This is a genomic window from Polaromonas sp. CT11-55 (assembly GCF_047303325.1).
Classification (GTDB): domain Bacteria; phylum Pseudomonadota; class Gammaproteobacteria; order Burkholderiales; family Burkholderiaceae_C; genus Polaromonas.
In genome coordinates this window covers 168,766-223,725 of the sequence record NZ_JBKBEX010000004.1, presented here as the reverse complement: position 1 = coordinate 223,725, position 54,960 = coordinate 168,766, and the positions used below count along the sequence as shown (strand labels likewise).

Here is a 54,960-nt window from a genome sequence, read left to right as displayed (position 1 = left end):
CATGGAACCCGCATCAGGCGGCGTCACCAACGCAGTGCCGACGGCTGCGGCCACCCAGAAGTAGCCGCGGTATTCGCGCAGCTGGGCGACGCTGAGCACGCCCATGCGCACCAGCAGGATCACCGCGATCGGCACCTCAAAGGCCAGCCCGAAGGCCAGGAACATGCCAAGCACGAAACTCAGGTATTCCTCGATATCCGGCGTGGCGATGATGGACTTGGGCGCAAAGCTCTGGATGAAGTGAAAGACCTGGCCGAACACCACGAAATAACAGAAGGCCACGCCGACAAAAAACAGCACGGTGCTGGAAACCACCAACGGCATGACGAGTTTTTTCTCGTGCGAATACAGGCCCGGCGCGACAAAAGCCCAGACCTGGTAAAGCACCACCGGCAACGCGACCATGAAGGCCGCCATGAACAGGATCTTGATCGGCACCACAAAGGGGGTGATCACGCTGATGGCGATCAGTTTGGAGCCCTCGGGCAGGGTTGCCACCAGCGGCGCGGCCATCAGGTCATACAGGGCGCTGGCGCCCGGATAAAAAGCCAGCACGGCTGCCGCGATGCCAATGGCGATCACCGCCTTGATCATCCGGTCGCGCAGCTCCATGAGGTGCTGCACAAAAGGCTGCTCAGTGCCCGCGAGTTCGTCGGGCTTGTCGGTGTTGGGATCGCTCATGAAAGGAGTTTGCGCTGGATGGGTGGCGCCGGGAGGTGCGCAAAGAACAGGAAATCGGCAGCAAGGCTCAAGACAGGCGGCCCGGCTGCGGACGGAAACGTGCCACACGGGCAGCCCCCGACTGCGCTCGGGTGCGCACGCCGGTACGGGCCTTGTACCACTGGGGCGTCGCGCCCTGCTTGAGGCGCCACTTCTTTTTCGGGTGCTTGTATTCGGGGAAGATTTCCATGCCGGGCAAGGCGCCAGAGGACGACTCGCCGGTGGCCTCGGCCCAGGACTTCTCGAAGTCGCTGGCGTTGGTCTGGATGGAGTTCTCGACGTCGCGGGCCGCGCCCTCGACGGTTTCCTTCATCTTCTTGAGCTCGTCCAGCTCCATGGAGCGGTTGACCTCATTTTTGACATCGGCCACATAGCGCTGCGCCTTGCCCAGCAGCGTGCCCACGGTGCGCGCCACGCGCGGCAGCTTTTCCGGGCCGATCACGATCAGCGCCACGGCGCCTATCAGCGCCATTTTGGAAATGCCGAGGTCAATCACTGAGTCAGGCCTGAATTACGACTTCTGGCGGGCTTCGACGTCGATCGTCGTTTTGTCCGAGGCCTGCGCATTCGTGACACTGGCTGGCGGCACGGGAGTGTCAGCGGGAGGCTGTCCGCCGTCCTTCATGCCGTCCTTGAAGCCTTTGACCGCGCTGCCGAGGTCGCTGCCCATGTTTTTGAGCTTTTTGGTGCCGAACACCATGACCACAATCAACAGCACGATCAACCAGTGCCAAATGGAAAGTCCACCCATGATTTACTCCTAGTCTGGAATTGAGATGTGTAAGTGCAGGTAAATGCGGAATTGCCGGTTTGCACGGAACTGGCTTGATTCTAAAGGCCTGGCCTGCCGGGATACCAATTACACACATTGGCCTACCGGGTTAGTGTGCCAGCCCGGCCCGGGGTTCCCGGCGCCTTCCTAGCCTTTCAACCAGGGCCGCGGCCCGCCGATCACGTGAAAGTGCAGGTGATGCACCTCCTGCCCGCCTTCCGCGCCGGTGTTGGTCACGATGCGGTAGCCGCCCGCCGGGTAGGGGTTGCAGCCCTGCTCCATCGCCAGCTTGGGCGCCAGCACCATCATGCGGCCCATCAGCGCGGCGTGCTCGGGGCCCACCTGCGCCATCGACGGGATATGCGCCTTGGGGATGATCAAAAAATGCACCGGCGCCCAGGGATTGATGTCGTGGAAAGCGAACAATTCGTCGTCCTCGTACACCTTGCGGCTCGGAATGGCGCCCGCGGCGATCTTGCAGAAAATGCAGTTGTCGGAATGGCTCATGGCTTGGTCGGTTTTAGGGCTTAAGTCGGGCGGTGGCTGTTAAAACGCATCCAGCCCCGCACGCAGCGGTACAGGTACCAGAGCCACACGAGACCGTAGGCGACGAAGCCCGGGAGCACAAACAGCAGCCACAGCGGCGACAGCAGTACCAGCCAGCCCAGCGTCCACCAGAAGGTGCGAATCATGTAGTTGTGGTGGTCGATGTAAAGCGCGTCGGATTCGTCGGCGCGGCGTATGTAGTTGACGATCACGGCAATCACCGCGAACACGCCGCCGCTGAACCAGGCCAGCGTGTGCAAGCCGTACAGCACGTGCATCACAAGACGGTCGTTGGGGTTTTTACCCTCGAATTCGGCCAGATCGGTTTCCATGGGGAGTCAGCTTCCTGTCACAGTCAAGTCAAAATGAAATCGATGGCCGGCGCGCTCACGGTTTTTCGGCCGCGTCGCGGTGCTGGGCCTTGCGCAGCGCTTTTTCCTCGATGCCGCTGGTGCCTTCGCGACGCTCCAGTTCGGCAATCACGTCGGCCGGGCTCAGGCCGTAATGCGCCAGCGCGATCAGGCTGTGGAACCACAGGTCGGCGACCTCCCCGACCAGCTTGCCTTTGAGCTCGGCTGTCGCGCCGCCCTGGGCCAGCGCGCAATCAATGTCCTTGGCGGCCATCACGGTTTCGGTGGCTTCCTCGCCGATTTTTTTCAGGAAGGCGTCCGGGCCCTTGTGCAGCAGGCGCGCCACATAACTTTTGTCCGGGTCGCCGCCGTTGGCCGCCTTGCGGCTTTCGATAATTTGCGCCAGGCGCTGGAGGGAATCATTCGTGGTCATGTTTGCCGGGCGTCTGTTTGTACATGCTTGTCGGGTCTTTCAGGACCGGCTCGGTCACCACCCACCGGCCGTCTTTATACACACTGAAAAAGCAGCTGTGGCGACCCGTGTGGCAGGCGATGCCCGGCGTGTGGCCCAACTGCGTCACCTTGAGCAGGATCACGTCGTTGTCGCAGTCCAGGCGAATTTCATGCACTGTTTGCTGGTTTCCGGATTCCTCGCCCTTGTGCCAGAGGCGGCCGCGCGAGCGGCTGTAGTAAACCGCCTGGCCCAGCTCTGCGGTTTTTTGCAACGCCTCGCGGTTCATCCAGGCAAACATGAGCACATCGCCGCTGGAGGCTTCCTGCGCGATGACGGGGATCAGGCCCTTGTCGTCCCAGCTGATCTCGTCTAACCAGTTCATGGTGTGTATTGTCCGGGATTTGGGTTCGGTTACAGAAGCTCTTAAAACCAAGGGTATCGCGGAACCGGCTTTGCCGGGCCGCAGATGCCGCCCCAGCAGGGGGGAAGGCGTAGCGCAGCGAAGCCGAAGGGGGTTACGTCATTCGAACGGGGATGCCCCGTTCGGCCATATGCTGCTTGGCCTGCTGCACCGTGTATTCGCCGTAATGGAAGATGCTGGCGGCCAGCACCGCGTCGGCGCCGCCGGTCTGGATGCCGTCTGCCAGGTGCTCAAGATTGCCGACGCCGCCCGAAGCGATCACCGGCACGCTGACGGCATCGCTCACCGCGCGGGTCAGGGCCAGGTCGAAACCCGACTTGGTGCCGTCGCGGTCCATGCTGGTCAGCAAAATCTCCCCGGCGCCGCGCCGCGCCATCTCGGCGGCCCAGGCCACGGCGTCCATGCCGGTGTTTTTGCGCCCGCCATGGCTATAGACGTCCCAGCCCGGACCGCGGGTTTTGGCATCCTCCTCGCTGCGGCGCTTGGCGTCTATCGCCACCACGATGCACTGCGAGCCGTATTTGGCCGAGGCGTCTTCAATCACCTGCGGGTTGGCAATGGCGGCCGAGTTGAAGCTGGTCTTGTCGGCTCCCGAATTGAGCAATCTGCGCACGTCTTCGACAGTGCGCACGCCACCACCCACCGTCAGCGGAATAAAGACCTGCGAGGCTACAGCTTCGATGATGGGCAGGATCAGGTCGCGACCGTCGCTGGTGGCGGTAATGTCGAGGAAGGTGAGTTCGTCGGCGCCCTGCTCGTTGTAGCGCGCCGCGATTTCCACGGGGTCGCCCGCGTCACGCAGCTGGGTGAAGTTGACGCCTTTGACGACACGTCCGCCGGTGACATCAAGGCAAGGGATGATTCTTTTAGCGAGCATTGGGGCTTCAGTGGACCTGGCGATGGTTGGAAATGCCTCCGGGCATTCCTAGCCGTTGAGTTCGTCGGCTCTGGCTTGGGCTTTCTCGAAATCCAGATCGCCGCTGTAAATCGAGCGGCCGCAGATCACGCCTTCCACGCCCTCTTCCTCGACTTCGCAGAGCTTTTCGATGTCGGCCATATTCGAGAGGCCGCCGGAGGCGATCACGGGAATGGTCAGCGCCTGGGCCAGCTTGACGGTGGCGTCAATGTTGATGCCGGTCAGCATGCCGTCGCGGCCTATGTCGGTGTAGATGATGGATTCGACGCCGTAGTCCTGGAATTTCTTGCCCAGGTCTATGACCTCGTGCCCCGTCATCTTGCTCCAGCCGTCGGTGGCGACCTTGCCGTCCTTGGCGTCCAGGCCGACGATGATGTGGCCGCCGAAGGCCGTGCAGGCATCCTGCAGGAAGCCGGGGTTCTTCACCGCGGCCGTGCCGATGATGACGTAGCGCAGGCCGGCGTCCAGGTAGCGCTCAATCGTGTCCAGGTCGCGGATGCCGCCGCCCAGCTGCACGTCGATTTCACTGCCGACCTCGGCCAGGATCTGCTTGATGGCCTGCTCGTTACGGGGCTTGCCCGCGAAAGCGCCGTTCAGGTCCACCAGGTGCAGGCGGCGCGCGCCCTTGTCGACCCAGTTGCGCGCCATGGCGGCCGGGTCTTCGCTGAAGATGGTGGATTGATCCATGTCGCCCTGTTTGAGGCGAACGCAGTGACCGTCTTTCAGGTCAATCGCGGGGATAAGTAGCATGTGGCGGTAAAAAGACGGTAAAAAAAGAAGACGGGTGCTCAGGGTAACAAAAAGTCCGGCGTCCCGGTACCGGGTCTGACCCAAGGCGCTGCCGGGGGCTAGGGATTCCAGTGCAGGAAGTTGCGGTACAGGGCCAGTCCGTGGTCGGCGCTTTTCTCGGGATGGAACTGGGTGGCAAAAATATTATCGCGTGCAATCGCCGCCGCAAAGCGCGCGCCGTAATCGGCTTCGCCGGCGATGTGGCGCGCGTCCGACGGGTGGGCATAAAAGCTGTGCACAAAATAAAAGTACGCGCCGTCAGGCACGCCGGCCCAGACCGGGTGGGCTTTCTCCGTGCCCGCACCATTTTGGTAAACCTGGTTCCAGCCCATCTGCGGCACCTTGTAGCGGCTGCCGTCGGGCTGCGTCCTGCCCGCCAGTTCGAACCGGACGACCTCGCCGGGAATCAGCCCCAGGCCGTCGGTGCCGGCGCCGCCGTCGCCGGGCTGGCCTTCGTCGCTGTGGCTCAGCAGCATCTGCATCCCCACGCAAACGCCGAACAGCGGCTTGTGGGCCGCCGCGTGCAGCACCGACTCCAGCATGCCGGAATCGGCCAGCTCGCGCATGCAGTCCGCAATCGCGCCCTGACCGGGCAACACGATGCGTTCGGCCTGCATGACGTCTTCGGCCTTCGAGGTCACGAGGACTTCAAAGCCGCTGCCTGCCGCCACATGGCGCACGGCCTGCGACACGGAATGCAGGTTGCCCATGCCGTAGTCGACCACGGCCACTGTTTTGGGTTTTGCCATCAGGGGTTCAAGAAGGGTTGGCTTTGAATTTAGGGGTTGCCGCCGCCCATTTGTAGGGGGCCAGGCCAAAAACAAGGATGGAATTGGGCGCGGCAGCTTTGGGATGTGGCTTAGAGCGAGCCCTTGGTCGAAGGGATCACGCCGGCCGCGCGCGGGTCTATTTCCAGCGCCATGCGCAGCGCGCGGGCAAAGGCCTTGAACACGGTCTCGGCCTGGTGGTGGGCGTTTTCACCCTTGAGGTTGTCGATGTGCAAAGTCACGAAAGCGTGATTTACAAAGCCCTGAAAGAATTCATAGGCCAGCTGGCTGTCGAAAGTGCCAATCATGCCGCTCTTGAAGGGCACATGCATTTCCAGCCCCGGGCGGCCCGAAAAATCGACCACTACGCGCGACAGCGCCTCGTCCAGCGGCACATAGGCATGGCCGTAGCGGCGCAGGCCTTTTTTGTCGCCCACGGCCTTGGCTACGGCCTGGCCCAGCGTGATGCCCACGTCTTCCACCGTGTGGTGGCCGTCGATGTGCAGGTCGCCCTTGGCCTGGATGTCCAGGTCTATCAGCCCGTGGCGGGCAATCTGGTCCAGCATATGGTCGAAAAAACCTATGCCCGTCGACAGGCTGGCCTTGCCGGTGCCGTCGAGGTTGAGTTTGACGGTGATCTGGGTTTCGGCGGTATTGCGCGAAACCTCGGCAATGCGGGGAGCGAGGGTTGGGGTGGTCATAGGGATTTTTCAAGCGCCGTCAGCATTTGCGCGTTCTCGTCCGCGGTGCCGACCGTCAGGCGCAAACAATTGGCCAGCAATGGATGCATTTTAGAAACGTTTTTGACCAGCACCTTGTGGGATTTCATGCCCTCAAAGGTTTTGGCCGCATCGGGCACGCGCACCAGGATCATGTTGGCATCGCTTTTCCAGGCTTTGACGCCCTTGGCCGCCATGCCGGCCAGCGCATCCATCAGCACGGCGCGCTGGGCCACCAGTTCGCTGGCCTGGGCGGCGAATTCGGCCTGGTGCTCCAGGGCGAACAGCGCGCACTCGTAATTGAGCACGCTGATGTTGTAGGGAGGGCGCACCTTGTCGACCTCGGCGATCAAGGCCTTGGGGCCCATCATGTAGCCGATCCGCACGCCGGCCAGGCCGAACTTGCTCATGGTGCGCATCAGCAGCACATGGCCGTGCCTGGCGATGCGGTCTATATAGCTTTTGCTTGAAAACGGCTGGTAGGCCTCGTCCATCACGACCAGCCCGGGTGCCGCCTCGATGATTTTTTCAATCACCACGTCGTCCCACAGGTTGGCCGTGGGGTTGTTGGGGTAGGCGAGGTAGATGATGGAGGGCTGGTGTTCCTTGATCGCGGCCAGCATGGCGGCTTCGTCGAGTTCAAAGTCGGCCGTCAACGGCACGCCGATGAATTTCAGGCCCTGCAGCTGCGCGCTCGTGGCGTACATCACAAAACCCGGCAGCGGCGCCAGGATGGAGCCGCCCTCCACGTCGCAGGCCATGGCCAGCAGCGAAATCAGCTCGTCCGAACCATTGCCCAGCATGATGTCGAAGCCTTCGGGCATACGCGCGTAGTCGGCCAGCGCGCGGCGCAGCTCATTGACCCGGCCGTCGGGATAGCGGTTCAGCGCCAGCGCGCCCAGGCGCTGGCCCAGCTTGGCCTGCAGCGCCGCGGGCAGACGGTGCGGGTTCTCCATGGCGTCGAGCTTGATCATGCCGGCCGAGTCCTGGATGGCATAGGCGTGCATGGACTGCACATCCTGGCGTATCAGTTTTTTGAATTTGGGGTCCAGAGAGGGAGCAGGCAGGGTCATGGAAGGTTCTCCAGCAGTTCGATGCCGGTTTTAAAAGGGTTGATCACCTGGACACCGCCGTAGTGCTGCTCATGCGCCAGGCTTTCGCTGAGCAGGTAACGACAGCCCAGGTGCTGGGCCGCCGCAACAACCAGGCTGTCGCGGTAGTGCAGGTCGTAGCGGCTTTCCACCGCCCAGGCGGATTCGACGGTCGCGTGGTCGGTTTGCCAGGGCTGCCAGAGTTCATAGCGGCGCACTTCGGCGCGCGCATCGCCGGCCGGCATGGGCGGCTGGATCTTGCGTGTGGCCAGCAGGTAAAACTCATTGAGCACCTGGGTGCTGGTGCGGCCCAGCCCGCGCCGCCATAGCACGGTCAGCCAGGCCAGGGCGGCTTGCTGTTTGGCCCGGTCGGCACCGTCTTCACTGTGGAGCAGGATGCTGGCGTCCACAAAAACGCCGCTAGATGCCTCGCTCATGCGCCGCGCTCTTCCAGCTCAAGGCGCGTGGGATAAGGCTGCCCATTGGACACCCAGAGCCTGTCCTTGTTTTGCCAGTCATGCAGAGCGCGCTGGTAGGCGTCTGTGCGCTGCATCTTCTCGGCCAGCATCTCGCCCACCAGGCGCGAGACGCTGGTATTGCGCCGTGCGGCCTCAATGCGCACCCATTCCAGGGCGGCATCGTCCACGGTGATGGTCACGTTCTTCATGGACCGAAGTTTACACGAAATTCGTGTGGCACGAAATTCGTGTAGCTCGAGACCTTATTTCAACCGCATCTCAGCCGCCCGCGCATGCGCCTGCAGTCCTTCGCCATAAGCCAGTTCGGCGGCAATCTTGCCCAGCACCTGGGCGCCGGCTTCGCTGACCTCGATCAGGCTGGAACGTTTCTGGAAGTCGTAGACGCCCAGCGGGCTCGAAAAGCGTGCCGTGCCACTGGTGGGCAGCACGTGATTCGGGCCGGCGCAGTAGTCGCCCAGTGATTCGCTGGTGTAGGCGCCCAGGAAGATGGCGCCGGCGTGCTTGAGCAGCGGCTCCCACTTGTGCGGCTCGCGGCTGGAGACCTCCAGGTGTTCGGGCGCGATACGGTTGCTGATCTCGCAGGCTTCTTCCATGCTGCGCGTGTGGATCAACGCGCCGCGGCCGGTCAGGGACTTGGCGATGATCTCGGCGCGCGGCATCTCGGGCAGCAGGCGGTCTATGGCGGCCTGCACCTGGTCCAGATACGCGGCGTCGGGGCACAGCAGGATGCTTTGGGCGAGCTCGTCGTGCTCGGCCTGGCTGAACAAGTCCATGGCGACCCAGTCGGCCGGCGTGCTGCCGTCGGCCAGCACCAGGATTTCCGAAGGGCCGGCGATCATGTCTATGCCCACCGTGCCGAAGACGCGCTTTTTGGCGCTGGCCACATAGGCATTACCGGGGCCGGTGATCTTGTCGACCTTGGGCACGGTCTGCGTGCCATAGGCCAGCGCGGCCACAGCCTGCGCGCCGCCAATGGTGAAGGCGCGGGTCACGCCGGCCACATAGGCGGCGGCCAGCACCAAGGCGTTTTTTTCGCCTTTGGGCGTGGGCACGACCATGATGATTTCGCCGACACCGGCCACATGGGCGGGGATGGCGTTCATCAGCACTGAAGATGGGTAAGCCGCCTTGCCGCCGGGCACATAGATGCCGACGCGGTCCAGCGGCGTGACCTTCTGGCCCAGCAAGGTGCCGTCCTCGTCGCGGTAGCTCCAGCTTTCGCCGCTGGCCTTCTTCTGGGCCTCGTGGTAGCTGCGCACGCGGCGCGCGGCAGCTTCGAGCGCGCTGCGCTGGGCCGCGGGAATGGTGTCAAACGCGGCCTTCAATTCGGCCTGCGTGAGCTCCAGCTCGCCCATGGCGGCAACGTTGAGCCCGTCAAAGCGTGCCGTGTATTCGAGCACCGCCGCATCGCCGCGCTGCTGCACATCGGCCAGGATGTCGGCCACGCGCTGCTCGATGGCCGCGTCGGTGTCGGCGGACCAATGCAGGCGCGCCTTGAATTCGGCCTCGAAGGTGGCGGAAACCGTGGATAGGCGGGCGGGCTCGGCGGTCAGTTTCATGGCTCAGGATTTTTGCGAGGAGGCCGTGGCGGCCGAAAGGGCATCTATCAATTGGCGTATCGGCGCCTGCTTGAGCTTGAGCGCGGTCTGGTTCACCACCAGGTGCGAGCTGATGTCCATAATGCGCTCGACCTCGACCAAGTGATTGGCCCTGAGCGTGCTGCCGGTGGACACCAGGTCAACGATGGCGTCGGCCAGGCCCGTGAGCGGCGCCAGCTCCATGCTGCCGTAGAGCTTGATCAGGTCGACGTGCACGCCCTTGGTGGCGAAGAAATCGCGTGCGATGGCCACGTACTTGGTGGCGACCTTCAGGCGCGAGCCCTGGCGCACGGCCGCGGCGTAGTCAAAGCCTTCGCGCACGGCCACGCTGATACGGCACTTGGCGATCTGCAAATCGAGCGGCTGGTACAGGCCCTGGCTGCCGGATTCAAGCAGGGTGTCCTTGCCGACCACGCCGAGGTCGGCGCCGCCGTACTGCACATAGGTGGGCACATCGGTGGCGCGCACCAGCACCACGCGTACGCCGGGCTGGTTGGTGTCCAGGATCAGCTTGCGGGATTTTTCGGGATCGTCCAGCACCTCGATGCCGGCGCTTTTGAGCAGCGGCAGGATGTCGTCGAATATGCGGCCTTTGGAGAGTGCGAGCGTGATCATGCTTTCACCCGTTCTATGTCGGCGCCGATTCCGCGCAACTTGGCTTCCATCTGGTCGTAGCCGCGGTCCAGGTGGTAGATACGGTCCACCAGGGTTTCGCCTTCGGCCACCAGGCCGGCGATCACCAGGCTGGCAGAGGCGCGCAAATCGGTGGCCATGACGGTGGCGCCCGAAAGCTTTTCAACGCCCTCCATCACCGCGACCTTGCCCTCGATCTGGATCTTGGCGCCCAGGCGCACCATCTCGTTGACGTGCATGAAGCGGTTTTCGAAAATCGTTTCGGTCACCGTGCTGCTGCCCTGCGCGATGGCGTTGAGCGCCATGAACTGGGCTTGCATGTCGGTCGGGAAACCGGGGTACTCGGTGGTGCGGAAGGACTGCGCCTTCATGCGGCCGCTGGCCTGGATGCGGATAAAGTCCTCGCCCGCCGTCACCACCGCGCCGGCTTCGCGCAACTTGTCGATCACGGCATCGAGGTGGTCGGCCCGGCCGTGCTTGAGCACCACGTCGCCGCCGGCGGCAGCGACCGCACACAAAAAGGTGCCGGTCTCGATGCGGTCGGCCACCACCTGGTGGGTGCAGCCGTGCAGGCGGTCCACGCCCTGGATACGGATGCGGCGCGTGCCGTGGCCTTCAATTTTCGCGCCCATCTTGATGAGCATTTCGGCCAGATCGCCGATCTCGGGCTCTTGCGCGGCGTTTTCCAGGATGGTCTCGCCTTCGGCCAGGCTGGCGGCCATCAGGAAGTTTTCGGTGCCGGTGACGGTCACCATGTCGGTGGTGATACTGGCGCCCTTGAGCCGCTTCTGGCCGGCCGGCAGCTTGGCGATCATGTAGCCGTGCTCGACCACGATCTCGGCGCCCATGGCCTGCAGTCCCTTGATGTGCTGGTCCACCGGGCGCGAACCGATGGCGCAGCCGCCCGGCAGCGACACAGTAGCCTCACCGAAGCGCGCCAGCAACGGGCCCAGGGCCAGTACGGAAGCTCGCATGGTCTTGACCAGCTCATAAGGCGCCTCGGGCGAGCTCAGTGGCCCGGCATTGATACGCACCGTGCCGTCATCGCCGCGCTCGGCCTGCACCCCCATGTTGCGGATCAGCTTGAGCATGGTGGCCACGTCCTGCAGGCGTGGCACGTTGCGCAGCGTCACGTCGTCGGCCGTCAGCAGCGCGGCGCACAGCTCGGGCAGCGCGGCGTTCTTGGCGCCGGAAATTTCGACCGTGCCGGCCAGCGGCTTGCCGCCCTTGATGAGTAATTTGTCCATGTTCTTTTCAGTTCGCGTTGCCGTTGTTGGTATTGGCCCATTCGGTGGGCGTGTAGGTTTTCATGGACAGCGCATGCACCTCGTCGGTCTGCATGCGGCCGCCCAGCGTGGCGTAGACCTTCTGGTGGCGCTGGATCAGGCGCTGGCCTTCAAAGGCGCTGGACACCACGGTGGCATACCAGTGCCGGCCGTCGCCCGACAGCTCGATGTGCTCGCAGGGCAGGCCCGCGGCGATGATGGATTGCAATTCTTCGCTGGTCATGTCTAGTGTCTTATTTTGTAGCCGGTGCGCAGCAGGTTGACGGCCACGGCGCTGACGGCCAGCAAAGCGGCCGCCACGATGCCCAGGCTCAGCCAGGGCGAGACGTCGCTGACGCCGAAAAAGCCGTAACGAAAACCGTCGATCATGTAGAAGAAGGGATTCAGGTGGCTGACCTTCTGCCAGAAGGGCGGCAGCGAGTGGATGGAATAAAACACGCCGCTCAGGAAAGTCATGGGCATGATGACGAAGTTCTGGAAGGCCGCCATCTGGTCGAACTTCTCGGACCACAGCCCGGCGATCACACCCAGGGCGCCCAGCATGGCGGCGCCCAGCACCGCGAACAGCACGATCCACAGCGGCGCCACAAAAGCCGGCTGGCCGAAAAACACGGTGACGGCGAACACGCCCACGCCGACCAGCAGGCCGCGCGCGACCGAGGAGCCCACATAGGCGAAAAACCAGTGCCAGTGCGACAGCGGCGTGAGCAGCACAAACACCAGGCTGCCCATGATCTTGCTCTGGATCAGCGAGGAGGAGCTGTTGGCAAAAGCGTTTTGCAGCACGCTCATCATCACCAGGCCGGGCACCAGGAAAGCGGTGTAGCTGACCTGGTCGTAGACCTTCACCTGGCCCTGCAGCACATGGCCGAAGATCAGCATGTAGAGCACCGCGGTCAGCACCGGCGCACCCACGGTCTGGAAGCCTACCTTCCAGAAGCGCAGGGTTTCCTTGTACAAAAGGGTTTGCCAGCCTGTCATGTTGCTACTTTCGCGAGATCTACCGCCATGGCCGGGGTTTCGCCGGCGGGCTTTTTGTTCATGACGTCGAGGAACACATCTTCCAGGTCGGCCTTACGGATTTCAACGTCTTCGGCCACCAGGCCCGCCTCGCGGATCGCCGCGAGGTACTGCTCGATCTCGTGGGCGTTGTGCGCCGGGAACTGCACGATGCGGCCGGTGATGCGGGCCTGCACCGCCAGGTGCGTGGGCAGTTCGCTGTCGATCTTGAAGCGCAGCACGTTGGAAGAGGCCGCCTTGAGCAGTTCGGAAGTCTGCGCCAGCGCCACCACCCGCCCCTGCTTGAGCATGGCGATGCGGCTGCACAGGGCTTCGGCTTCTTCGAGGTAATGCGTGGTCAGCAGCACGGTGCTGCCCTGCTTGTTGAGTTTGGCGATGAACTGCCAGAGGGTCTGGCGCAACTCCACGTCGACACCGGCGGTGGGCTCGTCCAGCACGATGACCTGCGGCTTGTGCACCAGGGCCTGCGCCACCAGCACGCGGCGCTTCATGCCCCCGGAGAGCTGGCGCATGTTGGCGTTGGCCTTGTCGGCCAGGCCCAGGCTGACCAGCAGTTCGTCTATCCAGTCGTCGTTGCGCTTGATGCCGAAATAGCCGGACTGGATGCGCAGCGCCTCGCGCACCGAGAAAAAGGGGTCGAACACCAGTTCCTGCGGCACCACGCCGAGCTTTCGGCGGGCGCTGGCGTAGTCGGCCAGCACGTCGCTGCCGTGGACCTTGACGGTACCGCTGCTGGCGCGCGAGAGGCCGGCCAGTATGCTGATGAGGGAGGTTTTCCCGGCGCCGTTGGGGCCCAGCAAGCCAAAAAATTCGCCCTGCCGGATATCGAAACTGACGTCGTCAAGCGCCTTGACGACCGGACCCGTTTGATTTCGCGCGGAGGAGTAGGTTTTGGAGACGGACTGGAATGAGATCGCTGGCATGAGCCCGCCATTTTAAGGGCGGATGCCGTTTTGGCCGGGCCGGGCCGTGGAATGTCCCGCAGCGGCGGCTCAGACCGCGGCGGCCGGAATCAATTCCGCCACGCCGTACAGGCCCGCCAGCTGGCGCAGGCGGGGCGGCAAGCCCGCCACGGCAAACTTCTTGCCGGCGGCAAGCGCTTCGCGCCGGCACTCCAGCAGCACGGCCAGGGCGGAGGAGTCAAACTCTTTGAGTGCGCCGGCGTCCGCCACCACCGCGGCGGGCTGGGACAGCACGGCCTGCTTCAGGCCGAGCGCAAAACCTGCGGCCTCGGCATGCGTGAGAACGGGGGGAAGCGTGAGCACCGAGGGATCCGCTCAGGAGGACTTCTTGGCAACCGCGCCGCTGTTGGACTGGTTGCGCTGCACCAGCGAGGCGATCAGGCCATCCACACCCTTGGTGCTGATTTCCTGGGCGAACTGGGTGCGGTAGGTTTCCACCAGCCACACGCCCAGCACGTTCAGGTCATAGATCTTCCAGCCCGTGGGGGTTTTTTCCATGCGGTAGTCGAGCTGGACGGGGTCGCCCCGGCCCAGGACTTCGGTGCGTACCACCACTTCGGTGTCGGCGGCCTCCGCGCGCAGCGGCTTGACGCTGACGGTCTGATCGCTGACCTGCGCCAGCGCGCCGGAATAGGTGCGGATCAGCAGGATCTTGAACTCCTCCTGCAGCTTCTTTTGCTGCTCGGGCGTGGCTTGGCGCCAGTTGCGGCCCACGGCGGCGGCCGTCATGCGCGTGAAGTTCACGTTGGGCATGATCTTGCTGTCGACCAGGGACAGCACTTTGGTCAGGTCGCCGGCTTTTACGGCCTTGTCGGTCTTGATGTTGTCCAGCACTTCGGCCGACACGCGTTTGATCAGGGCGTCGGGGGCCTCATCGGCGGCGCGAACAAAAGGCGCGGCGCCCAGCAAGGCCAGGCTGAGAGTGGCGGTCAACAAATGCCCAAGAGTTCTGCGTTTCATGGTGTTCCTTCGGTGGCGAGACATGCGGTTGCCAGTTTGCGGCATCACTGTCGATGCATTACGTACTGGAAACCGATGGTTCGATAGGGGGATTCTGCGGGATTGCTTGCGGACTGGGGATGAAGTTATTCGGCAGTCTTGTAAATATTGTCTGAATACCGCTTGAACAAGGCCTTGCCCGGCCTTGTTCATGCCTGTTTCATCTTCTTACTTGGCCGCAGGGGCGGGCGTAGCCGGCGCGCCTTCAGGCAAATCGAAGCGTTCTTCCTTTTCAGCCGGCACATTGCCGATCAGGCTGTTGCGGCGTTGCTGGTAGATATCGCGGGTAAAGCTGTATTTGTCCAGCGCCGCCTGGTCCAGCACATCGCCGGCGCCCAGCAGGTTGGCGCGCACATTGACCGCGCGCAACGTCGTCAGGGTATTGCGGACACGCACGTTCTTGGCCTGGCTGACCGCGTCCAGCTGGTAATCCACCACCAGGCCGGCGGTGTCGCGCACCGAGGAAGGGCCCAGCACAGGCAGCACCAGGTAAGGACCCGAGCCCACGCCCCAGACACCCAGGGTCTGGCCGAAGTCTTCCGAGTGTTTCGGAATTTTCATTTCGCTGGCCACATCAAAAATACCGCCCAGGCCCCAGAGGGTATTGGTGGTGACGCGGAACAGGCTGTCGGCAGCGGCTTCGCCCTTGCCCTGCAGCAGGTTGTTAACCATGGACCAGACATCGGAAATGTTGCCGAAGAAGCTGGTGACGCCGGTGCGCACAGGCTGGGGCGTGACGTCGCGGTAGGCGGTGGCCACGGGCTTGAGGACTGCCCGGTCCAGCCCCTCGTTGAAGCCGAACATGGCCCGGTTAAACGGCTCCAGCGGATCGGACGGATTGGCGCCCGGGCCGGTTGCGCATCCCTGAAGCAGCGCCACTGCGAGAACGGCGCCGGCCCACCCTGTTGATTTTTTCATTGTGTTGTTGCTTGTCATTTTTTTTGAGTCGTCGCTGGTGGCGGCGCAGACCCTGATCCGGAACTGCTGTCCGCCGCTTTACTGTATAAAAACTGGCTGATCAGATTCTCAAGCACCACGGCGGACTGCGTGTTTTTGGTCACATCCCCCGCGGCGAAATTTTTCTCGTCCCCGCCGGCCTCCACGCCGATGTACTGCTCACCGAGCAGGCCGCTGGTCAAAATCTTCAGCGAGCTGTCCTTGGGAAACACATAACGGCTTTCCATGGCCAGGGTCACGCTGGCCTGGTAGGACTTGTCGTCGAAACTGATATTTTCAACCCGCCCGACCACCACCCCCGCGCTTTTGACCGCGGCGCGTGGCTTCAGGCCGCCAATATTGTCGAATTTCGCCGTGATCTTGTAAGAAGTGTCGAAATTCAGTGAGAGAAGGTTGGCGGACTTCAGTGCCAGGAACAGGATGGCCAGGCCCCCGATCAGGACAAACAGGCCAACCCAGAGATCATTTTTGGAGCGTTGCATCGTTTTCTTTCAGTGGCCCGACAAGGCGGCCCGGCTTGCACCCGCGACCTGGGTCTTGCGCCATCCCTTCGAGGCAGACACTGGAGTGGCGGATTTTCTCATGGACAAATTAAAAATGTTTGAAGGCGGTTATACGGCTACAGGCTGAACATGGACGCGGTCAGCAGGAAGTCCAGCCCCAGCACGGCCAGCGAGGCCACCACCACGGTGCGCGTGGTGGCCCGGGAGACGCCCTCGGGCGTAGGCTGGGCTTCAAATCCCTGGTGCAGGGCGACAAAGGTGACGGTCACGCCGAACACAAAACTCTTGATGATGCCGTTGCCCACGTCGCGCCAGACATCCACGCCGGACTGCATCTGGCTCCAGAAGGAGCCGGCGTCTATGCCTATCATGACCACGCCGACCAGCCAGCCGCCCAGGATGCCGACGGCGCTGAACACGGCGGCCAGCAGCGGCATGGCGATGATGCCGCCCCAGAAACGCGGCGCCAGGATGCGGCGTATCGGGTCCACCGCCATCATTTCCATGGCCGACAGCTGCTCGCCGGCCTTCATCAGGCCGATTTCGGCGGTCAGCGCCGTGCCGGCGCGGCCAGCGAACAGCAGCGCCGTGACCACCGGCCCGAGCTCGCGCACCAGGCTGAGCGCTACCAGCAGGCCCAGCGCCTCGGCCGAACCGTAGCGCTGCAGCGTGTAGTAACCCTGCAGGCCCAGCACAAAGCCCACAAAGAGGCCGGACACCGCGATGATGGCCAGCGAATAGTTGCCCAAAAAGAAGATCTGGTCGCGCACCAGGCCGAAACGGGCCAGGGCCGGCCCGCTCAGGGCAACCAGGCGCGACATCAGCCGCGCGGCATAGCCCATGTCGGCCAATTGCCTGCGCACCGCAAAACCAAGGTCGGACACCAGGGCGACGGGACTGTAGCGGCTCATGCGCGCTCCTTTTTGGCGGCGTCGGCGTTGCCGAAGTCCGCCTCCACGCCCGGCCCGGGGTAATGGAATTTCACCGGGCCCTCGCTCTCGGCATTGACGAACTGGTGCACCAGCGGATCGGTGGAGCGCCTGACTTCATCGGGCGTGCCCTGGGCCGCGATGCTGCCGTTGGCCAGGATGACGACCTTGTCGGCAATGCGGAAGGTTTCTTCCAGGTCGTGGGAGACGACGATGCTGGTGATGCCCAGGGTGTCGTTGAGCTGGCGTATGAGCTGCGCAGCGGTGCCCAGCGAGATAGGGTCCAGCCCGGAGAAGGGCTCGTCGTACATGATGAGTTCGGGGTCCAGCACGATGGCGCGCGCCAACGCCACGCGCCTGGCCATGCCGCCGGAGATTTCGCTGGGCATCAGGTCGCGCGCGCCGCGCAGGCCCACGGCGTTGAGCTTCATCAGCACGATGTCGCGGATCAGGCGTTCATTCAGCGCGGTGTGCTCGCGCAGCGGGAAGGCCACGTTGTCGAACACACTCAAATCGGTGAACAGCGCGCCGAACTGGAACAGCATGCCCATGCGCCGGCGTGCGGTGTACAGCTCTTGCTGCACCAGTTGGCCGACGTCCTTGCCGTCAAACAGGACGGCGCCGCGGGTGGCCTTCTGCTGGCCGCCGATCAGGCGCAGCACCGTCGTTTTGCCGCCGCCCGACGCGCCCATCAGCGCGGTGACCTTGCCCCTGGGCACGGACAGGGTGACCCCGTCCAGAATGACGCGGTCACCCGCGGAACCCGGGTAGGAGAAGGTCACATCCTTGAATTCAACCAGTGAAGAAGCGAGGGTGTCGGCCATGGAGAAAAAGAAGGGCCGACGAGCGCGCCGGCGAACTAGGGAATGCCCTAATGATACGGGGTTTGGTCGCCCCCATCCCGGGAAGTAATACCAGACAGTAATACCGTGGGGTTTCCACCCTGCTCTATTTGCGGCGCAGGCCGTCGCGCGCCCCAAACGCAAGCTTTGGGCCCTCCTCAGTCGCGCGGCTCAGCAAGGCAGGTTGCTGTAGCCCATCAGGAACTCATCCACCGTGCGCGCAGCCTGGCGGCCTTCGCACACCCCTAGCGCAAGTTTGGGGTTTATTAAACCGCCCCTTGGGGCGATTTGCAAAGGCCGTGGCGCGGCGTTTAACGAGGCAGGTCGCTGTAACCCATCAAGAATTCGTCCACGGCGCGCGCGGCCTGACGGCCTTCACGAATCGCCCAGACAACCAGGCTCTGGCCGCGACGGATGTCGCCGGCGGCAAACACCTTGGGCACGTTGGTGGCATAGCCGCCGGTGAAATCCGTGCTGGCCTTGGCGTTGCCACGGTTGTCTTTTTCGACACCGAAAGCTTCCAGCACGGAAGCCACCGGCGAGACAAAGCCCATGGCCAGCAGCACCAGGTCGGCCTTGAGGGTCTGCTCGGAGCCGGGCACCTCGGCCATCTTGCCGTCTTTCCACTCGACGCGCACGGTCTTGAGGCCCGTGACCTTGCCTTTTTCGCCGATCAGCTCCTTGGTGGAGATGGCGAACTCGCGCTCGCAGCCTTCCTCGTGCGAGGACGAGGTGCGCAGCTTGATGGGCCAGTAGGGCCAGGTCAGGGGGCGGTTTTCCTCTTCGGGCGGCTGGGGCATCAGTTCAAACTGCGTGACGCTCACGGCGCCGTGGCGGTTGCTGGTGCCCACGCAGTCGGAGCCGGTGTCGCCGCCGCCGATCACGATGACGTGTTTGCCGGAGGCAGACAGCTGGCCCTTGACCTTGTCGCCGGCATTGACCTTGTTCTGCTGGGGCAAAAATTCCATCGCGAAATGCACGCCGTCCAGGTCGCGGCCGGGCACGGGCAGGTCGCGCGACTGCTCAGCTCCGCCGGTCAGCATCACGGCGTCAAAGTTCTTTTGCAGCTGCTCGGGGCTGATGCTTTCCTTGGCCCAGTTGGTGACCTTGGAGTCCTTGGGCAGGCTGCCCACCATCACGCCGGTACGGAATATCACGCCTTCGGCCTTCATCTGCTCGACGCGGCGATCGATATGGACTTTCTCCATCTTGAAGTCGGGAATGCCGTAACGCAGCAGGCCGCCGATGCGGTCGTTCTTCTCGAACAGGGTGACTTCGTGGCCGGCGCGCGCCAGCTGCTGGGCCGCGGCCATGCCGGCGGGGCCGGAGCCGACGACGGCGACCTTCTTGCCGGTCTTGTGTTTGGGCATCACGGGCTTGACCCAGCCTTCGGACCAGGCGCGGTCAATGATGGCGTGCTCGATGGACTTGATGCCGACGGCGTCGTCGTTCACGTTCAGCGTGCAGGCGGCCTCACAGGGCGCCGGGCAGATACGGCCGGTGAACTCGGGGAAGTTGTTGGTGCTGTGCAGCGTGTCGATCGCGTTTTTCCAATCGGCGCGAAACACCATGTCGTTGAAGTCGGGAATGATGTTGTTGACCGGGCAACCGTTGTTGCAAAACGGCGTGCCGCAGTCCATGCAGCGCGCCGCCTGCTTGTTGGCCTGCGCGTCGTCCAGCCCGATGACAAATTCGCGGTAGTTCTTCAGGCGCTCCGGCACGGGCTTGTAGCCCTCCTCGATGCGCTCGTATTCCATGAAGCCGGTGATTTTTCCCATGATGAGATCCTGTGCGATTCTTTTTTAAGCTTTTCCGGCTGCCGGCCCGTCTCCACAAGGCGAGGGGCGCTGGCAGTTCCGGTTTTATTGCATGCGTGGGGTGAGGCGGCCTACTTGGCGGCCACCGCTTCCTGGTTGGTGGCGACCTGGGCCCGGGTGGTCTCCGTCGCAGCCTCCAGCCGGCGCTCCTTGCGCTCGATCAGGGCCCGCTTGTACTCGTTCGGGAAGACCTTGACGAACTTCAGGCGCGACTCGCTCCAGTTGTCCAGCAATTCGCGCGCGCGCTTGCTGCCGGTCCAGCGGTTGTGGTCCTGCAGCAGGCGCTTGAGCAGTTCCTCATCGCTTTCGCCGGCATGCCAGTCGGCCTTGTCGTGGGTGTGCTGTTCGGTCGTGGTGACGATGCGGTCCATGGAGACCATGGAGGTGTTGCATCGCGTGGCGAAGAGGCCGTCTTCGTCGTACACATAGGCCACGCCGCCGCTCATGCCGGCGGCGAAATTGCGGCCGGTCTTGCCCAGTACCGCGACGGTGCCGCCCGTCATGTATTCGCAGCCGTGGTCGCCCGTGCCTTCAACGACCGCTGTGGCGCCCGAAAGCCGCACGGCAAAACGTTCGCCGGCCACGCCGCTGAAGAAGGCCTCGCCTGTGGTCGCGCCGTAGAGCACGGTGTTGCCGACGATGGTGTTCTTCACCGCGTCGCCGCGGAAGTCTATGCTGGGGCGCACCACGATGCGCCCGCCCGACAGGCCCTTGCCGGTGTAGTCGTTGGCGTCGCCAATCAGGTACATGGTGATGCCCTTGGCCAGGAAGGCGCCGAAGGACTGGCCGCCCGTGCCTTCAAGCTGTATGCGCAAGGTGTCGTCGGGCAGACCCTGCGGGTGGTGGCGCGTGAGCTCGCCCGACAGCATGGCGCCGACGGTGCGGTTGACGTTGCGCGCGACTTCGATGAATTGGACTTTTTCCCCCTTTTCAATCGCGGCCTTGGATTTTTCGATGAGGCGCACGTCCAGCGCTTTTTCCAGCGCGTGGTCCTGCTCCATCACGTGCAGGCGCGGAACGTCGGCGGGCACATTCGGCTGGTAGAACAGGCGGCTGAAATCCAGGCCGCGGGCCTTCCAGTGTTCAATGCCTTTTTGCGTGTCCAGCAGGTCGGCGCGGCCGATGAGGTCGTCAAACTTGCGCACGCCGAGCTGCGCCATCAGCTGGCGCGCCTCTTCGGCGACGAAGAAGAAGTAGTTGACGACATGCTCGGGCTTGCCGCTGAATTTCTGGCGCAGCACCGGGTCCTGCGTGGCCACGCCGACAGGGCAGGTGTTGAGGTGGCATTTGCGCATCATGATGCAGCCTTCGACCACCAGCGGCGCGGTGGCGAAGCCGAACTCGTCGGCGCCCAGCAGCGCGCCGATGATGACGTCGCGGCCGGTTTTCATCTGGCCGTCGGCCTGCACACGAATGCGGCCGCGCAGGCGGTTGAGCACCAGGGTCTGCTGGGTCTCGGCCAAGCCGATTTCCCAGGGCGAACCGGCATGCTTGATGGACGACCAGGGCGAAGCGCCCGTGCCGCCGTCATGGCCGGCGATCACCACGTGGTCGGATTTGGCCTTGGCCACACCGGCCGCGATGGTGCCGACGCCGACTTCGCTGACCAGCTTGACGCTGATGCTGGCGCGCGGGTTCACATTCTTCAGGTCGTGGATCAGCTGGGCCAGGTCCTCGATCGAATAGATGTCGTGGTGCGGCGGCGGCGAGATCAAGCCCACGCCGGGCACGGAGTAGCGCAGCTGGCCGATGTATTCGCTAACCTTGCCGCCCGGCAGTTGGCCGCCTTCACCGGGCTTGGCGCCCTGGGCCATCTTGATCTGGATCTGGTCGGCCGACACCAGGTATTCGGCCGTGACGCCGAAGCGGCCCGAGGCGACCTGCTTGATGCGCGAACGCAGCGAGTCGCCGTCCTGCAGCGGCAGGTCGACCTCGACCTGTTTCGGGCCGATGACGCTCTTGAGCGTCTCGCCCTTCTTGATCGGGATACCTTTGAGTTCTTGCCGGTAGCGGTTCGGGTCTTCGCCGCCCTCGCCCGTGTTGCTCTTTCCGCCTATGCGGTTCATGGCCACGGCCAGCGTGGCGTGGGCTTCGGTGCTGATGGAGCCCAGCGACATGGCGCCAGTGGCGAAGCGCTTGACGATTTCCTTGGCCGGCTCGACCTCGTCGATCGGGATCGCTTTGGACGGGTCGATCTTGAACTCGAACAGGCCGCGCAGCGTCATGTGGCGGCGGTTCTGGTCGTTGATCAGTTGGGCGTATTCCTTGTAGGTGTTCCAGTTGTTGGAGCGCGTGGAATGCTGCAACTTGGCGATCGCGTCGGGCGTCCACATATGGTCTTCGCCGCGCACGCGCCAGGCGTACTCGCCGCCGGCGTCCAGCATGTTGGCCAGCACCGGGTCATTGCCGAAGGCGGCGCGATGCATGCGCAGCGCTTCCTCGGCGATCTCGAACACGCCCATGCCCTCGACCTGGCTGGCCGTGCCGGTAAAGAACTTGGCCACGGTGTCGCGGTTCAGGCCTATGGCCTCGAACAGCTGGGCGCCGCAGTAGCTCATGTAAGTGGACACGCCCATCTTGGACATGATCTTGGACAGGCCCTTGCCGATGGCCTTGGTGTAGTTGTACACAGCCTTGTCGGTGCTGAGCTCGCCCGGCAGGCCCTTGGACAGCTCGGCCAGGGTTTCCATGGCGAGGTAAGGATGGACGGCTTCGGCGCCGTAACCGGCCAGCACGGCGAAGTGGTGCACCTCGCGCGCGGAGCCGGTCTCCACCACCAGGCCGGCCGTGGTGCGCAGGCCTTCCTTGACCAGGTGCTGGTGGATGGCCGACAGGGCCAGCAGGGCCGGGATGGCGACCTGCGTGGCGCTGATGCCGCGGTCGCTGACGATCAGGATGTTCTTGCCGTCCTTGATCGCGTCAACCGCCTCGGCACACAGCGAAGCCAGCTTGGCCTCCACGCCTTCGTGGCCCCAGGCCAGCGGGTAGGTGATGTCCAGGGTGTAGCTCTTGAACTTGCCCTGGGTGTGCGCCTCGATGTCGCGCAGCTTCTGCATGTCGGCCACGTTGAGCACCGGCTGGCTGACTTCCAGCCGCATGGGCGGGTTGACCTGGTTGATGTCCAGCAGGTTGGGCTTGGGGCCGATGAAGGACACCAGCGACATCACGATGGCTTCGCGTATCGGATCGATGGGCGGGTTAGTCACCTGCGCGAACAGCTGCTTGAAGTAGTTATAGAGCGGCTTGTCCTTGTTGGACAGCACGGCCAGCGGGCTGTCGTTGCCCATGGAGCCGGTGGCCTCTTCGCCGTTGGCGGCCATGGGGGACATCAGGAACTTGATGTCTTCCTGGGTGTAGCCGAAGGCCTGCTGGCGGTCCAGCAGGGGAATGTCGGAGACAGGCGCGGCGGCCGCGGCAGGCTTGCTTGCCTTGCCGGCCACGTCGTCGAGCTTGATGCGCAGGTTTTCGATCCACTGCTTGTAGGGCTTGCTGTGCGCCAGCGTGGCCTTGATTTCCTCGTCATCGACCATTCGGCCCTGTTCCAGGTCGATCAGGAACATCTTGCCGGGCTGCAAACGCCATTTGCGTACGATCTTGTGCTCGGGAATAGGCAGCACGCCCGATTCCGAGGCCATGATGACCAGGTCGTCGTCGGTCACGCAGTAGCGCGAGGGGCGCAGGCCGTTGCGGTCCAGCGTGGCGCCTATCTGGCGGCCGTCGGTGAAGACGATGGAAGCCGGGCCGTCCCAGGGCTCCAGCATGGCGGCATGGTATTCATAAAAGGCCTTGCGGCGCTCGTCCATGGTGGTGTGCTGTTCCCAAGGCTCGGGAATCATCATCATCACGGCCTGGCTGATGGGGTAGCCGGCCATGGTCAGCAGTTCCAGGCAGTTGTCGAAGGTGGCGGTGTCGGACTGGCTGGCAAAGCTGATCGGGTAGAGCTTTTGCAGGTCGGCACCCAGCACCGGCGAGGACATGACGCCCTCGCGCGCCTTCATCCAGTTGTAGTTGCCCTTGACAGTGTTGATTTCGCCGTTGTGCGCGACGTAGCGATAGGGATGGGCCAGCGGCCACTCGGGGAAGGTGTTGGTGGAAAAACGCTGGTGCACCAGGCCTAGCGCCGAGACGCAGCGCGTGTCGGTCAGGTCGCGGTAGTAAGTGCCCACCTGGTCGGCCAGCAACAGGCCTTTGTAAACCACCGTGCGGCTGGACATGCTGGGCACGTAATATTCTTTGCTGTGCGTCAGGCGCAGGTTCTGGATGGCCGCGCTGGCGGTCTTGCGGATGACGTAGAGCTTGCGCTCCAGCGCGTCCTGCACGATCACATCGTTGCCGCGGCCGATAAAAATCTGCCGCAGGATGGGTTCTTTTTTGCGCACGGTGGGCGACATGGGCATGTCGCGGTTGACCGGCACGTCGCGCCAGCCCAGCAGCACTTGGCCCTCGGCCTTGACGGCGCGTTCCAGCGCCTGTTCGCAAGCCAGGCGGGAGGCGTGCTCTTTGGGCAGGAACACCATGCCAACGCCGTATTCGCCGGGCGGCGGCAGCTGCACGCCCTGCGCGGCCATTTCTTCACGGTACAGCGCGTCGGGCAGCTGGATCAGGATGCCGGCGCCGTCGCCCATGAGCTTGTCGGCCCCCACAGCGCCCCGGTGGTCGAGGTTTTCGAGGATCTTGAGGCCTTGCTGGACGATGGCGTGGCTTTTGTGCCCTTTGATGTGCGCCACAAAACCGACGCCGCAGGCATCGTGTTCGTTCGCACCGGAGTACAAACCGTTTTCTTCAAAATGCTTGATTTCAGCAGCCGTGGTCATGGCAATTCCTCATCGGGTGGGAGGGGTGCTGAAACCTGTCCTGTTCAAAGCAAAGGACCGCAACGCACCCATCCGCAGTTTCATAATTTTTCGCAGGGAATGGGGAGCATAGTGCAGTGCAACAACAATGCCAAGAAGTTTAAATAGGGTCAGATTCCAATTAAAAATCGATAAATTTAATCAACATTTAATTGGGGACATATTAAATTCAAACACAAAAAGCCACGAACAGGCGTTGTTTAAGCAGGTGGCAGATCCTCGTTGGGCGTCGTGGCCGGCCGCCCCGCCTGATTTTTGGTCACGCGGCGCTCGGTACGCTTTTGCAGTTCGGCCAGGAATTCATCCCCACCCAGCGCCCAGCCGCTGAGGGCCGAACGGGTCAGCAGCTCCTGCTGCTCCAGTGTGATGCCGGCACGCACCAATGAGGCGTAGGCCGCCTCGCGGGCAAAGGGGGTGTTGCCCAGCGCCCAGACCAGAGGGTGCGGCGTCAGCAGGCTGTCGACCCGCAAGCCCGCATAGTGGCCGTGGCTGGACCAGGGATAGTCCCTGGCCTCGGCCACCAGCCCCGCACGAACCGGGTTCAGGTCGATATAGGCCATGCAGGCCAGCAAATAGCGTTCCGCCTCGATCACCGTGGCGCGGTAACGCCCCTCCCACAGGGTGCCGGAGCGCCCCTGGCTGTCGTTGAAGTAGCGGACATAGCGCCGTCCCGCGGCCTGCATCATCTGCGGCAGGCCGTCCGCCGTGCTGGGCGTGGCCAGCAGGTGGAAATGGTTGTCCATCAGCACATAGGCATGCAGGGCCACACCGAATTTGCGCGCGCTTTCGTCGAGCAGTCGCAGCAGCATCTGGTGATCGGCAGCGCTAGAAAAGACGGCTTGCCGGTTATTGCCGCGCTGGATGATGTGATGGGGGAAACCGGGAAGCGTCAGACGGGGAAGACGGGCCATGAAATGCAATACCTGGAGTTGGCACCATGATATTGGAATCTGACCCTAATTCCCGACACTCCCTCGCCTCTTTCAAGAGGCATGGAGCCGCTGTCGCTCAGCGAACGACTTTGCCGTCAGGCGTGATGGTCACGAGGTCGATCGCACGCACCGATTCGTATTTCTTGGCGCGCAGGTTGACGCGAAAGCCGCCCACGTCGTAGTCCGTCATGGCTTCAAAGGCTTTTTGCAGGCCGGCCCGGTCGGGCTTTCCGCTGCCCGCCGTGCTGCGGCGCACGCCTTCGGCAAAGGTTTTGGCGGCGATATAGCCTTCCACGCTTTCATAGCTGGGCGTCTGGTCGGTCTGGTTCAGCACATCGAGGTATTCCTTGATCAAGGGCGTGCCGGTGCTGCGCGGCGAGGGCACAACCTGGGATATCACGACTCCCCCGATTTCCTTGCCCAGCGCGCTGAAGAGCGGGTCGATGCCGACCACGGAAAAATTCAGAAACTGCCCTCCATAGCCGGCCTGGCGCATTTTGCGGATGAAGGCAGCCGATGAATTGAACAGGCTGACCTGGATGACCGCCTGGGGCTGCACCTTCATCAGGGAGGCCACGGCCGCGTCAACCTTGTCGCTGTTGACCGGCGACAAAGCGCTGCCGACGATGGCCGGCCGCTTCAGGTCGACCAGCGCCTGGTTGACGGCCGCCAGACCGCCGCGCCCCATGGCGTCGTCTTCGGCGAACACCGCGATGCGGTCCTGGTTCAGCGTCGCGCAGTGGCGCGCGATTTTGTAGGCTTCATCGGCCAGCGCGGGGCGCACATGGAATACGTTGGTGTGTGAGGGATCATGCAGCGCGTCGGACGCGGCAAAGGGCGCGAAGAAAAGGGTGTTGGAAGCCTTTGCCGCGGCGAAGGCGGCGTCGCAGCTGGCGGTGCCCGTGAAGCCGAAAAGCGCGTCCACATCGTCATCGATCAGCTGCTTGGCGTTGCCGGCGGCCTTGGCCGGGACATAGCCGTCATCGAGGGCCTTGACTTCGATCTTGTAGCCGCCTGCGCCGTTTTTCGCGTTGATCGCATCAAAATAAATCTTGGCGCCGTTGAGGTAGGCCAGGCCGATCTGGTCGGCGGCGCCGGTCAGCGGAACGGATTGCCCGACGACGATTTTCCGTCCGGCCCGGCCCTGCGCCCACAGCGCGGGGCTTGCCACCACGGCGCCTGCGGATACACCACCGAGAATTAACTGACGCCGATTGAAGCCCATGACAACACCTTTTGAGATACGAATAGCCAAAGCAGGTTTGATGCCCGCAACTGCAGCATGCGCTTACTGTTCCAAAAAAATGTCACAAAGTGTGCGCAAGCCCTTAGCGTAATCCGTGCGGGACCGAAAAGACAGCAGGAAAAATGCCGACACGTCATAAGCCTATGCGCCGTCATGTGGCGGCCTGATAACCGCTTCGCCTGTTTGTGTGCCTCCAGCTAGGGCCGGGGCGCGCGCAAAATGAGCAAACGGTGCAACCGTAGCGCCAAAACCAGGCCCAGGGCGGAACTGGCCGCCGTGACCCAGCCCGTCCATTGCCAGCCCCCTGCCTCGGCAGCCACCCACGCCACCAGTGGAGGACCCGCGAACTGGCCCAGCGCCGACCACTGCTGCATCCAGCCCACCGTGGTGGACACCGTATCGGCACTGGGCGCCAGCCGGATGGCAAGGCTGAACAGGGTGGCGGGAACCAGGCCGCCCAGCATGGAGAAACCCAGGATAGCCGCGTATTGCAGCGCGGGCGGCACGCCCGAAAACGCCAGCAAGGCGCCGCCCGCCATCACCAGAAAACCCGCTGCCAGCAAGGCCCGCGGCGGCAGGCCGCGCCTCAGCAACCGACCGGCGGCGACGTTGCCGATGATGTTGACGGCCGCGGCCAGCGCCGTGAGCGGCCCGGCCCAGCCGCCGGCCACGCCGGCCTGCGCATAGATGGACGGCAAAAAACCCACCACGGCCAGCCATTGCCCGGAATAGGTCGCAAAGGCCAGGGCCATGAGCCAGACGGCGCGCGAACGCAAAGTCGCCGCGATGAGCTGTCGGTTGCGCGGCCGGTCCGCGGACGCAGCCGCCTCGGGCGGCCCCGCCGGCACGCGCCACGCGAGCAGCAGGGCCAGCGCGGCAGCCAGCGCGGCCAGCAGCCACCACAGGACGCGCCAGCCCCACTGCGGGCCGCCCCAGGCGATGACAAGAGGCCCGGCCAACAGGGCCAGCGATGCACCCAAAGGCATGTAGCCCCCCCACATGCCGAGCGTGCCGCTCAACTTTTCCGGCGGCACCAGGCGACGCACCAGGGCCGGCGCCGGCAGCACCACCCACAAAAATCCCAGGCCTTCCAGGACGCGTGTCGCCAGCAAGGCATGAACGCCGGGCGCCATGGCGCCCAGGGCGCTGGCCGATGCCAGCACCCACAGGCCCGCCAGCATGCTGCGCTTGAGCCCCACACGCTGCACGGCCAGCCCGGTCACCAGGCCCAGGGTCATGCCGGCCAACTGAACGAGCGAGAGCAGGAAGCCGGCCTGCAACAGCGAAACACCCAGAACCTGGCCCAGCACGGGCAAGGCGGGCGGCAGCTTGCCCACATGCAGCGCGGCCACCACGCCGGCCGCGACCACGTACCAGGCGGCGCGCGCGCTGGCGGCGGTATCCGGCTTGGCTTCAGTCACACGGCAAGAAGCAAAGGGGCGGGTTCAAGCCGCGAAGGCGGCCCGTCCCTTGAGGCGCTCGTGCTCTTTGGCGGCAAAGCGGTCGGTCATGCCGGCAATGTAGTCGGCCACAACCCGCTCGGGCTTGGCGCCCGCGGCATGCGGCGCATCGACGCCGTCAAAGCGCTCGCTGTGCGCCTGCGGCATCTGCGCCGGGTCGGACATATAGGCCTCGAACAGTTCGCCGACCACCTGCTTGGCAGCCTGCGTGGTCTCCACCACCTTGGGGTGGCGGTAGAGGTTTTTCAGCAGGAAGCGCTTGAGCGACGCGGACTGCCGCGCCATCTCCGGCGTGAAGCAGACCAGCGCCGCTTGCTGGCGCACCTCGTCGGCACTCGCGGGCGCCGCCTTGTGGATGGCCGCCCATGTCGCGTCCATCACGTTGTAGACCTGGGCGCTGAGCATGCGGCGTATGGTTTCAAACAGCAGCCGGCGCCCCTGCAGGCCGGGATGGGCCAGCCGCGTCTCGCGGCAGTACTGGCTGAAGAGCTCCACGTCCTCGAGCTGCTCCAGCGTCAGCAAGCCCGAGCGCACTCCGTCGTCGATGTCGTGCGCGTTGTAGGCGATCTCGTCGGCCAGGTTGGCAAGCTGCGCTTCCAGACTGGGCTGCTGCCAGCGCGGGCCTTCGGCGGGCTGGTCGACAAAACGGCGCGCCACCCCGCCCGGCTCGCGCGACTCGATGCGCTGCGCATTGCGCTTTGAGCAATGCTTGAGGATGCCCTCGCGTGTCTCGAAGCTGAGGTTCAGGCCGTTGTAGGCCGGGTAGCGCTCTTCCAGCGCATCCACGACGCGCAGGCTTTGCAGGTTGTGCTCGAAGCCCGCGCTCTCGGAGTGGCCGGCCTTGAGGCAGGCGTTCAGGGCATCCTGGCCGGCATGGCCGAAAGGCGTGTGGCCCAGGTCGTGCGCCAGCGCGATGGCCTCCACGAGGTCTTCATTGAGTTGCAGCGTGCGGGCGATGGAGCGCCCCAACTGCGCGACTTCCAGCGAATGGGTCAGGCGGGTGCGGAACAGGTCGCCCTCGTGGTTGAGGAAAACCTGGGTCTTGTAGACCAGGCGGCGAAAGGCCGTTGAATGCACGATGCGATCGCGGTCGCGCTGGAAGTCGGAACGCGTGGGCGCCACCGGTTCGGTGTAGCGGCGGCCGCGCGACAGCGCGGGATCACAAGCATAGGGCGCCAGGGTCATGATTCACGGTCTCCAGGCGTTAGGCACAGCACAGGTCGATCACCTCGCGCACCAGCGCTTCGGGCGCGCTGCGAAGCGCCGCTTTGCCCGGGCCGTCGATCACGATAAAACGGATTTCGCCGGCCTCGGATTTTTTGTCGACACGCATCAATTCGAGGTAACGGCCCGCATTGTCCACGGCCGACAGCACCGGAGCTTTGACCGGCAAACCGGCACGTTTGATGAGCCGCGTCAGCCTTTGGACAAAAGCGGTGTCAACCAGACCCAGGCGCCCAGACAGGTGAGCGGCCATCACCATGCCGCAGCCCACGCCCTCGCCGTGCAGCCATTCGCCATAACCGAGGCCGGATTCAATCGCGTGGCCGAAGGTGTGGCCGAAATTCAGGATGGCCCGCAGGCCGGCTTCACGTTCGTCCTGCCCCACCACCCAGGCCTTGATCTCACAGCTGCGCTTGATCGCGTGGGCCATGGCCGCGGGCTCCCTGGCCAACAGGCCTTCGAGATTAGCCTCTATCCATTCAAGGAAGGCCATGTCGGCGATCGGTCCGTATTTGATGATTTCGGCCAGGCCCGCGCTGAGTTCGCGCGCGGGCAAGGTCTGCAGGGCATCCAGGTCGCAGACCACCAGCAGAGGCTGGTAGAACGCACCTATCATGTTCTTGCCCAGCGGGTGGTTGATCGCCGTCTTGCCGCCCACCGAGGAATCCACCTGCGCCAGCAAGGTCGTAGGCACCTGCACAAAAGGAACGCCGCGCATATAGCTGGCGGCGGCAAAGCCGGTCATGTCACCCACCACACCGCCGCCGAGCGCGAACATCACCGTCTTGCGGTCGCAGCCGTTTTCGAGCAAGGCGTCAAAAATCAACTGCAGCGTCTGCCAGTCCTTATGCGCTTCCCCATCGGGCAATGCCACCAGCAGCACCTTGTCATAACGCTGGCGCAGCGCCTGGGTCAATTGCGCCGCATACAAGGGAGCCACCGTGGTGTTCGACACCACCAGCGCGGTGGCGGCTTTCGGGAGATCCTGGTAAGTCAGCGCATTGCCGAGAAGGCCGTTGCCGATGGCGATCGGGTAGCTGCGCTCGCCCAGGTCGATCTGGACCCGCACCGCCGCGGAAGGGAAATTTGCTTGCATAAGTGGGAGTGTAGAGGCACTCGCCCGCCTTGGGGGCTGCGGCTTGCAAGGCAAAACGCAGGCGCTCAGGGCGCGGGCAGCAATCCCGCCAGCTCCAGCTGCATGAGGATCATGTTGACCAGGGTAGACACCGAGGGGCGCCCGGTCTCGATGACGAAGTGAGCGGTTTCGCGGTAGAGAGGGTCGCGGGCCGCATAGAGGTCTCGCAACCTGGCCAGCGGATCGGCGACCTGGAGCAGGGGCCGGTTCTGGTCGTGCCGCAGGCGGCGAAACACCTCCTCGGGAATGGAATGCAGGTACACCACTTGCGCGCGCTCGCGAAGGCGCTGGCGGTTGGCGGGACGCAGCACGGTCCCTCCGCCGGTGGACAACACGCAGGATTGGCCCTGGGTCAGCTCGTCGATGACCTGCTGCTCGATATCGCGGAAAGCGTTCTCACCCTCGCGCTCGAAAAACTCGCGGATGGAGCAACCAATGCGCTGTTCGATCACCTGGTCCGAATCAATAAAGCGCAACCCCATCTTGCGGGCCAAATGCCGGCCGACGGTGGACTTCCCCGAACCCGGCAGGCCCACGCAGGCGATTCTCAAGGGGTTTGCATTCAATGGAGTCTGGAGGCATTCGCCCCGAGGATGCGTGAATGGAGTCAAGGTGGAAATAGGCCGGTTTCACAAACGCGACAGGCCCCAAAGGGCCCGCCGTTACCTGCATTTTCCCACCAAACCGGCCCCGCCTCGCGGCGATGTCGGTCCCGCGGGGCTCAGCGCAGTGCCGAGCCGTTGGTCAGCATCTTGGGGGTGATAAACACCAGCAGTTCGGATTTCGTGGCCGAGCGCGTCTTCTGCTTGAAGAGATTGCCGACACCGGGCAGGTCACCCAGGAACGGAACCTTGGTTTCGTTGTCACGGTCATTCTGCTCAAAAATACCACCGATCACCACGGTTCCGCCGTTTTCCACCAGCACTTGTGTCTGGATGTGCTTCGTGTCGATCGCAAAGCCGTTGGCCGTTTCGCGGCCCACGCTGTCCTTGTTCACGTCGACGTTCAGGATGATGTTGCCCTCGGGCGTGATCTGCGGCGTGACCTCGAGCTTCAGGTTGGCCTTGCGGAAGCTGATGGACGTGGCGCCGCTGGAGGTCGCCTGCTGGTACGGCAGTTCCGTACCCTGTTCAATCAGCGCCTTCACTTGATCCGCCGTGATGATGCGCGGGCTGGAAACGATCTTGGACTTACCGTCGGCTTCAGATGCCGAAATTTCAAGATTCAACAGCCGGGTCATGGACGAGTTGAAAAGCGACAAGGCAAAGGTGGACGCACCGAAACCATTCTGCCCCACGGCCGGCATATTCACGAAATCCCCCGCATTGGTGCCTATATTGATGCCCAGATTCGGAAACGAACCCTGCGGCACATTCGGCGCTATATAGGTATTGCCGACCATGACGTTGTTGGTGGTGTTAAACGGGCGGCCACCCAGCCTGACGCCGAGAGATTTCCCAAACGAATCCGAAGCCTCCACAATCCGCGCTTCGATCAGCACCTGCCGAACAGGGATGTCGAGTTTGGCAATCAAGGCCTGAACCTGCTCAAGTCTGGAGGGGATATCCGTCACGAACAACTGGTTGGTGCGGGCTTCGGCAATCACGCTACCGCGCTGGGACAGGATGCGGGCACTCGTCGGGCCAGTGCCGCCGGCCGTGATTTGCGTTGCAATATCACCCGCTTTTGCATAGTTGAGCTTGAAGTCCTGGGTACGCACCGATTCCAGACCCTGAATAGAGTTTTTAGCCTCCAGTTCCAGCTTGTCCTTGGCTGCCAATTCATCCTTGGGCGCGATGACGAGAACATTGCCGTTCTTACGCATGCCCAGTCCCTTGGATTGCAGGATGATATCCAGGGCCTGATCCCATGGAACATCTTTGAGCCTCAAGGTAACGCTGCCCGCCACCGAATCGGAGGTGACGATATTGAAGTTCGTGAAGTCGGCGATCACCTGCAACAGGGAGCGAATTTCAATGTTCTGGAAGTTCAGGGACAGTTTTTCGCCAGTGAAGCCCGGGCCCTGCGTCAATTTGGTCGGGTCGACCTTCTGGGGACGCACCTCCAGCACAAACTGGTTGTCGCTTTGGTAAGCGCTGTGCTCCCAGACACCTTTGGGCTCAACCACCATACGGACCTTGTCGCCGGTCTGGAAGGTCGTGACGGTTTGCACCGGCGTGCCGAAATCGGCTACGTCCAGCTTGCGGCGCAAGCCCTCGGGCAAAGACGTTTTCAGGAATTCAACCACCAGGGTCTGTCCCTGCTGGCGTATGTCCACGCCCACTTCGTTATTGGACAGTCCCACGACGACGCGCCCGGCGCTGTCGGTTCCACGGCGGAAGTCCACGTCCTTGAGAGGAAGAACGTCACGGTTGCGGCTTTCCGCGAACACCTGGACTGGTGCAGATGCCGTTGCCGCACCGGCGGCGGAAGAGTCCAGGGTGATGATCAGTGATTTACCCTGGATATCAGCCTTGTAGGTCGACGGTGCCTTGAGGTTGAGCACCACGCGAGTCCGCTCGCCGGCCTGCACCACGTTCGCCGAACGCAGGTTTCCCAGGTTCATATCCACCGCGGAGCGGCCCATGGCATTGCTGACGCCGGGAAAGTCCAGCGCGATACGCGCGGGCGACTGAATGGCAAAACCGGTGGGAACGGCGGCCAAGGGCTCGGCCAACTCGATGCGGATGACCTCGGAGCCGCCCTGAACCGAACCTGTCACCGATTGAATTGAATTCTGCGCCTGTGCGGCTTGCGGCAGCATTGCCACCATCAACGACAACGCCATGCCGAACGAAGCGCCGCGCAACACACGTTCAAGCAAACGTTTCAGGCCGCCTCCCATACCTTCTGCCTCTGATGCCCATGTTTGCTTGTTCATTTTGATCCCTCTAATAGCTGTAAAGTCGCCGTCCGCTCAATCCATTCACCCGCAGCGTCCTGCACGATCTCACGCAGGGAAAGGCTTGTTTCACCCACTTGCGTGATACGGCCGTAGTTCTGCCCAAGGTAGTTGCCAACCCGCACCTGGTAAATCAGGTTGTCGACCTTGACCAGGGCCACCGGCTGGCCCACCTTGATCAGGCTTCCGACCATGGAGGTCGCATCCAGAGGGTAGGCCTCCAGAGGTTCCTTGCGCCGGCTCAGTTCCGGCGCGATCAGGCCCACATTGGCCGTCGCCTGATTGGAGTCGCGCTTGAGCGCCTGCGTCAATTTCTGGTTGCTGAAGGGCTCGATGGCGCCCTCCTGGTTATAGGCTTGCGGCGAGAATTTGGTGGGCTCGGGCAACGGATCGACCTTGGGCCGGGTCGCGTTGCGCTGCTCCGTCATCCATTGCTGGAGCTCTTCCTGCTCGGACGAGCCGCAACCAGCCAGCACCAGCAACGTCATTGCCAGACTGCCCGTCAGCACATAGTTGTTAAGTCTCATTTTTTGGCTCCCGGGGCGCTCTTGCGCTGCAGGGCCACCTCCTCGGGATCGAGGTAGCGGAAGGTTTTGGCCGTGGTGTCCATGACGAGATTGCCGTCCTTGGCGGGCACCAGATTCAGGTTGTTCAAAGTCACGATACGCGAGAGATTGGCGATGTCCGCAGCAAAAGCACCGATATCGTGGTAACGGCCCGTGACGCGCACCGCGATGGGCAATTCGGCGTAATACTCTTTGACACTTACCTGTCCCGGACGGAACAGCTCAAACTGCAGGCTGCGACCCAGACCGGCCTGGTTGATGTCGGACAGCAGGGCATCCATTTCAGCCTTGCTGGGCAGTTGTTTCTCCAGCTGGGTCACATACTGCTGGACCTGTTCGCGCTGCTTTTTCAGTGCGTCAAGATTCACCGCCTGCACCAGCTTCTTCTTGTAGTCTTCCCTGAGCTGGACTTCTTTGGCCTGCTCGGCCGTCAGTTCCTCGTCCGAGGAACTCAGCCAGACAAACCACAGCGCGACCACCACGAGGACCGTGACACCGACGCACAGAAGATAGCGCGGTAGCGCCGGCCACGAGGGCGGGTCATTGGGGTCAAGCCCGGAGAACTGCGCCTTCAGGCTGTTTTGGATCGCCGAGAAATCGACGGAGATTTTTGGAGTTTTTGCCATGATCGTTCAACCTGCCTCAGGCCTTGGCCGGGATCTTTGCAGCCGTCGGCGCGGCACCAGGCGCCGAACTGGCAGGCGCGGAGCCGGGTGCCTTGGGCGCGGAGGCGCGCTGGAGCCCGACACGCATGGAGAAATTGGACACACGCCGCTGGTCGCGCGGGGTCAGCGCCACTGTGCTGGCGGTGATTTCGACCAGTTCCGGCCGGGTCAGCCAGGGGCTGTTGTTGGCCAGGTTGCGCAGCAGCTCGGAAACCCGCTCGTTGGACTGGGCCACGCCGGTGATGAACACTGCCTGGTTGTCCTGCTTCATGCTGTTGATGTAGACGCCGTCAGGCAGCTGCTTAACCAGCTCGCTGAGCAGGTAGACCGGCATGTTGCGGTTGCCTTGCAGGTCTTCCACCGCGTTCTGACGCGCCCTCAGCGCGGCGATTTCCGCCTGCAGGGTGGAAATTTCCTTGATCTGGTTTTCCAGGCGTGTGATCTCGGTTTTCAGGAAGTTGTTCTTGCTGCGCTGGCTTTCGATCTGGGCCAGGTACCAGGAGTAAACCGCGCCGCAAATCAGGCCGCCGACCAGGGCAGCGACGCCGAGGGTTGCAAAAAAGGTTTCGCGCCGGCGCTTGCGCGCAGCTTCGCGGTGCGGGAGCAGATTGACCAGAATCACTGCAGGAACCTCCGCAAAGCCAGACCGCAGGAGGTCAGGTAAGACGATGCCTCACGGCGCATTTTCTTTTCCCGCACGCCTTCACCGAGTTCCATGCCCTCGAAAGGGTTGGCCAGGAGGCAGGCAAACGAGGTCTGCTGCGTGACGGAATCGGTCAACCCGGGCAGGGCGGACGAGCCGCCGGCCAGCATGACGTAATCCACCTTGTTGTGCGGGGTGCTGGTAAAGAAGAACTGCAGGGCGCGGCCGATTTCCTGGGCCATGCTTTCCACAAAGGGCTTGAGGACGCCGGAGCCGTAGTCTTCGGGCAAATCGCCGCTGCGCTTCTTGCTTTCGGCCTCTTCAGGCGAAAACCCGTACTGGCGCACGATCAGCTGCGTCAGCTGGGCGCCGCCAAAGGCCTGGTCGCGCTCGTACAGGACTTCGTCGTTCTTGATGACCTGCATGCTGGTGGTCAGGGCGCCGACCTCAAACAGGGCGACCATGGTGTCCACTCCCTTGTTGGGCAGGTTTTCGATCAGGCGGGCAGTTGCCAGGCGCGAGGCGTAGGACTCCACATCGACCACTATGGGCTTGAGGCCCGCGGCTTCCGCCAGGCCCTCCCGGTCCTGGACCTTTTCCTTGCGGGAGGCGGCAATCAGCACCTCGACGTCACCGGTGGAGGTGGCGCTGGGGCCCACCACGCAGAAGTCAAGGCTGACTTCGTCCAGGGAGAAGGGAATATATTGGTTGGCTTCGGACTCGACCTGGGTTTCAAGTTCGGCGTCCGTCATGCCTCCAGGGAGGATGATTTTTTTGGTGATGACCGCGGAAGCGGGCAGCGCCATGGCGACGTTTTTGGTGCGGGTTCCGCTCTTTTTGACCAGGCGGCGCACGGCGTCGGCGACCTCGTCGAATTTCTCGACGTTGCCGTCCGTGATCCAGCCGCGCTCCAGGGGCTCGATCGCACAGCGATCCAGCACCAGATTGCCGGCCTTGTCACGGCTCAACTCCACCAGCTTGACGCTGGACGAACTGATATCCAAACCCAGCAAAGCGGGTTGTTGGCGGTTGAATAACGATCCCAGAGAGATCAAGGCAGTCCCCAAATGACGGCTAATATGTAGCCCTGCATACTTAAGAAATCACTTGAATAGTAGCAGTAAGCTCTTTGTGCAGTAAGGATTTTTCCTGTTCTGCACATCCAGAACGTTGTCAAAAGCCGACGCTTGTAACTGAGTGCAAGCAGTCCGGCAGGGCTAAAACGATGTCTGCAAACGTAAAAGTGTGACGCATCGCAAGCAGCCCGATATCTCCCGGTTTCCAGGATTTTTATAATAGTGACGCGACTTTACGATTGCCTACATGCCCTCCACGCCCACCCCTCCTGATTCAAACTCCAGCCCGGCCAAGCCAAGCTCTTCCGGCAAGTCCTGGCTACCGCGCTGGCTGGTCAAGTTCCTTTTGTGGAGCACGGGCCTGTTGCTGGCGGGCGTCGTCAGCGTCCTGCTGTTCGTGGCCGTGGCCCTGTCGGTCGCCTACCCCAACCTGCCCGACATTTCGGACCTGGTGGACTACCGGCCCAAGCTGCCGCTGCGCGTTTACTCCGCGGACGGCGTGGTGATCGGCGAGTTCGGCGAGGAGCGGCGCAGCCTGACCCCCATCCAGGACATCCCCCAGGTCATGAAGGACGCCGTTCTGGCCATTGAGGACGCGCGCTTCTTCTCCCACGGCGGCGTCGACTACCTGGGCGTGATCCGGGCAGGACTTGCGAACGTCGGCCGTGCTAAAGCCCAAGGCGCCTCCACCATCACCATGCAGGTGGCCCGCAATGTCTACCTCTCAGCGGAAAAAAGCTATACCCGCAAGATCTATGAAATCCTGCTGACCTTCAAGCTGGAGCACATGCTGACCAAGGACCAGATCCTTGAGATCTATATGAACCAGATCTTTCTGGGCAACCGGGCCTACGGTTTTGCCGCTGCCTCGGAAGCCTATTTCGGCAAACCGCTCAAGAACATCTCCATTTCCGAGGCGGCCATGCTGGCCGGCCTGCCCAAGGCGCCGTCGGCCTACAACCCCATCATCAACCCCAAGCGCGCCCGGGCGCGCCAGCTCTACATCATCGAGCGCATGGAGGAAAACGGCTTCATCACGGCCGAGCAGGCCAAAGCCGCCAAGGAAGAGCCCCTGAAGGTCAGGACCGGGCCCGACGCCGGCCGGGTGCATGCCGAGTACGTGGCAGAGACGGTGCGCCAGCTGGTCTACAACCAGTACGGCGACGAAACCTACACCCGCGGCCTGAACGTCTACACCACGCTGCGTGCCACCGACCAGACCGTGGCCTATAAGGCGTTGCGCAAAGGCATCATGGACTACGAGCGCCGCCAGATTTACCGCGGCCCCGAGAAATTCATAGACCTGCCCGTCAACCCGCAGGAAACCGAGGATGCCATTGACGACGCGCTGACCGACAACCCCGACAACGGCGACGTGATGTCGGCCGTGGTGCTGGAGGCCAATCCCAAGCGCATCCTGGCCATGCGCCAGAACAGCGAAACCGTCGAAATCACCGGCGACGGCCTCAAACCCGCGCAGTCGGGCCTGGCCGAGAAGGCGGGCCCTAATATCAAGATACGCCGCGGCGCCCTGATCCGCGTGGCGAAAACGCCCAAAAACACCTGGGAGATCACCCAGTTGCCCGAAGTCGAGGGCGCATTCGTGGCCCTGGACCCACGCGACGGCTCGATACGCGCACTGGTGGGCGGCTTTGACTTCGAGAAAAACAAGTTCAACCACGTCACCCAGGCTTGGCGCCAGCCGGGTTCCAGCTTCAAGCCCTTTATCTACTCGGCCGCGCTGGAAAAGGGCTTCACCCCGGCCACTGTCATCAACGATGCCCCCCTGTTCTTCGATGCCGGCGTGACCGGCGGCCAGCCCTGGGAGCCGAAAAACTACGACGGCACCTTCGACGGTCCCATGAGCCTGCGGACCGGCCTGAAGAAATCCAAGAACATGATTTCCATCCGCATCCTGCAGGCCATAGGCGCGCCCTACGCCCAGGACTGGATCACCCATTTCGGCTTTGAAGCGGAAAAACACCCGGCCTACCTGACCATGGCGCTGGGCGCCGGCTCGGTCACGCCCATGCAGATGGTGACCGCCTATTCCGTGTTCGCCAACGGCGGCTACCGCATCAACCCCTACCTGGTCACCAAAATCACCGACCAGCGCGGCAAGGTCCTGCTGGAGACCAAGCCCCCCGCGTTGGACGAGTCGGTCCGGGGTATAGAGGCACGCAATGCCTTCATCATGGACAGCCTGCTGCAGGAAGTCGCGCGATCGGGCACTGCGGCCAAGGCGCAGGCCACACTCAAGCGGCCCGACCTCTACGGCAAAACCGGCACGACCAACGACTCCATAGACACTTGGTTCGTGGGTTTCCAGCCCACGCTGGCAGCGGCGGTCTGGATGGGCTATGACACGCCTAAAAAGCTGGGCGACCGGGAAACCGGCGGCGGCCTGAGCCTGCCGATCTGGATCAATTACATGGAATACGCCCTCAAGGGGATACCGGTCGCCGAATATCCGCCGCCCGAGGGTGTCGTGAATGTGGGTGGCGAGTGGTACTACAGCGAATACGCCCGGGGCTCGGGCGTCAGCACCGTGGGTGTCCAACAGGATCCGGCGGCGGCCAATGCCGCCAATGCCGGCCAGCCGGCCGCCCCGGGCGCGCCGGGCGGCGCGATCCAGGTCCTCCCGCCTTCGGACGAGAAAAAACGCATCCTTGATTTGTTCAAGAACTGAACAGGCAGCGCGGCGCACAAATAAAAACGGCCCTCACGGGCCGTTTTTATTTCCGGCGAAATTCCCGAGACCTCAGTCCTGCGCCTTGAACACCAGCGGCTGGCCGGCCTGCTCGCTGGCATAACGCGACAAATTGGCGAAGAACTCGCTGGAATCCTTGGTGTCGGCCCAGCGCCCTTCCCTGTATTTATAGTGAAACCCGCCGGCCTTGGCCGCCATCCAGATTTCCTGCAAGGGCTTTTGCAGGTTGATCACGATCTGGCTGCGGTTGGAAAAGGTCAAGGTGACCATGCCGCCGGTGCGCTGGTTATCGATGTCCGCATTGGTTTCATCGTTGATCCGGTCGCAGCCCGCTTCCACCGCCTGGAGCGCGCGTTCGGCCAGATCCTGGTATTCAAGGTCCGTCATTACAATCCCGTCATGGTTTCTTCAGCTCAAATTCTAGGTCGCCGCCGCAATCCCGCCTTGCGGTATGGCCTTGCCGCGATTGTGGCCGGTGCCGCCCTGCTGGCCGGTTGCGGCCAGAAAGGCCCGCTCTACCTTCCGGTGCCACCCAAAGTCCCGGGCGTGACGGCCCGCACTGCCCCTGCGGCAACCCCTCGCAGCACCACGCTCCCGGCGGCGCCGGAAGATGCGGCCGTGGTACCGGCCTTGCCCGCCTCCGCTGCCCGTTAATCCTGCCGGCAACACCCGTCCTTCCCGACCTGAACCTTCAAATCCAAGGCGCAGGCCGGCAGTCACCTTGAATCGACCATGGCGCGCGGCGCGCGCGCTCCTTAAGATACCCCGAACCCCAGCCTGCCCTGACAGCCCAAGCAATACCATGACCCGTCCATCCCTGCCCGGCCATCCGCATTTCGCCTACCGTGAGGGTGAGCTCTTTGTTGAAAACCTCAGCCTGCGCGAACTCGCCACCGCGCACGGCACACCGCTCTTCGTTTATTCCAAGGCCGCCATGCTGTCGGCGCTGGCCGCCTACCAGCGCGGTTTTGCCGGCCGCGATGCGCAGATCTGCTACGCCATGAAGGCCAACTCCTCGCTGGGCGTGCTGCAGGTGTTCGCCCGGGCCGGCTGCGGCTTTGACATCGTCTCGGGCGGCGAGCTGGACCGCGTGCTGGCGGCCGGCGGCGAGGCCGGCAAGATCATCTTCTCGGGCGTGGGCAAAACCCGCGCCGAAATGCGCCAGGCGCTGGCCGCCGGCATAGGCTGCTTCAACGTCGAGAGCGAGGCCGAGCTGGACGTGCTGTCCGAAGTCGCGCTGGCCCAGGGCCTGCGCGCGCCCGTCAGCATACGCGTCAATCCCAATGTGGACCCCAAGACCCACCCCTATATTTCCACCGGCCTGAAGGACAACAAGTTCGGTGTGGCGCATGAGGACGCGCTGCGCATCTACCGGCATGCGGCTTCGCTCAAGGGCCTGCGCGTGGTCGGCATCGACTGCCATATCGGCTCACAGATCACCGAGGCCACGCCCTATCTCGATGCCATGGACCGGGTGCTGGATCTGGTGGCCTCCATCGAGGCCGCCGGCATCTCGCTGGAACACATCGATTTCGGCGGCGGCCTGGGCATCAACTACAACAACGACACCCCGCCCGAAGCCGACGCCTTGTGGCAGCAGTTGCTGGCCCGGCTTGATGCGCGCGGCTACGGCGGCAAAAAACTCATGATCGAACCCGGCCGTTCGCTGGTCGGCAATGCCGGCGTGTGCCTGACGCAAGTGCTTTACGTCAAGCCCGGCGAGCACAAGAATTTCTGCATCATCGATGCGGCCATGAACGACCTGCCGCGCCCCGCCATGTACCAAGCCTTCCACGCCATCGTCCCGCTATCGGCAGCTGCCACTCGAGGCGCGTCCGAAATGACTTACGACGTGGTCGGGCCGGTCTGCGAAAGCGGCGACTGGATAGGCCGGGACCGGGCCCTCGCTGTGGTGGCGGGCGACCCGCTGGCCGTGATGTCGGCCGGCGCCTATTGCATGAGCATGGCCAGCAACTACAACACGCGCGGCCGCGCGGCTGAAGTGCTGGTTGACGGCGACAAGGCGCACCTGATTCGTCGGCGGGAAAGCACGGAAGACCAGATGCGGCAGGAACAGCTGGTGGCCGGCTGAAGGCCATAGCTAGGGCAGCTGTCGCTAGGACAGCTTGCCGCGCACGCCGTAGGCGGGCTGCGGCTTCTTTTTCTTGAGGAACTGCTGCACGCGCCAGCCCAGCAACACGGCGATGATCGCGGCGTAGACAAACACTTCAGCGAAATTGTTCTTGCCCGCGCGCATCCAGAAGAAATGCAGCAGCCCCAGGCCGGCAATCAGGTAAACCAGCTTATGCAGCCACTGCCAGCGCTTGGCGCCCATGGCCTTGATCGCGGCGTTGAAAGACGTGGCCGCCAGCGGGGTCAGCAGCACAAAGGCCGAAAAACCCACCAGGATGAAAGGCCGCTTGGCGATGTCCTTGGCAATGTCGGCAAAGTCAAAGCCCATGTCGAACCAGCTGTAGCTCAGCAGGTGGACGACCACATAGAAGTACGCGAACAGCCCCAGCATGCGCCGAAAGCGCGCCAGCGCCGGCGTGCCGCTGATCACCCGAAGCGGCGTGACTGCCAGGACTATGCAGATAAACCGCAGCGTCCAGTCGCCGGTGGCGCGTATCAGGGCCTCGGCCGGGTTGGCGCCCAGTTGGTTGGTAAAGGCGCCGTAGAACAGCCACGCAAAGGGCAACAGGCAGGCGACAAAGAGGATGGGTTTTGCGGCAGGATGCAGCAACCATTTTTGCCGCGATGCCAACAGGGTGGCCATCAGAAGTTCTTCTTGAGGTCCATGCCGGCATACAGCTGGCCCACCTGGGCTTCGTAGCCGTTGAACATCAGGGTTTTGCGCTTTTTTGCAAAGAGGCCGTCTTCACCGATGCGGCGCTCGGTGGCCTGGCTCCAGCGCGGGTGATCCACGTCAGGATTCACATTCGAATAAAACCCGTACTCCTGCGCCGCGGCCTTGTTCCAGGCCGTGCGCGGCTCCTTGTCGGTGAAGCGGATCTTGACGATGCTCTTGCCGCTCTTGAAGCCGTACTTCCAGGGCAGCACCATGCGCACCGGCGCGCCGTTCTGGTTGGGCAGCACTTCGCCATACATGCCGAAGGCCAGCAGCGCCAGCGGGTGCATGGCTTCATCCATGCGCAGGGCTTCCACATAAGGCCAGTCGAGCACGCGCGAACCGACAAAAGGCATGGTCTTGGGATCGGCCAGGGTGATGAACTCGACGTATTTGGCGCTGCCCATCGGTTCGACCTTCTTGATCAGCTCGGACAGCGAATAGCCGACCCAGGGAATCACCATGGACCAGCCTTCCACGCAGCGCAGGCGGTAAATACGCTCTTCCTGCGGGGCCAGCTTTATCAGGTCTTCCAGCGTGAAGGTCTTGGGCTGCTTGACCAGGCCCTCGACGGCCACCGACCAGGGTTTGGTCACCAGCGTATGGGCGTTCCGGGCCGGGTCGGCCTTGTCGGTGCCGAACTCATAGTAATTGTTGTAGCTGGAGGCGTCTTTGTAGTCGGTGATTTTTTCCAGGGTCACCGCGCCGGCCACCGCCGATTTGCCGCCGGGCAAGGCCGCGAGCTTGCCGGGTTTTTGCACCGTCTGCGCCATCGCCTGGCGCCCCGCCCAGCTGGCCATGGCCGCGCCCGCGGCGCCCGTGGCCATCAGCTTGATCAGGTCGCGGCGGCCGTGGTAAATGCCCTGCGGCGTGATCTCGCTGGGAACAGGGTGGTCGAAGCCGCTGGCGTGGGTTTTGATGAGCATGGGGGCGTCCTTGATAAATCCGTTATGGCTTAGTCTGAATACGCGTCAGGTTCTTACACGGATTCAGCCGGGGCTTTAACAAAGACCCCCGGCCGGCTACAAGGTTCCGTAGCTGTGCAGGCCCGAGAGGAACATGTTGACGCCCAGGAAGGCAAACGAGGTGACCGCCAGCCCCACCAGGGCCCACCAGGCGGCGACCGTGCCGCGCAGGCCCTTCATGAGCCGCATGTGCAGCCAGGCCGCGTAGTTGAGCCAGACGATCAGCGCCCAGGTCTCCTTGGGATCCCAGCTCCAGTAGCCGCCCCAGGCCTCGGCGGCCCAGAGGGCACCCAGCACCGTGGCGATGGTGAAGAAGGCAAAGCCGACGGCAATCGCCTTGTACATCACGTCGTCCAGCACCTCAAAGCTGGGCAGGCGCGCCGCGATGCGCTTGCGGCCCAGCAGGATGCCGGCGGCGATCAGCCCCGATACCGCGAGGTAGCCGACCCAGTAGTAGCTGCCGCCCACTTCGGCCGGCGACTTGCTGCGAAACACGATGGGCACAAAACACAGTACCACGCCCAGCAGCCACAGCGGCGTGAGCCGGTACCACTGCTTTTCATCGGCCTGCTGCTTGATCAGGTAGGACAGCGAGACCATGGCGGCCAGCGAGAACATGCCGTAGCCGATGAAGTTGGCCGGTACATGCAGCTTCATCCACCAGCTTTTGAGGGCGGGCACCAGCGGCTGGATTTCATGGGCTTCGCGTACCACGGTGTACCAGAGCAGAAAGCCGACCGCAGCGCTGACGACCAGCATCACGAACGCGCCCAGCGCGCGTGTGTTGTACTGCGATTCAAAGTACAGATAGAAGGCCGCCGTCATCCAGCAAAACAGGACGAAAACTTCATACAGGTTGCTCACGGGGATATGCCCGACGTCGGCGCCTATCAGGTAGCTTTCATACCAGCGCACCAGCGTGCCGATCAACGCCATGCCGACGGCGACCCAGGCTATTTTGGAACCCAGCGACTCGAGCGTGCCGCTCTGGCCTTTGGCGAACATCCCCAGCCAGTAAAAAATCGTGCTCATGAAAAACAGCACGCTCATCCACAAGATGGCCGATTGACTGGAGAGGAAGTACTTGAGCCAGAACACCTGATCGGCCCGCCCGAGATCGCCCTGGTAGGACGCAATGCCCAGCAGGGCAAAGGCACTCACCACCACCATGAGCACCCGCAGCGGCCGCCAGAACCAGCCCATTGCGATGGCCGCCGGAATGGCCGCCAGCAGGATGCCTTTTTCGTAGACGTCCATGAACGCGCCGTAGCGAGCGAAGGCGTAGAGAAAGCCGCCGGCGACCAGCGCGGCGAACACCCAGTCCAGCACATTGCGCCGGACGAAATAGCCTTCGTTCAGGCTTAGCGTGCTGTCGCCGCCGGCCTTCAGCGTGGTGGTGTTCACCGCCGTGGTGTTGATGGTGGAGGTATTCATAGGGGCGCCTGCAACAGTTTCGTTTTCAACATCTCGAACTCCTTGTCGCCATCCAGCGTTTTGCGGTTGGTGGACAAGGCCATGGTGGCCTGGCTGCTTCCAGCTGATTCTGGCACTGAACCCACGCCATTGCCACCCTCGGCCCGGGCACCGTCTTTGCCGCGCGGCGCCAGCCAGACCCAGACGCGGCGCTCGCGCACGTAAAGCATGGCGAAGACGCCCAGGATCAGGAAAGCGCAGCCCAGGTACACAATGGTTTTGCCCGGGGCGCGCGCCACCTGGAACACGCTGGCCTGAACCTGGGTGAAATCCTTGAGCTCAAAAGCCATGGGCGCGGGGTAAAAATGGGCGTCCGACAGGCTCAGCACCATCTGCGACATAAAGCCCAGGGTTTTTTCGTCCTGCGCCATGGGCTTGAGCCCGGCCTGCTCGCGCGTCATCTGGGCCAGCTCGAACAGCGCGCCGTTGAGGATGCGCACCAGCACTTCACCGGCGCGGTTGCGCTCGGCTTCGGGCACGTTGGCCTCCATGAAATCGGAAATCGCCTGCAGGCCGGCGGTCTTGCCGTTGCCGGTTGCCGCCGCGTCAGGGCCGCTGCCGGCGAACAGCGCCAGCGCGCGCGAGGCCGAGGCTGCGAGTTGCTGCGCCAGTTCGGGACGGTCGCGGCCTATGGCCTGGCTGGCGTAGCGCTTGACGGCAAGCTCGCGCTGGGCCGGGTTGGCCAGCGCGGCGCGCAGGCGCAAAAAGGTGTCCATGCCGCCTTCGGCGTCGACCGGAATGCGCAGGTACTGGAAGGGGGCCGAGGGTGTCTCGCGCACGCCCAGCAGGTAGACAGCCGGGCTGTTTTCGCCGGGGTCGGTCTTGACCGGCAACATGTAGTTGTGGAACTCGCGGGCCTGGCCGGCGGAGTCGCGCAGTTTGTAGCTCACGCTGGGCCCGACGTTGCGCAACTCTTTTTGCGTGACCGTCTTGTTGGCCGCGCCCAGGCGCGAATCGATGGCCTGGTGCAGGTCGACCTTGCGCACGTCAGCGCCGGAGCCACCCATGTTGCCGCCGCCCGAGGCAAAGTTTTCGACATTGATGACGCGCAACGCCGTGTATTCGAGCGTCAGCTTTTCAGCCCCTTCGCCCTGGCCATTGCTCAGGCTGCTGGTGCCGCCTATCGTGCCCTGGATTTCAAACGGCTTGGTGGCCGCCGCCATGGGAATGGCCTTGAGCGTGACGCTGGAGCCGCCGTCGTCAAAGCTGGACTGGTAAATCTCGATGCCCCGGTGGCGCGCTGGGTGGTTGACTTCCACGCGCGCCGGAATCTTCTCGCCGGTTTCCTTGTCGTGGATGATGATGTCGCTGGCGAACAGCTTGGGCATGCCGGTCGAGTAGTACTCGACGATGAATTTTTTCAGCTCGATGGAAAACGGCAGCTCCTGCAGCAGCACGCCGCCGGGCTGGTTCAGGATGGCGGTGCCGGACTGCGTGCCCTCGGCCACCAGCAGGTTGGCGCGAAAGGTCGGGTTGCTGTCGCTCAGGCGGTATTTCGCCGGCACGTCGGCGATCAGGCCGCCGCCGGTGTAGATGGACTTTCCGTTGAGCCACATCTGCGCGCGCACGATCATGTCGCCGTCCAGCAGGCCGCCCACGCACACCAGCACGATGGCGCTGTGCGCCGCTATGTAGCCGAGCTTGTTGGCAGCGCCCTTCTTGGCGGCCACCATCCAGCCGCCGCCTTCGGGCGTCTGGCGCTGCTGCAGCTTGACCTTCCAGCCGCTTTGCACCAGCGTCTGGCCGATGCGGCGCGCGGCGGCTTCGGGCGCTTCGGCCAGCGCGGCCTCGGCGCGGTGGCCGAAGGCCTTGAGGCTTTGCTCGCGGACGTTCTCCTTGAGCTGGCTCAGGTCCGCCAGGATTTTGGGCGTGTTGCGCGCGATGCACAGCGAGGTGGAAATGACCAGAAAGGCCAAGATCAGCAAAAACCACCAGGCGCTGTAGACCGTGTTCAGGCTCAGCAGGCTGAAGGCCTGCGCCCAGAACGGGCCGAACTGGTTCACGTAGTTGCCCAGCGGCTCCGCCTGCTTGAGCACCGTGCCGATGACGGACGCGATGCAGATCACCGTCAGCAGCGAAATGGAAAACCGCATGGACGACAGCAGTTCCACCGACGCCCGCAAGCTGCGGGAGCCCCAATTGACCTTCAAACCCTGGGTGGAAACTGTCATGCTTTAAGTGGAACCGGATCGGCTGGCGGCTGCCGGCAAGGGAAAAAGAAAAAGGCGGGCCTTCATCAGAAAGACCCGCCTTGGTGTGATTGGTTTTAGCGGCTTGGGTTCAATACTGCAGTCGGCCTGCGTGTATTTTCGGCAAAAAAGCCCGCCTAGGCGGGCAGCGGCTCAGCGCAAGCCGGCAATGTAGTCGGCCAGGGCGCGGATTTCGCGGTCGTTGAGCTTGGCGGCAACCTGGGTCATGGGGATGCTGTTCTTGCGGCCGCCGTCACGGAAAGCCGTTAGCTGCGTCACGGTGTAGTCGGCATGCTGGCCGCTCAGGCGCGGGTACTGGGAGGGAATGCCGGCGCCGGTCGGGCTGTGGCAGCCCGCGCAGGCGGCGATCTGGCGGTCCTGCACGCCGCCGCGGTAGATGCGCTCACCGAGGGCGACCAGTTCCTTGTCCTTGGCAAAGCCGGTTTTGGCTTTTTTCGAGGTGGCCCAGTAGGCGATGTTTTTCATGTCATCGTCGGAGAGCGCCGAAGCGAAGCCCTGCATGATGGGGTTTTTGCGCTTGCCGGATTTGAACTCCTGCAGCTGCTTGACCAGGTATTCGGGGTGCTGCTGCGCCAGCTTGGGGTTGGCCGGAGTGCCGGAATTGCCGTCGGCGCCGTGGCAGCTCGCGCACACGGCGGTGAAGCTGGCTTCGCCCTTGACCAGGTCGGGTTTGGCAACCTTGGCCGGAGCCGCTGCGGCGGCCGGGGCGGCATCGTGCGCGGGTGCGGCTGCTTCGCCGGCGGCGAAGGACGATACGGCGGGCACGGCCAGCAAAGCGGCCAGGAGGGAAGTAACGAACAGCTTCATATCGGGGGTTTTAATTGGTTGGCGCACAAAACGTATAACTTTCTGATTTTACAATGGCTTCAGGGCACCCCCGATTATTCGGGGTCTTGCCGCGGCAAGCCGCCAGGAGCTTTCTGCCGGTTCGCGGCCTCCCAAGCCCCGCCCACAGGGGCTTTGGCCCCTTTCAACGCATGCCGCCGGCATGCAAACGACCTTCAGGGACCGCCCGACCATGACCTCCGCACCGCCGCCCAAACAAGCTTCCGCCACACCCGACCCCAAGATCGCCATGGGCTGGCTGCACACGGCCAAGTTTTTGACCACAGCGCCCGAACTCAAGCACCTGCCGCGCGTCGACGTGCCGGAAATCGCCTTCGTGGGCCGCTCCAACGCGGGCAAATCCACCTGCATCAATACGCTGACGCAGCAGCACAGGCTGGCTTTTGCCTCCAAAACGCCCGGCCGCACACAAAGCATCAACCTGTTCAGCCTGGGCAAACAGGGCGTGATGGATGCGGTGCTGGCCGACCTGCCGGGCTACGGTTATGCGGCGGTGCCCAAGGAAGCCAAATACCGCTGGCAACAGGTGATGGGCAATTATTTGCAGACGCGAGACAACCTCAAGGCCGTGGTGCTGCTGTGCGACCCGCGCCTGGGCCTGACGGAGCTCGACGAAATCCTGCTCGACGTGATCCGGCCGCGCGTCGAGGAAGGTCTGAAATTCCTGGTGCTGCTGACCAAATCGGACAAGCTCAACAAGACAGAAGCGGCCAAGGCGCTGTCCATTGTGCGACTGCAGGCCGGCGGCGGAGACGTCAAACTCTTTTCTTCGCTGAAGCGCCAGGGCGTCGAGGAAGTCGCCCAGCATTTATGGGACTGGGCGCACCCGGCTGACAATGAAAAGCCCGGCAGGCCCGCCCAGGCTGCGCCCGACGACTTGCCTGAAATCAACGATTGAGGCCGGCCGGCGCTTTCGGCCCCGGATAGAAAGCGTAGCGCCATGATTGAAACCTGTTTGCAGGCCCTGCCCCACGGCATCAGCCTGTCCTGCCGCACCAGCGGCGCCAAAGGCCGGCCCGTGCTGATGTTTTTGCACGGCTTTCCCGAAGCCGCTTTTGTCTGGGATGGCCTGCTCGAGCACTTTGCCCGGCCTGAAAACGGCGGCTTTCGCTGCATTGCGCCCAACCTGCGCGGCTTTGAACAGTCCAGCGCGCCCGCCGAGGCCGCCGCCTACCGGCCCAAGCACCTGGTGCAGGACATCGCGGCGCTGATCGCGCTGGAGGGCGGCCAGCTCGAATGCCTGGTGGCCCATGACTGGGGTGGCGCGGTGGCCTGGAACCTGGCGGCCGGCCAGCCGGCCCTGATGAAAAAACTGGCCATCATCAACTCGCCGCATCCCGGCACTTTTTTGCGCGAGCTGCAGCAGTCGCCGGCGCAGCAGGCCGCCAGTGCCTATATGAATTTCCTGATCCGCCCCGACGCCGAGGCGCTGCTGGCCGAGGACGACTTTCGCCGCCTCTGGGAGTTTTTCACTCACATGGGCGCGGCCGACGGCCCGCACGCCTGGCTCACCGACACGGTGCGCGAACAATACCGCGAAGTTTGGCGCCGAGGCCTGACCGGCCCCTGCAACTACTACCGCGCCTCGCCGCTGCGCCCTCCCCGGCCGGGCCCGCCGCACAACGACCCGGCCGCGGCCGCCGTGACGATTCCGCGCGAGATGCTGGAAATCCATCTTCCTACCCTGGTGCTCTGGGCCATGGACGACATTGCCCTGCCGGCGGCCCTGCTGGACGGCCTCGAAGACTACGTACCGCAAATGACATTGCAGCGCATTGCCGGCGCGACCCACTGGATAGTCCATGAGCAACCGGCCTTGGTGGCGGCATACCTGCGGGATTTTCTGCGCTAGCGGCCGCAGGCCCGCGCCGGCTCAATACATCGACGGGTCGCCTTCAGGTCGGGTCTTGAAGCGCTTGTGCACCCAGTAGTACTGCGCCGGCATGGTTTCAATGTAGTCGCGCAGCCGCGCATTCATGAGCGCGGTGTCGGCCACCGGGTCTTCGCTGGGGAAATCGCCCCAGGCCGGCAACACCTGCACCTCGTAACCGGTGGCGGTGACGCGCGGCAGCAGCGGCAACACCTTGGCGCGGCCCAGCCTGGCAAAGCGCGAGAGCGAGGGCACGGTGGCTGTCGGCACGCCGAAAAACGGCACAAACACCGAATCGTCGGGACCGAAATCCATGTCCGGCAGCAAATACAGCGGCTGGCCTTCGCGCAGCGCCGCGACGATGGGTTTGACGCCGGCCGCGCGGCCGAACAGGCGCAGGTTGCCGAAGCGCCGGCGCCCGCGCAGTATCCAGCGGTCCACCAGCTTGTTGGACTGGTCGGTGTAAATCGTGGTGGAAGGCCGCGGCATTTGCAGTGCCACCGCGGTCCAGGCCGCATCCAGGCCCACAAAATGCGGCAGGAAAATCACCGTGGGCGCGTTGCCCGCGAGTTCCTCAACCGCGCCCGTCAGGTGCACGCGCCGCTGCACCCAGGCTTTGGGTGCGTGCCACAGCCAGGCGCGGTCCAGCCAGGCCTGGGCGAAATACACAAAGGTCTGCACATTCAGGCGGCGCCGCTCTTCGGCGGAAAGTGCCGGGAAACACAGGGCCAGGTTGGTGTCCACCACACGCCGGCGCGCACTCACCACGGCATACAACACCCAGCCGAGCAGCACGCCCAGGGCGCGTGTCCAGGAAAGCGGCACCAGAGCCAGCAGTTGCATGAAAAGAATGCCGCCGCGGGTTACGAGCCGGCTGGCCATCTGGCGGGCAGTCTTCAAAGCGGTGCTTCCTTGCGTGGTGTCTTGTAGCGGGCGTAGCCCCACAAGTACTGGCCGGGCTGGCTCAGTACGATGGCTTCAATCGCGCGGTTGATCTGCGTCACGGCCTGCAGCAGTTCGGCTCGCGGCTTGCCGGCATCGTCGGGTTGGACCCCTTGGACCGCCGGCCATATCTTGAGGAAGTAGCCGCTGCCATGCGGGAGGCGCTCGCAGCTCACCGGCAGCAGCACCGCCCCGCTTTGCAGTGCCAGCCGCGCCGCCAGGGTCATGGTGTAAGCCGGTTTGCCGAAGAATGGCGCCCAGACACCCAATCCTTCCGGCGGCACCTGGTCGGTCAGCAGGGCCACAGCCTGGTTCGCCTTCAAGGTTTTGTGCATCAGGCGGATGCCGCTCAGGGAGGCCGGTACCACGGTGAGGTTGGCGCGGTCGCGCGCCAGGCGCTCCAGCCGCGCCAGCCAGGCCTTTCGCGCGGGCCGGTAGATCGCGGTGATGGGCCCGTACAGCTCAGCCAGCGCCTGCGGGCCCAGCTCAAAACTGCCGCAATGCGGGCCGAAAAAAATCACGCCACGGCCTTGCGCAAACGCCTGCTCCGCATGGGCCTGGCCCTCGACGCGAACATTGCCCAGGCAGGATTCCGTGGCGGGCCGCATCCACAGCTTGGGCAGTTCGGCGATAAAACGCCCGGCCTCGGCGATCGCCGGGCGGGCCAGCTCAAAGGGCAGGCCGGCCTGCGCCACATGGGCCCGGAATTGCGCGCGGTAGCGCGGGCTCAAGGCCCAGACCAGCCAGCCCAGACCGGCGCCCAGCGCATGCAGGGCGGACAGCGGCCAGAGGGCGAAAAATCGGAACAACCAGGGCATTGATCAGGCAAAAGGGGTATTGAGGGGCCAATCCAGCCGAAAATGGGCTGTCTTATAATGAGGGCTGTCGCCGAGTTATTGAACAACTTGCAGGGCGACATTAAACCAAACTGCTAAAGCGTTCGCCGAAGCACCCCAGCCGGCAACGCGCCGACAAACTTTATGGAGTGTACGCAATGGCGAACGATTTTCTCTTTACTTCCGAATCCGTCTCCGAGGGCCATCCCGACAAGGTCGCCGACCAGATTTCCGACGCGATTCTCGACGCGATCTTCAAGCAGGACCCGCGCAGCCGCGTCGCCGCCGAGACCCTGACCAACACCGGCCTGGTCGTGCTGGCCGGTGAGATCACCACCAACGCCCACGTCGACTACATCCAGGTCGCGCGCGACACCATCAAGCGCATCGGCTACGACAACACCGAATACGGCATCGACTACAAGGGTTGCGCTGTCATGGTCTGCTACGACAAGCAGTCCAACGACATCGCCCAGGGCGTGGACCACGCTTCCGACGACCACCTGAACATAGGCGCCGGCGACCAGGGCCTGATGTTCGGTTACGCCTGCGACGAAACGCCGGACCTGATGCCCGCGCCTATCTATTACGCGCACCGCCTGGTCGAGCGCCAGGCCCAGTTGCGCAAGGACGGCCGCCTGCCTTTCCTGCGCCCCGACGCAAAAAGCCAGGTCACCATGCGCTACGTGGACGGCAAGCCGCACAGCATTGACACCGTGGTGCTGTCCACCCAGCACAGCCCCGACCAGAGCGAAACCCCGCACAAGATGAAGGCCTCTTTCAACGAAGCCATCATCGAGGAAATCATCAAGCCGGTGCTGCCCAAGGGCATGCTGACCAAGGACACTCGTTACCTGATCAATCCGACCGGCCGCTTCGTCATCGGCGGCCCTCAGGGCGACTGCGGCCTGACCGGCCGCAAGATCATCGTCGACACCTACGGCGGCGCCTGCCCGCACGGTGGCGGAGCCTTCAGCGGCAAGGACCCCAGCAAGGTGGACCGCTCGGCCGCCTACGCCGCCCGCTACGTCGCCAAGAACATCGTGGCGGCCGGCCTGGCCCGGCAGTGCCAGATCCAGGTGGCTTACGCCATCGGTGTGGCCAAGCCCATGAACGTCACGGTCTATACCGAAGGCACGGGCGTGATCTCCGACGAAAAGCTCTCGGCCCTGGTCAACGAACACTTCGACCTGCGCCCCAAGGGCATCATCCAGATGCTGGACCTGCTGCGCCCCATCTACGAAAAGACGGCAGCCTACGGCCACTTCGGCCGCGACGAACCGGAATTCACGTGGGAAAGAACTGATAAAGCTGCTGCGCTTCGCGCTGCAGCCGGTCTGTAAGGCCGCCGGGCGAAAGCCCGGTATCAGTTCTTCAGCGCAGGCTCACTTCGCGCAGCGAAGTTAAGGGCTGAAAGCCCGTGCCGGAGCTAAAACGACAGCCAAGGCCGTCGCAACCACATCGGCGGCAAGGCGGCGTCCTACGCCGCAGCCCGCGAAATGCCAGCAACATAGAGCCACCTTCGGGTGGCTTTTTTCATGCTTTGACTTAAGACAGGCCTGCGCCCGGCCGGCGGCGCCATTTCAAGAACTCCAGGAAAGCTCCCATGCGAAGCACCCCCCGCAAAATGGCCGTCAATGTTGCCTGCGCCTTGATCGCCGTGCTCACCCTGATCGGCATCAGCGAACTGTCGTACGACAAATCCATGGATGCGATGGATGAGGTGGCGCATGCCCACCTCACACGCAGCCATGTCCAGCGGCTGCTGCGCGATGTGCTCGACGCGGAGACCGGTCAGCGAGGCTACCTGCTGACGGGCGACACCATGTACCTGGAGCCCTACAAAGCCGCCATCGCGGACATAGGCCAGACGCAGGACCAGCTGCGCGAGCTGCTCGCCGCCCGCCCGGACCAGGCCAGCACGCTGTCGCTGCTGGGACGGACGGTGCAGCGCAAGCTGGCTGAAATGGATTTGTCCATCCGCATGAAGAACGAAGGCAAGGACGAGGCCTGGCGTTTTGTTCTGACCACGGAGGTGGGCAAGGAGCAAATGGACGCCATACGCGACAGCGCCGGCCGGCTCATCGAAGAAACCAACCAGGACACCGCCAGGGGCTACGCGGAAGTCCGGCGCTCGCTGCTGCTCACGCGCATAGGCATCACCCTGGTGGCGACCGTCGCCTTTGTGGCCTTCTGGCTGTATTTGCGCCAGACCGCCGCCCTGGACCAGGCCGGGCAGCGCCAGCAGCTGGCATTGCAGGCCGAGCGCGACCAGTTGAACGTCCAGGTCAAGGAGCGCACCAGCCGCCTGGCCGAACTGGCCACCCACCTGCAGCAGGTCCGGGAACAGGAAAGAGAGCACCTGGCGCGCGAACTCCACGACGAACTCGGCGCGCTGCTCACGGCCGCAAAGCTCGATATCACGCGCATCAAAGCCAAGCTGTCCGGCGAAAACGGCGACTTGCCGGCCCGCATCGAGCACCTGATTGAAACGCTCAACAGCGGCATCGCCCTGAAGCGGCGCATCATCGAAGACCTTCGCCCTTCCTCGCTGTCCAACCTCGGGCTGCTGCCGGCCCTGGAGATCCTGACGCGAGAGTTCGCCCAGCGTTCGGGCTTGAGCATTGTCACCAACCTTGAACCAGCGGAATTGGACGAAACCATACAGCTGACGGTCTACCGGCTGGCCCAGGAGGCCCTGACCAATATTGCCCGCTATGCGCAGGCGCAGAACGTGGAAATCAACCTGCTGAGCTACAAGGACTACATCATCGTGACCGTGCACGACGACGGCCGGGGCTTCGATCCGCAGGCCGTGCAGGCATCCAGCCACGGCCTGCAGGGCATGCGCCACCGGGTGGAGGCCTCGGGCGGCCACCTGGAGATCAGTTCCACGGAAAAGGGTACGACCGTCTCGGCCACCCTGCCCCTGGTGGTGCTGCGCACCGCGGCGGCTCATGTGGCGGACAACGCGGCCTAAGGCGCGCTCGCCTATCGCACAGTCTGCGGCCCACTCGGGATCGGCTTTCGCGGCCGGTTGCAGCGAAACAGGCTTAGCGCAGCAGGGCCGATGCCCGGCCGCCAGTCAGCGGGAGCGTCGACAGCGGCAATTCCAGCATCATCGCGATCGCTGAAAAAGCCTAGCCGCGCGTGTAAGGCGTCTTGCCGATATGCCGGGTATTGCCCAGTTCTTCGGAGGGCTCGTTGTCGGCTTTGGGTTCGGCAATGGTCTTGTTGGTACCCTCCCTGCCGAATTCATCGGAGAGGCTTTTGCCGGGCTTGACCACGGGCTTTTTCGGGCCGCCGGCATGGCGGCTTTGCGGCTGCGCACTGGTTTTTGCGTTCATCTCCCTCTCCTTTGCTCACGGACCGGCGGAACTCGCGCAAATCCATCAAGTGACAAAACTGCTGCCGGGTGCGCCTGATTGCGGCCCCGAGGGTGGCTTGGGCAGACCGAAATGCTTGCCGGACACCGGAAACGGCCAAGGATGGCGGGAGCGGACCGGCTCGACCACCGGCTCACGTGCCGGGCGCATGGCACGGCTATCCTGCGCCTCCTCGCGTGGAAAACTGTCTAGAAACATCTTGCTAGCCCGTTGGGGCTCGGAGTGGATGAACTTCGACTTTAGGGGCCGGCAAGGGTGACAAGCCGTCAGCAGGAGAGGAATTCCGTGTAGGACAAGCTCGAATCGGCCCCCAGCACCCATCCTGGCATCTCAGCCCGAAAGGCAGGACATCAGCCTGTCGTAATCGACAGGCTTGACCAAGTGGTGGTCAAACCCCGCCAGGCTGGCGCGGGTCTTGTCGGTCGACTGGCCCCATCCGGTGACGGCAATGAGGATGACTTTTTCATTGCCCGGCTGCTGGCGTATCAGGCGCGCCGCGTCGTAGCCGTTCATGCCGGGCATGCCGATGTCCATGACCACCACATCCGGCCGGTCGGCCCCGGCGGCGGCCACGGCGGCGACGCCGTCGTAGGCTGTGGTGA

Annotated in this window: 56 protein-coding genes (2 of these 56 cut by a window edge); 7 read left to right on the top strand and 49 right to left on the bottom strand. The window is 63.5% G+C overall.

Annotated features, from left to right (window positions below):
• The 39 genes from tatC to ACEN8I_RS06160 form a co-directional block, all read right to left on the bottom strand.
• Positions 1 to 681, bottom strand: the 5' portion of a protein-coding gene (tatC, locus tag ACEN8I_RS06350) for a twin-arginine translocase subunit TatC (protein WP_413327482.1). Its footprint begins 120 nt before the window's first position; 681 of the gene's 801 nt are visible here — the first part of the coding sequence; the start codon lies at positions 679 to 681; the stop codon falls past the left edge of the window.
• A gap of 67 nt (positions 682 to 748) precedes the next feature.
• A complete protein-coding gene (gene tatB, locus ACEN8I_RS06345) occupies positions 749 to 1,216 on the bottom strand; it encodes a Sec-independent protein translocase protein TatB (RefSeq protein ID WP_413327481.1) in 468 nt (155 codons plus the stop codon).
• Positions 1,217 to 1,231: 15 nt separating this feature from the next.
• The gene (gene tatA / locus ACEN8I_RS06340; protein WP_413327480.1) at positions 1,232 to 1,471 is read right to left on the bottom strand and encodes a Sec-independent protein translocase subunit TatA; all 240 of its coding nucleotides are present in this window, start codon (positions 1,469 to 1,471) and stop codon (positions 1,232 to 1,234) included.
• 168 nt (positions 1,472 to 1,639) lie between these two features.
• Positions 1,640 to 1,999, bottom strand: a complete 360-nt coding sequence (locus tag ACEN8I_RS06335) for a histidine triad nucleotide-binding protein (RefSeq protein WP_413327479.1) — start codon at positions 1,997 to 1,999, stop codon at positions 1,640 to 1,642.
• A gap of 20 nt (positions 2,000 to 2,019) precedes the next feature.
• Positions 2,020 to 2,370, bottom strand: coding sequence for a DUF4870 family protein (locus tag ACEN8I_RS06330; RefSeq protein WP_413327478.1), 351 nt, complete (start codon positions 2,368 to 2,370; stop codon positions 2,020 to 2,022).
• 55 nt (positions 2,371 to 2,425) lie between these two features.
• Positions 2,426 to 2,821 carry a phosphoribosyl-ATP diphosphatase gene (locus ACEN8I_RS06325; protein WP_413327477.1) on the bottom strand — a complete coding sequence of 132 codons (396 nt, stop codon included), beginning with the start codon at positions 2,819 to 2,821 and terminating at the stop codon, positions 2,426 to 2,428.
• A complete protein-coding gene (gene hisI / locus ACEN8I_RS06320) occupies positions 2,808 to 3,224 on the bottom strand; it encodes a phosphoribosyl-AMP cyclohydrolase (protein ID WP_413327476.1) in 417 nt (138 codons plus the stop codon). Before hisI ends, ACEN8I_RS06325 begins: the two co-directional genes overlap by 14 nt.
• A gap of 133 nt (positions 3,225 to 3,357) precedes the next feature.
• A complete protein-coding gene (gene hisF / locus ACEN8I_RS06315) occupies positions 3,358 to 4,140 on the bottom strand; it encodes an imidazole glycerol phosphate synthase subunit HisF (protein ID WP_413327475.1) in 783 nt (260 codons plus the stop codon).
• 48 nt (positions 4,141 to 4,188) lie between these two features.
• Positions 4,189 to 4,929 carry a 1-(5-phosphoribosyl)-5-[(5-phosphoribosylamino)methylideneamino]imidazole-4-carboxamide isomerase gene (hisA, locus tag ACEN8I_RS06310; protein ID WP_007868120.1) on the bottom strand — a complete coding sequence of 247 codons (741 nt, stop codon included), beginning with the start codon at positions 4,927 to 4,929 and terminating at the stop codon, positions 4,189 to 4,191.
• A gap of 98 nt (positions 4,930 to 5,027) precedes the next feature.
• Positions 5,028 to 5,717 carry an imidazole glycerol phosphate synthase subunit HisH gene (gene hisH, locus ACEN8I_RS06305; RefSeq protein WP_413327474.1) on the bottom strand — a complete coding sequence of 230 codons (690 nt, stop codon included), beginning with the start codon at positions 5,715 to 5,717 and terminating at the stop codon, positions 5,028 to 5,030.
• A gap of 110 nt (positions 5,718 to 5,827) precedes the next feature.
• On the bottom strand, positions 5,828 to 6,436 hold the full coding sequence (hisB, locus tag ACEN8I_RS06300; RefSeq protein ID WP_007868125.1) for an imidazoleglycerol-phosphate dehydratase HisB: 609 nt from the start codon (positions 6,434 to 6,436) through the stop codon (positions 5,828 to 5,830).
• Positions 6,433 to 7,527, bottom strand: coding sequence for a histidinol-phosphate transaminase (hisC, locus tag ACEN8I_RS06295; RefSeq protein WP_413327473.1), 1,095 nt, complete (start codon positions 7,525 to 7,527; stop codon positions 6,433 to 6,435). Before hisC ends, hisB begins: the two co-directional genes overlap by 4 nt.
• Entirely contained in the window at positions 7,524 to 7,982 is a 459-nt protein-coding gene (locus ACEN8I_RS06290; RefSeq protein WP_413327472.1) for a PIN domain-containing protein, read from the bottom strand. Before ACEN8I_RS06290 ends, hisC begins: the two co-directional genes overlap by 4 nt.
• Positions 7,979 to 8,212, bottom strand: coding sequence for a CopG family transcriptional regulator (locus tag ACEN8I_RS06285; protein WP_413327471.1), 234 nt, complete (start codon positions 8,210 to 8,212; stop codon positions 7,979 to 7,981). The genes ACEN8I_RS06290 and ACEN8I_RS06285 overlap by 4 nt, the downstream gene beginning before the upstream one ends.
• 54 nt (positions 8,213 to 8,266) lie before the next feature.
• Complete coding sequence (hisD, locus tag ACEN8I_RS06280) at positions 8,267 to 9,583, bottom strand: histidinol dehydrogenase (RefSeq protein ID WP_413327470.1); 1,317 nt, start codon at positions 9,581 to 9,583, stop codon at positions 8,267 to 8,269.
• Between the two features lie 3 nt (positions 9,584 to 9,586).
• On the bottom strand, positions 9,587 to 10,237 hold the full coding sequence (gene hisG / locus ACEN8I_RS06275; protein WP_413327469.1) for an ATP phosphoribosyltransferase: 651 nt from the start codon (positions 10,235 to 10,237) through the stop codon (positions 9,587 to 9,589).
• Positions 10,234 to 11,502 (bottom strand): UDP-N-acetylglucosamine 1-carboxyvinyltransferase, encoded by a 1,269-nt coding sequence (gene murA / locus ACEN8I_RS06270; RefSeq protein WP_413327468.1) that lies wholly within the window; start codon positions 11,500 to 11,502, stop codon positions 10,234 to 10,236. The genes hisG and murA overlap by 4 nt, the downstream gene beginning before the upstream one ends.
• A gap of 7 nt (positions 11,503 to 11,509) precedes the next feature.
• Entirely contained in the window at positions 11,510 to 11,764 is a 255-nt protein-coding gene (locus tag ACEN8I_RS06265) for a BolA family protein (protein WP_007868148.1), read from the bottom strand.
• A gap of 2 nt (positions 11,765 to 11,766) precedes the next feature.
• Positions 11,767 to 12,522 carry an ABC transporter permease gene (locus ACEN8I_RS06260; RefSeq protein WP_413327467.1) on the bottom strand — a complete coding sequence of 252 codons (756 nt, stop codon included), beginning with the start codon at positions 12,520 to 12,522 and terminating at the stop codon, positions 11,767 to 11,769.
• Positions 12,519 to 13,484, bottom strand: a complete 966-nt coding sequence (locus tag ACEN8I_RS06255; RefSeq protein ID WP_413327466.1) for an ABC transporter ATP-binding protein — start codon at positions 13,482 to 13,484, stop codon at positions 12,519 to 12,521. Before ACEN8I_RS06255 ends, ACEN8I_RS06260 begins: the two co-directional genes overlap by 4 nt.
• 69 nt (positions 13,485 to 13,553) lie before the next feature.
• Positions 13,554 to 13,826 (bottom strand): lipid asymmetry maintenance protein MlaB, encoded by a 273-nt coding sequence (locus ACEN8I_RS06250; protein ID WP_413327465.1) that lies wholly within the window; start codon positions 13,824 to 13,826, stop codon positions 13,554 to 13,556.
• Between the two features lie 12 nt (positions 13,827 to 13,838).
• Positions 13,839 to 14,483, bottom strand: a complete 645-nt coding sequence (locus ACEN8I_RS06245) for a phospholipid-binding protein MlaC (protein ID WP_413327463.1) — start codon at positions 14,481 to 14,483, stop codon at positions 13,839 to 13,841.
• 207 nt (positions 14,484 to 14,690) lie between these two features.
• Positions 14,691 to 15,440, bottom strand: coding sequence for a VacJ family lipoprotein (locus tag ACEN8I_RS06240; RefSeq protein ID WP_413327461.1), 750 nt, complete (start codon positions 15,438 to 15,440; stop codon positions 14,691 to 14,693).
• Between the two features lie 14 nt (positions 15,441 to 15,454).
• On the bottom strand, positions 15,455 to 15,961 hold the full coding sequence (mlaD, locus tag ACEN8I_RS06235) for an outer membrane lipid asymmetry maintenance protein MlaD (protein ID WP_413327459.1): 507 nt from the start codon (positions 15,959 to 15,961) through the stop codon (positions 15,455 to 15,457).
• Positions 15,962 to 16,098: 137 nt separating this feature from the next.
• Positions 16,099 to 16,893, bottom strand: coding sequence for a lipid asymmetry maintenance ABC transporter permease subunit MlaE (gene mlaE / locus ACEN8I_RS06230; protein WP_413327457.1), 795 nt, complete (start codon positions 16,891 to 16,893; stop codon positions 16,099 to 16,101).
• Positions 16,890 to 17,735: an ABC transporter ATP-binding protein gene (locus ACEN8I_RS06225; protein ID WP_413327455.1), complete on the bottom strand. Its 846-nt coding sequence runs from the start codon at positions 17,733 to 17,735 to the stop codon at positions 16,890 to 16,892. Before ACEN8I_RS06225 ends, mlaE begins: the two co-directional genes overlap by 4 nt.
• A 329-nt stretch (positions 17,736 to 18,064) precedes the next feature.
• Entirely contained in the window at positions 18,065 to 19,531 is a 1,467-nt protein-coding gene (locus ACEN8I_RS06220) for a glutamate synthase subunit beta (RefSeq protein WP_413327453.1), read from the bottom strand.
• Positions 19,532 to 19,641: 110 nt separating this feature from the next.
• Positions 19,642 to 24,384, bottom strand: a complete 4,743-nt coding sequence (locus tag ACEN8I_RS06215; RefSeq protein ID WP_413327451.1) for a glutamate synthase-related protein — start codon at positions 24,382 to 24,384, stop codon at positions 19,642 to 19,644.
• A gap of 239 nt (positions 24,385 to 24,623) precedes the next feature.
• Entirely contained in the window at positions 24,624 to 25,334 is a 711-nt protein-coding gene (locus ACEN8I_RS06210; protein ID WP_413327449.1) for a transposase, read from the bottom strand.
• A 97-nt stretch (positions 25,335 to 25,431) separates the two neighbouring features.
• Positions 25,432 to 26,580, bottom strand: coding sequence for an ABC transporter substrate-binding protein (locus ACEN8I_RS06205; protein WP_413327447.1), 1,149 nt, complete (start codon positions 26,578 to 26,580; stop codon positions 25,432 to 25,434).
• A gap of 218 nt (positions 26,581 to 26,798) precedes the next feature.
• On the bottom strand, positions 26,799 to 28,022 hold the full coding sequence (locus ACEN8I_RS06200) for a CynX/NimT family MFS transporter (protein WP_413327446.1): 1,224 nt from the start codon (positions 28,020 to 28,022) through the stop codon (positions 26,799 to 26,801).
• Between the two features lie 24 nt (positions 28,023 to 28,046).
• Positions 28,047 to 29,246 (bottom strand): deoxyguanosinetriphosphate triphosphohydrolase, encoded by a 1,200-nt coding sequence (locus ACEN8I_RS06195; protein WP_413327444.1) that lies wholly within the window; start codon positions 29,244 to 29,246, stop codon positions 28,047 to 28,049.
• Positions 29,247 to 29,265: 19 nt separating this feature from the next.
• Positions 29,266 to 30,381 carry a 3-dehydroquinate synthase gene (gene aroB / locus ACEN8I_RS06190; protein ID WP_413327442.1) on the bottom strand — a complete coding sequence of 372 codons (1,116 nt, stop codon included), beginning with the start codon at positions 30,379 to 30,381 and terminating at the stop codon, positions 29,266 to 29,268.
• Between the two features lie 65 nt (positions 30,382 to 30,446).
• Positions 30,447 to 30,971 carry a shikimate kinase gene (locus ACEN8I_RS06185; protein ID WP_413327440.1) on the bottom strand — a complete coding sequence of 175 codons (525 nt, stop codon included), beginning with the start codon at positions 30,969 to 30,971 and terminating at the stop codon, positions 30,447 to 30,449.
• A 170-nt stretch (positions 30,972 to 31,141) separates the two neighbouring features.
• Positions 31,142 to 33,301 (bottom strand): type IV pilus secretin PilQ, encoded by a 2,160-nt coding sequence (gene pilQ, locus ACEN8I_RS06180; protein WP_413327438.1) that lies wholly within the window; start codon positions 33,299 to 33,301, stop codon positions 31,142 to 31,144.
• Positions 33,298 to 33,849: a pilus assembly protein PilP gene (locus ACEN8I_RS06175; RefSeq protein WP_413327436.1), complete on the bottom strand. Its 552-nt coding sequence runs from the start codon at positions 33,847 to 33,849 to the stop codon at positions 33,298 to 33,300. The genes pilQ and ACEN8I_RS06175 overlap by 4 nt, the downstream gene beginning before the upstream one ends.
• Positions 33,846 to 34,514, bottom strand: coding sequence for a type 4a pilus biogenesis protein PilO (locus ACEN8I_RS06170; RefSeq protein ID WP_413327435.1), 669 nt, complete (start codon positions 34,512 to 34,514; stop codon positions 33,846 to 33,848). Before ACEN8I_RS06170 ends, ACEN8I_RS06175 begins: the two co-directional genes overlap by 4 nt.
• A gap of 16 nt (positions 34,515 to 34,530) precedes the next feature.
• Positions 34,531 to 35,175, bottom strand: a complete 645-nt coding sequence (locus ACEN8I_RS06165; protein ID WP_413327433.1) for a PilN domain-containing protein — start codon at positions 35,173 to 35,175, stop codon at positions 34,531 to 34,533.
• On the bottom strand, positions 35,172 to 36,251 hold the full coding sequence (locus tag ACEN8I_RS06160) for a pilus assembly protein PilM (RefSeq protein ID WP_413327431.1): 1,080 nt from the start codon (positions 36,249 to 36,251) through the stop codon (positions 35,172 to 35,174). The genes ACEN8I_RS06165 and ACEN8I_RS06160 overlap by 4 nt, the downstream gene beginning before the upstream one ends.
• A 268-nt stretch (positions 36,252 to 36,519) precedes the next feature.
• Between ACEN8I_RS06160 and ACEN8I_RS06155 the strand changes: the two genes are divergently transcribed.
• Positions 36,520 to 38,961 (top strand): penicillin-binding protein 1A, encoded by a 2,442-nt coding sequence (locus tag ACEN8I_RS06155; RefSeq protein WP_413327429.1) that lies wholly within the window; start codon positions 36,520 to 36,522, stop codon positions 38,959 to 38,961.
• Between the two features lie 72 nt (positions 38,962 to 39,033).
• On the opposite strand, the gene cyaY is transcribed toward ACEN8I_RS06155, so the two are convergent.
• Complete coding sequence (cyaY, locus tag ACEN8I_RS06150; RefSeq protein WP_413327427.1) at positions 39,034 to 39,369, bottom strand: iron donor protein CyaY; 336 nt, start codon at positions 39,367 to 39,369, stop codon at positions 39,034 to 39,036.
• A 12-nt stretch (positions 39,370 to 39,381) separates the two neighbouring features.
• Between cyaY and lptM the strand changes: the two genes are divergently transcribed.
• Both lptM and lysA read left to right on the top strand, forming a co-directional pair.
• A complete protein-coding gene (gene lptM / locus ACEN8I_RS06145; protein WP_413327425.1) occupies positions 39,382 to 39,636 on the top strand; it encodes an LPS translocon maturation chaperone LptM in 255 nt (84 codons plus the stop codon).
• 148 nt (positions 39,637 to 39,784) lie between these two features.
• Positions 39,785 to 41,074, top strand: coding sequence for a diaminopimelate decarboxylase (lysA, locus tag ACEN8I_RS06140; RefSeq protein ID WP_413327423.1), 1,290 nt, complete (start codon positions 39,785 to 39,787; stop codon positions 41,072 to 41,074).
• A gap of 24 nt (positions 41,075 to 41,098) precedes the next feature.
• Here lysA and ACEN8I_RS06135 read toward each other — a convergent pair whose 3' ends face one another.
• The 5 genes from ACEN8I_RS06135 to ACEN8I_RS06115 form a co-directional block, all read right to left on the bottom strand.
• The gene (locus ACEN8I_RS06135; protein WP_413327421.1) at positions 41,099 to 41,758 is read right to left on the bottom strand and encodes a sulfite oxidase heme-binding subunit YedZ; all 660 of its coding nucleotides are present in this window, start codon (positions 41,756 to 41,758) and stop codon (positions 41,099 to 41,101) included.
• Positions 41,758 to 42,756 (bottom strand): protein-methionine-sulfoxide reductase catalytic subunit MsrP, encoded by a 999-nt coding sequence (gene msrP, locus ACEN8I_RS06130; RefSeq protein ID WP_413327419.1) that lies wholly within the window; start codon positions 42,754 to 42,756, stop codon positions 41,758 to 41,760. Before msrP ends, ACEN8I_RS06135 begins: the two co-directional genes overlap by 1 nt.
• 96 nt (positions 42,757 to 42,852) lie before the next feature.
• Entirely contained in the window at positions 42,853 to 44,229 is a 1,377-nt protein-coding gene (gene ccsB, locus ACEN8I_RS06125) for a c-type cytochrome biogenesis protein CcsB (RefSeq protein ID WP_413327417.1), read from the bottom strand.
• Complete coding sequence (locus ACEN8I_RS06120) at positions 44,226 to 46,439, bottom strand: cytochrome c biogenesis protein ResB (RefSeq protein ID WP_413327415.1); 2,214 nt, start codon at positions 46,437 to 46,439, stop codon at positions 44,226 to 44,228. Before ACEN8I_RS06120 ends, ccsB begins: the two co-directional genes overlap by 4 nt.
• Positions 46,440 to 46,610: 171 nt before the next feature.
• The gene (locus ACEN8I_RS06115; protein WP_413327413.1) at positions 46,611 to 47,285 is read right to left on the bottom strand and encodes a c-type cytochrome; all 675 of its coding nucleotides are present in this window, start codon (positions 47,283 to 47,285) and stop codon (positions 46,611 to 46,613) included.
• 211 nt (positions 47,286 to 47,496) lie between these two features.
• Between ACEN8I_RS06115 and yihA the strand changes: the two genes are divergently transcribed.
• Both yihA and ACEN8I_RS06105 read left to right on the top strand, forming a co-directional pair.
• A complete protein-coding gene (yihA, locus tag ACEN8I_RS06110) occupies positions 47,497 to 48,222 on the top strand; it encodes a ribosome biogenesis GTP-binding protein YihA/YsxC (RefSeq protein ID WP_413327411.1) in 726 nt (241 codons plus the stop codon).
• Positions 48,223 to 48,264: 42 nt separating this feature from the next.
• Positions 48,265 to 49,176 (top strand): alpha/beta fold hydrolase, encoded by a 912-nt coding sequence (locus tag ACEN8I_RS06105; RefSeq protein WP_413327409.1) that lies wholly within the window; start codon positions 48,265 to 48,267, stop codon positions 49,174 to 49,176.
• Between the two features lie 21 nt (positions 49,177 to 49,197).
• Here the strand turns inward: ACEN8I_RS06105 and ACEN8I_RS06100 are convergent, their stop codons facing one another.
• Positions 49,198 to 50,094: a lysophospholipid acyltransferase family protein gene (locus ACEN8I_RS06100; RefSeq protein ID WP_413327407.1), complete on the bottom strand. Its 897-nt coding sequence runs from the start codon at positions 50,092 to 50,094 to the stop codon at positions 49,198 to 49,200.
• Positions 50,091 to 50,954: a lysophospholipid acyltransferase family protein gene (locus ACEN8I_RS06095; protein WP_413327405.1), complete on the bottom strand. Its 864-nt coding sequence runs from the start codon at positions 50,952 to 50,954 to the stop codon at positions 50,091 to 50,093. The genes ACEN8I_RS06100 and ACEN8I_RS06095 overlap by 4 nt, the downstream gene beginning before the upstream one ends.
• Before the next feature lie 176 nt (positions 50,955 to 51,130).
• Between ACEN8I_RS06095 and metK the strand changes: the two genes are divergently transcribed.
• Together metK and ACEN8I_RS06085 are read left to right on the top strand one after the other, a co-directional pair.
• The gene (gene metK, locus ACEN8I_RS06090) at positions 51,131 to 52,315 is read left to right on the top strand and encodes a methionine adenosyltransferase (RefSeq protein WP_413327403.1); all 1,185 of its coding nucleotides are present in this window, start codon (positions 51,131 to 51,133) and stop codon (positions 52,313 to 52,315) included.
• Between the two features lie 263 nt (positions 52,316 to 52,578).
• Positions 52,579 to 53,952: a CHASE3 domain-containing protein gene (locus tag ACEN8I_RS06085; RefSeq protein WP_413327401.1), complete on the top strand. Its 1,374-nt coding sequence runs from the start codon at positions 52,579 to 52,581 to the stop codon at positions 53,950 to 53,952.
• Between the two features lie 160 nt (positions 53,953 to 54,112).
• On the opposite strand, the gene ACEN8I_RS06080 is transcribed toward ACEN8I_RS06085, so the two are convergent.
• Both ACEN8I_RS06080 and ACEN8I_RS06075 read right to left on the bottom strand, forming a co-directional pair.
• Positions 54,113 to 54,319, bottom strand: a complete 207-nt coding sequence (locus ACEN8I_RS06080) for a hypothetical protein (RefSeq protein ID WP_413327399.1) — start codon at positions 54,317 to 54,319, stop codon at positions 54,113 to 54,115.
• A 369-nt stretch (positions 54,320 to 54,688) separates the two neighbouring features.
• Positions 54,689 to 54,960 carry the 3' end of a response regulator gene (locus tag ACEN8I_RS06075; protein ID WP_413327397.1) on the bottom strand. The gene runs 1,222 nt beyond the window's last position, so only the last 272 of its 1,494 coding nucleotides appear in the window; its start codon lies beyond the right edge, outside the window — the gene reads right to left on this strand; the stop codon is at positions 54,689 to 54,691.

Excerpts from the sequence above, each read along its gene's own strand:
- tatA (WP_413327480.1), bottom strand. The coding sequence starts at position 1,471 with ATGGGTGGACTTTCCATTTGGCACTGGTTGATCGTGCTGTTGATTGTG.
- ACEN8I_RS06335 (WP_413327479.1), bottom strand. The coding sequence starts at position 1,999 with ATGAGCCATTCCGACAACTGCATTTTCTGCAAGATCGCCGCGGGCGCC.
- ACEN8I_RS06330 (WP_413327478.1), bottom strand. The coding sequence starts at position 2,370 with ATGGAAACCGATCTGGCCGAATTCGAGGGTAAAAACCCCAACGACCGT.
- ACEN8I_RS06325 (WP_413327477.1), bottom strand. The coding sequence starts at position 2,821 with ATGACCACGAATGATTCCCTCCAGCGCCTGGCGCAAATTATCGAAAGC.
- hisI (WP_413327476.1), bottom strand. The coding sequence starts at position 3,224 with ATGAACTGGTTAGACGAGATCAGCTGGGACGACAAGGGCCTGATCCCC.
- hisF (WP_413327475.1), bottom strand. The coding sequence starts at position 4,140 with ATGCTCGCTAAAAGAATCATCCCTTGCCTTGATGTCACCGGCGGACGT.
- hisA (WP_007868120.1), bottom strand. The coding sequence starts at position 4,929 with ATGCTACTTATCCCCGCGATTGACCTGAAAGACGGTCACTGCGTTCGC.
- hisH (WP_413327474.1), bottom strand. The coding sequence starts at position 5,717 with ATGGCAAAACCCAAAACAGTGGCCGTGGTCGACTACGGCATGGGCAAC.
- hisB (WP_007868125.1), bottom strand. The coding sequence starts at position 6,436 with ATGACCACCCCAACCCTCGCTCCCCGCATTGCCGAGGTTTCGCGCAAT.
- hisC (WP_413327473.1), bottom strand. The coding sequence starts at position 7,527 with ATGACCCTGCCTGCTCCCTCTCTGGACCCCAAATTCAAAAAACTGATA.
- ACEN8I_RS06290 (WP_413327472.1), bottom strand. The coding sequence starts at position 7,982 with ATGAGCGAGGCATCTAGCGGCGTTTTTGTGGACGCCAGCATCCTGCTC.
- ACEN8I_RS06285 (WP_413327471.1), bottom strand. The coding sequence starts at position 8,212 with ATGAAGAACGTGACCATCACCGTGGACGATGCCGCCCTGGAATGGGTG.
- hisD (WP_413327470.1), bottom strand. The coding sequence starts at position 9,583 with ATGAAACTGACCGCCGAGCCCGCCCGCCTATCCACGGTTTCCGCCACC.
- hisG (WP_413327469.1), bottom strand. The coding sequence starts at position 10,237 with ATGATCACGCTCGCACTCTCCAAAGGCCGCATATTCGACGACATCCTG.
- murA (WP_413327468.1), bottom strand. The coding sequence starts at position 11,502 with ATGGACAAATTACTCATCAAGGGCGGCAAGCCGCTGGCCGGCACGGTC.
- ACEN8I_RS06265 (WP_007868148.1), bottom strand. The coding sequence starts at position 11,764 with ATGACCAGCGAAGAATTGCAATCCATCATCGCCGCGGGCCTGCCCTGC.
- ACEN8I_RS06260 (WP_413327467.1), bottom strand. The coding sequence starts at position 12,522 with ATGACAGGCTGGCAAACCCTTTTGTACAAGGAAACCCTGCGCTTCTGG.
- ACEN8I_RS06255 (WP_413327466.1), bottom strand. The coding sequence starts at position 13,484 with ATGCCAGCGATCTCATTCCAGTCCGTCTCCAAAACCTACTCCTCCGCG.
- ACEN8I_RS06245 (WP_413327463.1), bottom strand. The coding sequence starts at position 14,483 with ATGAAACGCAGAACTCTTGGGCATTTGTTGACCGCCACTCTCAGCCTG.
- ACEN8I_RS06240 (WP_413327461.1), bottom strand. The coding sequence starts at position 15,440 with ATGAAAAAATCAACAGGGTGGGCCGGCGCCGTTCTCGCAGTGGCGCTG.
- mlaD (WP_413327459.1), bottom strand. The coding sequence starts at position 15,961 with ATGCAACGCTCCAAAAATGATCTCTGGGTTGGCCTGTTTGTCCTGATC.
- mlaE (WP_413327457.1), bottom strand. The coding sequence starts at position 16,893 with ATGAGCCGCTACAGTCCCGTCGCCCTGGTGTCCGACCTTGGTTTTGCG.
- ACEN8I_RS06225 (WP_413327455.1), bottom strand. The coding sequence starts at position 17,735 with ATGGCCGACACCCTCGCTTCTTCACTGGTTGAATTCAAGGATGTGACC.
- ACEN8I_RS06220 (WP_413327453.1), bottom strand. The coding sequence starts at position 19,531 with ATGGGAAAAATCACCGGCTTCATGGAATACGAGCGCATCGAGGAGGGC.
- ACEN8I_RS06215 (WP_413327451.1), bottom strand. The coding sequence starts at position 24,384 with ATGACCACGGCTGCTGAAATCAAGCATTTTGAAGAAAACGGTTTGTAC.
- ACEN8I_RS06210 (WP_413327449.1), bottom strand. The coding sequence starts at position 25,334 with ATGGCCCGTCTTCCCCGTCTGACGCTTCCCGGTTTCCCCCATCACATC.
- ACEN8I_RS06205 (WP_413327447.1), bottom strand. The coding sequence starts at position 26,580 with ATGGGCTTCAATCGGCGTCAGTTAATTCTCGGTGGTGTATCCGCAGGC.
- ACEN8I_RS06195 (WP_413327444.1), bottom strand. The coding sequence starts at position 29,246 with ATGACCCTGGCGCCCTATGCTTGTGATCCCGCGCTGTCGCGCGGCCGC.
- aroB (WP_413327442.1), bottom strand. The coding sequence starts at position 30,381 with ATGCAAGCAAATTTCCCTTCCGCGGCGGTGCGGGTCCAGATCGACCTG.
- pilQ (WP_413327438.1), bottom strand. The coding sequence starts at position 33,301 with ATGAACAAGCAAACATGGGCATCAGAGGCAGAAGGTATGGGAGGCGGC.
- ACEN8I_RS06175 (WP_413327436.1), bottom strand. The coding sequence starts at position 33,849 with ATGAGACTTAACAACTATGTGCTGACGGGCAGTCTGGCAATGACGTTG.
- ACEN8I_RS06170 (WP_413327435.1), bottom strand. The coding sequence starts at position 34,514 with ATGGCAAAAACTCCAAAAATCTCCGTCGATTTCTCGGCGATCCAAAAC.
- ACEN8I_RS06155 (WP_413327429.1), top strand. The coding sequence starts at position 36,520 with ATGCCCTCCACGCCCACCCCTCCTGATTCAAACTCCAGCCCGGCCAAG.
- cyaY (WP_413327427.1), bottom strand. The coding sequence starts at position 39,369 with ATGACGGACCTTGAATACCAGGATCTGGCCGAACGCGCGCTCCAGGCG.
- lptM (WP_413327425.1), top strand. The coding sequence starts at position 39,382 with ATGGTTTCTTCAGCTCAAATTCTAGGTCGCCGCCGCAATCCCGCCTTG.
- lysA (WP_413327423.1), top strand. The coding sequence starts at position 39,785 with ATGACCCGTCCATCCCTGCCCGGCCATCCGCATTTCGCCTACCGTGAG.
- ACEN8I_RS06135 (WP_413327421.1), bottom strand. The coding sequence starts at position 41,758 with ATGGCCACCCTGTTGGCATCGCGGCAAAAATGGTTGCTGCATCCTGCC.
- msrP (WP_413327419.1), bottom strand. The coding sequence starts at position 42,756 with ATGCTCATCAAAACCCACGCCAGCGGCTTCGACCACCCTGTTCCCAGC.
- ccsB (WP_413327417.1), bottom strand. The coding sequence starts at position 44,229 with ATGAATACCTCCACCATCAACACCACGGCGGTGAACACCACCACGCTG.
- ACEN8I_RS06120 (WP_413327415.1), bottom strand. The coding sequence starts at position 46,439 with ATGACAGTTTCCACCCAGGGTTTGAAGGTCAATTGGGGCTCCCGCAGC.
- ACEN8I_RS06115 (WP_413327413.1), bottom strand. The coding sequence starts at position 47,285 with ATGAAGCTGTTCGTTACTTCCCTCCTGGCCGCTTTGCTGGCCGTGCCC.
- yihA (WP_413327411.1), top strand. The coding sequence starts at position 47,497 with ATGACCTCCGCACCGCCGCCCAAACAAGCTTCCGCCACACCCGACCCC.
- ACEN8I_RS06105 (WP_413327409.1), top strand. The coding sequence starts at position 48,265 with ATGATTGAAACCTGTTTGCAGGCCCTGCCCCACGGCATCAGCCTGTCC.
- ACEN8I_RS06095 (WP_413327405.1), bottom strand. The coding sequence starts at position 50,954 with ATGCCCTGGTTGTTCCGATTTTTCGCCCTCTGGCCGCTGTCCGCCCTG.
- metK (WP_413327403.1), top strand. The coding sequence starts at position 51,131 with ATGGCGAACGATTTTCTCTTTACTTCCGAATCCGTCTCCGAGGGCCAT.
- ACEN8I_RS06085 (WP_413327401.1), top strand. The coding sequence starts at position 52,579 with ATGCGAAGCACCCCCCGCAAAATGGCCGTCAATGTTGCCTGCGCCTTG.
- ACEN8I_RS06080 (WP_413327399.1), bottom strand. The coding sequence starts at position 54,319 with ATGAACGCAAAAACCAGTGCGCAGCCGCAAAGCCGCCATGCCGGCGGC.